37 protein-coding genes and 9 pseudogenes are annotated in these 53,002 nt (G+C 60.4%); 29 read left to right on the top strand and 17 right to left on the bottom strand.

What is annotated here, in order from left to right; genetic code table 11:
• Positions 1–123 (bottom strand): transposase (locus HOY34_RS19110; protein ID WP_172365822.1); only part of this gene is annotated, 123 nt, incomplete at its 3' end.
• A gap of 69 nt (positions 124–192) precedes the next feature.
• Between HOY34_RS19110 and HOY34_RS19105 the strand changes: the two are divergent.
• The 10 genes and pseudogenes from HOY34_RS19105 to HOY34_RS21885 all read left to right on the top strand — a co-directional run.
• Positions 193–627 (top strand): annotated as a pseudogene (locus tag HOY34_RS19105) (transposase); the annotation flags it as partial.
• A 240-nt stretch (positions 628–867) separates the two neighbouring features.
• Positions 868–1,740, top strand: a pseudogene (locus HOY34_RS22500) (IPT/TIG domain-containing protein); the annotation flags it as partial.
• Between the two features lie 57 nt (positions 1,741–1,797).
• On the top strand, positions 1,798–6,753 hold the full coding sequence (locus tag HOY34_RS19100) for an Ig-like domain repeat protein (RefSeq protein ID WP_253944554.1): 4,956 nt from the start codon (positions 1,798–1,800) through the stop codon (positions 6,751–6,753).
• A 228-nt stretch (positions 6,754–6,981) separates the two neighbouring features.
• The gene (locus HOY34_RS19095; RefSeq protein ID WP_172365818.1) at positions 6,982–7,485 is read left to right on the top strand and encodes an RNA polymerase sigma factor; all 504 of its coding nucleotides are present in this window, start codon (positions 6,982–6,984) and stop codon (positions 7,483–7,485) included.
• 1 nt (position 7,486) lies between these two features.
• Positions 7,487–8,440, top strand: a complete 954-nt coding sequence (locus HOY34_RS19090; RefSeq protein ID WP_172365816.1) for a FecR family protein — start codon at positions 7,487–7,489, stop codon at positions 8,438–8,440.
• Positions 8,441–8,702: 262 nt separating this feature from the next.
• Positions 8,703–11,312, top strand: coding sequence for a TonB-dependent receptor (locus HOY34_RS19085; RefSeq protein WP_172365814.1), 2,610 nt, complete (start codon positions 8,703–8,705; stop codon positions 11,310–11,312).
• 64 nt (positions 11,313–11,376) lie between these two features.
• Positions 11,377–11,988 carry a biliverdin-producing heme oxygenase gene (locus HOY34_RS19080; RefSeq protein ID WP_216654841.1) on the top strand — a complete coding sequence of 204 codons (612 nt, stop codon included), beginning with the start codon at positions 11,377–11,379 and terminating at the stop codon, positions 11,986–11,988.
• Positions 11,989–12,262: 274 nt separating this feature from the next.
• Positions 12,263–12,766 (top strand): annotated as a pseudogene (locus tag HOY34_RS19075) (IS21 family transposase); the annotation flags it as partial.
• A pseudogene (locus HOY34_RS22565) lies at positions 12,763–12,978 on the top strand (transposase); the annotation flags it as partial. The pseudogenes HOY34_RS19075 and HOY34_RS22565, both read left to right, overlap by 4 nt.
• A gap of 3 nt (positions 12,979–12,981) precedes the next feature.
• A pseudogene (locus tag HOY34_RS21885) lies at positions 12,982–13,242 on the top strand (integrase core domain-containing protein); the annotation flags it as partial.
• 607 nt (positions 13,243–13,849) lie between these two features.
• On the opposite strand, the gene HOY34_RS19065 reads toward HOY34_RS21885, so the two are convergent.
• A complete protein-coding gene (locus tag HOY34_RS19065; protein ID WP_172365810.1) occupies positions 13,850–15,499 on the bottom strand; it encodes a hypothetical protein in 1,650 nt (549 codons plus the stop codon).
• 167 nt (positions 15,500–15,666) lie between these two features.
• On the opposite strand from HOY34_RS19065, the gene HOY34_RS22205 reads away from it, so the two are divergent.
• A complete protein-coding gene (locus HOY34_RS22205) occupies positions 15,667–16,401 on the top strand; it encodes a hypothetical protein (RefSeq protein WP_253944553.1) in 735 nt (244 codons plus the stop codon).
• 1,572 nt (positions 16,402–17,973) lie between these two features.
• Here the strand turns inward: HOY34_RS22205 and HOY34_RS22495 are convergent.
• A pseudogene (locus tag HOY34_RS22495) lies at positions 17,974–18,108 on the bottom strand (hypothetical protein); the annotation flags it as partial.
• 564 nt (positions 18,109–18,672) lie between these two features.
• Between HOY34_RS22495 and HOY34_RS19055 the strand changes: the two are divergent.
• Together HOY34_RS19055 and HOY34_RS19050 are read left to right on the top strand one after the other, a co-directional pair.
• A complete protein-coding gene (locus HOY34_RS19055; RefSeq protein WP_216654840.1) occupies positions 18,673–20,571 on the top strand; it encodes a hybrid sensor histidine kinase/response regulator in 1,899 nt (632 codons plus the stop codon).
• Positions 20,572–20,766: 195 nt separating this feature from the next.
• The gene (locus HOY34_RS19050; RefSeq protein WP_172365804.1) at positions 20,767–21,411 is read left to right on the top strand and encodes a response regulator transcription factor; all 645 of its coding nucleotides are present in this window, start codon (positions 20,767–20,769) and stop codon (positions 21,409–21,411) included.
• A gap of 51 nt (positions 21,412–21,462) precedes the next feature.
• On the opposite strand, the gene HOY34_RS19045 is transcribed toward HOY34_RS19050, so the two are convergent.
• The 8 genes from HOY34_RS19045 to HOY34_RS19010 all read right to left on the bottom strand — a co-directional run bounded on the left by HOY34_RS19045 (position 21,463) and on the right by HOY34_RS19010 (position 30,865).
• A complete protein-coding gene (locus tag HOY34_RS19045) occupies positions 21,463–22,764 on the bottom strand; it encodes a BamA/TamA family outer membrane protein (RefSeq protein ID WP_172365802.1) in 1,302 nt (433 codons plus the stop codon).
• Between the two features lie 137 nt (positions 22,765–22,901).
• Positions 22,902–23,357, bottom strand: a complete 456-nt coding sequence (locus HOY34_RS19040) for a TadE/TadG family type IV pilus assembly protein (RefSeq protein ID WP_172365800.1) — start codon at positions 23,355–23,357, stop codon at positions 22,902–22,904.
• The gene (locus HOY34_RS22490; protein ID WP_172365798.1) at positions 23,354–23,914 is read right to left on the bottom strand and encodes a hypothetical protein; all 561 of its coding nucleotides are present in this window, start codon (positions 23,912–23,914) and stop codon (positions 23,354–23,356) included. Before HOY34_RS22490 ends, HOY34_RS19040 begins: the two co-directional genes overlap by 4 nt.
• A 9-nt stretch (positions 23,915–23,923) precedes the next feature.
• On the bottom strand, positions 23,924–25,228 hold the full coding sequence (locus tag HOY34_RS19030; RefSeq protein ID WP_172365796.1) for a type II and III secretion system protein family protein: 1,305 nt from the start codon (positions 25,226–25,228) through the stop codon (positions 23,924–23,926).
• A gap of 135 nt (positions 25,229–25,363) precedes the next feature.
• A complete protein-coding gene (locus HOY34_RS19025) occupies positions 25,364–26,536 on the bottom strand; it encodes a beta-barrel domain-containing protein (protein ID WP_172365794.1) in 1,173 nt (390 codons plus the stop codon).
• Positions 26,533–28,662, bottom strand: a complete 2,130-nt coding sequence (locus HOY34_RS19020; protein WP_172365792.1) for a type I secretion system permease/ATPase — start codon at positions 28,660–28,662, stop codon at positions 26,533–26,535. The genes HOY34_RS19025 and HOY34_RS19020 overlap by 4 nt, the downstream gene beginning before the upstream one ends.
• Before the next feature lie 37 nt (positions 28,663–28,699).
• Entirely contained in the window at positions 28,700–29,899 is a 1,200-nt protein-coding gene (locus tag HOY34_RS19015) for a TolC family protein (RefSeq protein WP_172365790.1), read from the bottom strand.
• Positions 29,900–29,971: 72 nt separating this feature from the next.
• The gene (locus tag HOY34_RS19010) at positions 29,972–30,865 is read right to left on the bottom strand and encodes a BapA/Bap/LapF family prefix-like domain-containing protein (RefSeq protein ID WP_172365788.1); all 894 of its coding nucleotides are present in this window, start codon (positions 30,863–30,865) and stop codon (positions 29,972–29,974) included.
• A gap of 416 nt (positions 30,866–31,281) precedes the next feature.
• Between HOY34_RS19010 and HOY34_RS19005 the strand changes: the two genes are divergently transcribed.
• The 12 genes and pseudogenes from HOY34_RS19005 (at position 31,282) to HOY34_RS18950 (ending at position 44,992) form a co-directional block, all read left to right on the top strand.
• Positions 31,282–32,076: a tetratricopeptide repeat protein gene (locus HOY34_RS19005; protein ID WP_172365786.1), complete on the top strand. Its 795-nt coding sequence runs from the start codon at positions 31,282–31,284 to the stop codon at positions 32,074–32,076.
• A gap of 338 nt (positions 32,077–32,414) precedes the next feature.
• Positions 32,415–33,293, top strand: coding sequence for a CpaB family protein (locus HOY34_RS19000; protein ID WP_172365784.1), 879 nt, complete (start codon positions 32,415–32,417; stop codon positions 33,291–33,293).
• Positions 33,294–33,817: 524 nt separating this feature from the next.
• Positions 33,818–34,618 (top strand): CpaE/TadZ family protein, encoded by an 801-nt coding sequence (locus HOY34_RS18995; RefSeq protein WP_172365782.1) that lies wholly within the window; start codon positions 33,818–33,820, stop codon positions 34,616–34,618.
• On the top strand, positions 34,618–36,015 hold the full coding sequence (locus HOY34_RS18990) for a TadA family conjugal transfer-associated ATPase (RefSeq protein WP_172365780.1): 1,398 nt from the start codon (positions 34,618–34,620) through the stop codon (positions 36,013–36,015). The genes HOY34_RS18995 and HOY34_RS18990 overlap by 1 nt, the downstream gene beginning before the upstream one ends.
• A 74-nt stretch (positions 36,016–36,089) precedes the next feature.
• Entirely contained in the window at positions 36,090–36,977 is an 888-nt protein-coding gene (locus HOY34_RS18985) for a type II secretion system F family protein (RefSeq protein WP_172365778.1), read from the top strand.
• A gap of 31 nt (positions 36,978–37,008) precedes the next feature.
• The gene (locus HOY34_RS18980; protein WP_172365776.1) at positions 37,009–37,872 is read left to right on the top strand and encodes a type II secretion system F family protein; all 864 of its coding nucleotides are present in this window, start codon (positions 37,009–37,011) and stop codon (positions 37,870–37,872) included.
• Positions 37,873–37,893: 21 nt separating this feature from the next.
• On the top strand, positions 37,894–40,374 hold the full coding sequence (locus tag HOY34_RS18975) for a response regulator (RefSeq protein ID WP_172365774.1): 2,481 nt from the start codon (positions 37,894–37,896) through the stop codon (positions 40,372–40,374).
• 137 nt (positions 40,375–40,511) lie between these two features.
• Complete coding sequence (locus tag HOY34_RS18970; RefSeq protein WP_172365772.1) at positions 40,512–42,206, top strand: pilus assembly protein TadG-related protein; 1,695 nt, start codon at positions 40,512–40,514, stop codon at positions 42,204–42,206.
• Positions 42,207–42,405: 199 nt separating this feature from the next.
• Positions 42,406–42,948 (top strand): hypothetical protein, encoded by a 543-nt coding sequence (locus HOY34_RS18965; RefSeq protein WP_172365770.1) that lies wholly within the window; start codon positions 42,406–42,408, stop codon positions 42,946–42,948.
• Positions 42,949–43,096: 148 nt separating this feature from the next.
• On the top strand, positions 43,097–43,348 hold the full coding sequence (locus HOY34_RS18960; protein ID WP_172365768.1) for a hypothetical protein: 252 nt from the start codon (positions 43,097–43,099) through the stop codon (positions 43,346–43,348).
• Between the two features lie 98 nt (positions 43,349–43,446).
• Positions 43,447–44,058 (top strand): hypothetical protein, encoded by a 612-nt coding sequence (locus tag HOY34_RS18955; protein ID WP_216654842.1) that lies wholly within the window; start codon positions 43,447–43,449, stop codon positions 44,056–44,058.
• Positions 44,004–44,992, top strand: a pseudogene (locus tag HOY34_RS18950) (IS481 family transposase). Before HOY34_RS18955 ends, HOY34_RS18950 begins: the two are co-directional and overlap by 55 nt.
• 348 nt (positions 44,993–45,340) lie before the next feature.
• Here the strand turns inward: HOY34_RS18950 and HOY34_RS18945 are convergent.
• Both HOY34_RS18945 and HOY34_RS18940 read right to left on the bottom strand, forming a co-directional pair.
• Positions 45,341–45,496 carry a hypothetical protein gene (locus tag HOY34_RS18945; RefSeq protein WP_172365766.1) on the bottom strand — a complete coding sequence of 52 codons (156 nt, stop codon included), beginning with the start codon at positions 45,494–45,496 and terminating at the stop codon, positions 45,341–45,343.
• Positions 45,493–45,795 (bottom strand): DUF1153 domain-containing protein, encoded by a 303-nt coding sequence (locus HOY34_RS18940; RefSeq protein ID WP_253944549.1) that lies wholly within the window; start codon positions 45,793–45,795, stop codon positions 45,493–45,495. The genes HOY34_RS18945 and HOY34_RS18940 overlap by 4 nt, the downstream gene beginning before the upstream one ends.
• A 61-nt stretch (positions 45,796–45,856) precedes the next feature.
• Here HOY34_RS18940 and HOY34_RS18935 point away from each other — a divergent pair.
• Positions 45,857–45,937 (top strand): annotated as a pseudogene (locus HOY34_RS18935) (IS6 family transposase); the annotation flags it as partial.
• 80 nt (positions 45,938–46,017) lie between these two features.
• On the opposite strand, the gene HOY34_RS18930 reads toward HOY34_RS18935, so the two are convergent.
• The 4 genes from HOY34_RS18930 to HOY34_RS18915 form a co-directional block, all read right to left on the bottom strand.
• Positions 46,018–46,965, bottom strand: coding sequence for a sugar-binding transcriptional regulator (locus HOY34_RS18930; protein ID WP_172365762.1), 948 nt, complete (start codon positions 46,963–46,965; stop codon positions 46,018–46,020).
• A 13-nt stretch (positions 46,966–46,978) separates the two neighbouring features.
• On the bottom strand, positions 46,979–48,652 hold the full coding sequence (locus HOY34_RS18925) for an ABC transporter permease (protein WP_172365760.1): 1,674 nt from the start codon (positions 48,650–48,652) through the stop codon (positions 46,979–46,981).
• Positions 48,649–49,737: an ABC transporter ATP-binding protein gene (locus HOY34_RS18920; protein ID WP_172365758.1), complete on the bottom strand. Its 1,089-nt coding sequence runs from the start codon at positions 49,735–49,737 to the stop codon at positions 48,649–48,651. The genes HOY34_RS18925 and HOY34_RS18920 overlap by 4 nt, the downstream gene beginning before the upstream one ends.
• Before the next feature lie 89 nt (positions 49,738–49,826).
• Complete coding sequence (locus HOY34_RS18915; protein ID WP_172365756.1) at positions 49,827–50,831, bottom strand: extracellular solute-binding protein; 1,005 nt, start codon at positions 50,829–50,831, stop codon at positions 49,827–49,829.
• 127 nt (positions 50,832–50,958) lie between these two features.
• On the opposite strand from HOY34_RS18915, the gene HOY34_RS18910 reads away from it, so the two are divergent.
• The 3 genes and pseudogenes from HOY34_RS18910 (at position 50,959) to HOY34_RS18900 (ending at position 52,784) form a co-directional block, all read left to right on the top strand.
• Complete coding sequence (locus tag HOY34_RS18910; RefSeq protein WP_172365754.1) at positions 50,959–51,726, top strand: inositol monophosphatase family protein; 768 nt, start codon at positions 50,959–50,961, stop codon at positions 51,724–51,726.
• A 91-nt stretch (positions 51,727–51,817) separates the two neighbouring features.
• Positions 51,818–51,901 (top strand): annotated as a pseudogene (locus HOY34_RS18905) (IS6 family transposase); the annotation flags it as partial.
• Positions 51,902–52,454: 553 nt separating this feature from the next.
• A complete protein-coding gene (locus HOY34_RS18900; protein ID WP_172365752.1) occupies positions 52,455–52,784 on the top strand; it encodes a hypothetical protein in 330 nt (109 codons plus the stop codon).
• Positions 52,785–53,002 lie beyond the last annotated feature (218 nt).

The raw sequence follows: 53,002 nt of genomic DNA, 5'->3' as shown, positions 1-53,002 counted from the left end.
AAGCTTGTAATAGGTCGCGGGGCTCAAGCCGTGCTTCCGGCAGAGCTCGGAGGTCGGCAAACCTGCCTCCTGCTCTTTGATCATCCCGATGATTTGCGCCTCGGTGAAACGGCTTTTCCTCATGTCGTCTGCTCCTTCTCAGGTTGGGCAGACTCTACATCACGGCGAGGGAACTTCCGGGGGGCAGGTCAGGACCTGACGCCTGCGACCGGCCGGGCCGAGCGGCAGGCCGCGATCGACATGATCCACCGCCATTCGCCGGGCTCGACACGGCGGCTGACGCTCGGCGCCGACAAGGGCTATGATGCGGCAGAGTTCGTTGCCGACCTGCGCCAAGCCTGTGTCACCCCGCATATCGCGCAGAAGTCGCGCTATTCCGCCATCGATGGGCGCACCACCCGTCACAAGGGCTACGCCTTGTCTCTCCGGCATCGCAAACGTATCGACTTGCGTCGGGAAAACGATCCCCCGGATCGTTTTCTGATCCTCCTCACTATCGGCTGGGCCAAAACCGTCGGGGGTGCCGCCCAAACCGCCTTTCGAGGTATCGAACGCGCACGTGCCCGCTTCATCATGACGCTTGCCGCAGGAAATCTGGCCAGACTGCCGAGGCTGCTCGCAGAGTGAACCGAAAATGGCGTTACGAGCAGGCCAAACACGCCAGAAAAACCAGATGAACAAACCGGCGTCTTCGAACAGCAAAGGACAATGTCCTCAGCCCGAGACTAAATCAGCACCCTGTTAACCATGGGGAGGAGTACCGCCCGGTGCGGTCCCCGCAAAAAGTGCGGCACAACTATTACGGGTTCCGGCCACAATTGGAGCATACATCGCGGATATATATTTCTATATGCATCAGCGAGATGAATGCCGGGTGTACGAGTTAAACGGGGCTGTTACCCAATGATTCGGAGATGCCCCATGAACGGGAATGATCGCGCCTGCGCCAACGAGGCTTGCAACCCGGCTTTGCCCGGGGCCCCTCATCTCCTGGCTTCCGGCACGGCACACCGCCCGGCCCGCGCAGGCGGCGCCCTGAGCCGCATCCGCGCGCGTCTTCACGCAAGCCTCACCGCGGCGATGGTCTTGTGCCTTGCCCTGATCGCCTCGCTGGCTGCGGCACCGCTATCGGCGCAACCGATTACAATTCGGGTGAATGCCCCGGCCACAGTGTCACCCGGGCAAACAATCTCCTACACGATCCAGATCGCCAATGAGGGGGCCCAGCATATTGATTTGCCCGCGCAGGCCAATGTCATGATCCCGACCCTGTCGCGGTCAGCGACCTATGTTTTTAATCAGACAACCTGTGGTGGTGCGCTGAACGCCTCAGGTGGGCAGGCCTCTTTAATCCTGCCCACGCGGTTTGAAGCCGGGGCGAGGTGCGACTACGTCATCTCGGACACGGTTCCCGCTGATCTCTCCCCTGGATATTTTCCGTTCTCGCTGGGGGCCGGGGCGCCATCATATTATAGCCTGGCCAACGCAGGGATTGAGGTGTTGGCACCGCCCCCTCACCTTGCCGACATCTCGCCGTCCAGCTTGCTCCCCGCCGGCGCCCAGATCGTGACGATCTCGGGAACGCGCTTTGACAACAGCTCGACCGTCAGTTTCAACGGCATACCGGCCAGTAGCGTCACCTATGTCAGTCAATGGCAGCTGAAGGCTGTCGCCCCGAGCCTTCCCGAAGGGACAGTCGGGGTGACGGTCTCGACAGGGGGGCAAGCTTCGGCCCCATATAACGTGGCCGTGGCCAAGGGCACCCCTACCGTTAGCCTGCCCAACGGCGTTGTGTTGATGGCCAACGATTGGCCCGTCCGCGACTACACTGTCAGGCTTTCCAATGCGCCCCATGCAACGGGCCGGCTGTCTCTGACGGTTGACGGCACGACAATAGACAGGCTGGTTGTTCCGGGGCTAACCGGCTACACCTTCACATTGCCAACTGTGCCTCAGGGCTATGCAGGTGACGTGTCGGTATCGGCCGCCTATACCGATGATGACAATTATATAGCACAGACGGCAACGGGCCAGATCACCGTCGTCACCTCCTCGGCACCGGTCGCCACGATCAATGCTCCGGTGAACGCTGTGGGCAGCGGCCTGGATGTATCGCTCATCGGTTCGACGGTCTCCTCACCAGTCTCTGGCCAGGAGTTCACCTACACATGGACCCAAACCAGCGGCACGTCAGTCACACTGAAGAACGCCAATAGCCAGACTGCCAGCTTCGCCACCCCGGTGATACCGCCAGGCGGAACGGCTGAGGCACTGACCTTCAGCCTGAGGGTTGAGGACAATTATAGCCGTTCATCGTCGGCCACAGCAGACATCCTTATCCTTCCGCAGCCTATGGGCGCACCGACGATCTCGCTGTCGCAGTCGAGCGCCACATCTGTTGCTGGCCAGGGCGCGCAGGTCGTGGTCACGCTCAGCGGTGGCTATCAGCCGACCGGCAGGATCAGCCTTGAAACGGCGACAGGCCCCGTGGCCGAGCTTCCGCTCTCGCTGCCGGATACGACCTTCACCCTTAACCTGCCCGTGGGGCAGTATAGCCTTTCCGCCCGATATCCCGGTGACGAAAACAATACGGCTGCGACATCCAGCATTCCGCTGAACCATCAGGTGACCGCGCCCGTGCTGAGTATTCTCCAACAGCCGCAAAGCACCAGCGTCCAGGCGGGCCAGATGGCTACCTTCTCGGTGGTGGCGGAAAATGCCACCTCATATATATGGTTCGTCAGCACCGACGGGCTTAATTTCACGCCGCTGACCAATGGAGTCAGAGGCCATAGCGGGGTCGATACCGCCACGCTGAGCGTCACGGCCGAAGCCGGCTTCGATGGGTATCAATATGCGGTCTCGGTCAAGGGCGGCGCCTTCTCCATGATCTCCACCCATGCCACCCTCACGGTCACCACACCGACAGCGCCTTCGCCGGTTTTGACACAAAGCTCCCTCCGGGCCGGGCCCACTGGAGGCGGCAGCATCGTCGAACTTACCGGCACGGGTTTCACTGCCGAATCGACAGTGAGCTTCGGCAACATCGCGGCCACCGGGGTGATTTTCGTCGATTCGACCCGGCTTGTGGCCACCGCCCCGCCGCAGGCGGCCGGCCAGGTGCAGATCACCGTGAGCAATGCGGCCGTCACCTCTACCGGACAGGCCTTCGACTATGTCGCCCCACCGACGCTCACGCGCGTTTTTGCGCATGACCGGCTTTTGCCTGGCGAGAGTTCGCAAATCAACTATACCCTCACCGCCTCGCCGCATATCGAGGTCGAGATCACCGAGCCACTCCACGGCTTCTTCCCGGTCAGCGTGATGTCTGCAGGGCCGGGCGTCAATCAAACCGGCGCCAACAGCTTTACCATGCAGGGGGACACGACGGCCGAGCTCAGTTTCACCATCCCTGCCACGAGGGCCCCGGGAACCATCACGAGCACGACCACCCTGATCGCCTATTCGATCGATGGCGTTATGCAACCCGGCCTGGCCCCGCTTTCCAGCACGATAGAGATCCTGCCGTCACTGACAGCCCCGACGATCTCAGCCCTCACCCCCGCTGCCGGCTATATCACCGGCGGCTACTACATTACCATCACCGGAACCGACTTCACCCCGGACAGCAGCGTCAGCATCGGCGGCAAGCCCGCCAGCGCGGTCACCTTCATCGATGCGACCTATCTCGTTGTGACGATACCGCCCGGTGCCGGAGGCCCTGCCGCGATCACTGTGACAACCCCGGGCGGCACCTCGAATGCGCAGAGCTTCACCTATGAGACCGAGCCGCGCGTCCTGACCTTTGCGCAGCCAGTGATCTACGCGCCCATCGATGAACCTCTGATCGTCGAGGCCAACCTTTCGGGGGCGCCCGATGTTGGTACCCTCATCATCATCACGCTTAACGGCAGGATTTATGTCGGTTCGGTCCTCAACAAGAACGGTGACATAAGAATCACCGTGCCTGCCGCTGATCTTATATTGATAGGAACAGGCAGACCCACGACAGTAACCGCTACCTATAGCGGGGGCGCTGGCCACGCCGGCAGCTCCGCCTCGGCCCAGGTAATCGTATTCGTCAGCCCCTTCCCGGTGGCAGATGCCGGGCCCGATCAAACGGTCGCAGCCGGGGCCAGCGTCACTCTCGACGGCTCTGCCTCGCATGCCGGGGGCAGCACGCTCACCTATAACTGGGAGCAGACAAGCGGAACCAGCGTCAGCCTTAGCGCAATCAGCGCCGCCCAGCCCAGCTTCACAGCCCCCGCGCTCAATCCCGGGGATCCGGCCGAGGCCCTCACCTTCTCGCTGATTGCCACCGATTCATATCTTGTCGCCTCGCATGCAGACAGTGTGACCATCACTGTCGAGCCACCGGAACGGCGCAGGCCGCAGATCAATATCCTCCTGTCGGCCAGCGAAGCGGACTGGGGGGAAACGGTCACCGTTACCGCTGTTCTGGACAACACCAATACGCCCGGGGGCAATGTCGAGTTCTTCGCAGATGGCGTGATGCTGGCCACTGTGCCCGTCACGGGGCCGTCGACCAGTTTTACCCTCGATCCTCTTGACGTGGGGCTCCACCAGATCACCGCGGCCTATTCCGGTGACGCAGGCCATTTCCCCGCCACCTCTCAGGCCTCAGGCCTCACGATCAGGGCCCTCACCCCAAGCCTGACCCTCGATCTTTCGTCGGACACCTCGCAGCCTGGCGAGAGCATTACCCTCACCGCCACCCTGAAGGGCGAGAATTCGGCTGGCGGCACGATCAGCTTCTTCAATGGGACAGACCCGCTTGCCACCCTGCCCATCGCACAGGGCACCGCCGCGCTGACACTCGACAGCCTCGGCACCGGCAAGCATATTCTGACGGCTGTCTATTCCGGGGACAAAGGCCATGCCGCGGCCAATTCAAACCCGGCAGAGCATACTGTCACCGCGCGCGGCACGGGGCTGGTGCTGTCGCTTTCCGCCCCGACCTCGCTTTTGGGTGAGAGCGTTACTCTGACCGCAACCGTAAGCGGGAGTGTCAGTGCCACAGGCACCATCACTTTCGTCAGTGGCACGAACACGCTGGGATCCGCGCCCCTGTCAGGCAATCAGGCGGTGCTGACCCTCGACACCCTGCCGATCGGCCTTTCCCGCATCGTGGCGCGCTATGATGGCGATGCGCAGCACCCGGCTGCCGTATCGGCGCCGGTTGAGCATGTCGTCAACCAGATCGCCACCACGCTCACCCTTACCGCAACCCCTGACACCAGCCTGTCTGGCCAGAACGTCACGCTGCGGGCCAGTGTCGCGGGCATCCCCGGCCATGTTCCGGCCGGAACGGTGCTTTTCAGCGGCCCTGACGGCTTCAGCGCCGAGGTGGCGCTTGATGCCTCTGGCTTTGCCGAAACCAGCTCAGCCAGCCTCACCTCGGGCGAGATCACGGCAAGCTATGGCGGCAATGCCACCTTCCTCGGCTCGACAGGATCGGTGACCATCACCGTCGAAACCCTGGAGATCACCGTCGCGCCGGTGCTCAGCGCCCTTCCGGCCGGTGAGGCGCAGATCGGCTACACGCAGCGCCTAAGTGCCAGCGGCGGCCAGGCGCCCTATGCCTTCACTGTCAGCGCAGGGGCCTTGCCGCCTGGCCTGACCCTTGATCGGCTCACCGGCGATCTCTCTGGCACCCCGCAGGTGCCGGGAACCCATCAGTTCACCGTCACGGTCACCGATCATCTGGGCAATAGCGCCTCGGCCCGCTACACGCTGATGATCGATCACTACCGCCCCGATCCGCGTGATCTGGCCGATGTGATCAGCCTGATGGACGCCCAGATCTCCGCCGCCAACGGCCTTGCCGACGACCAGATCACGCGCTTTGGCGCCCGTCTGGAACGGCTGCACAGCGAGGACGACCGGGCGCGCGCGAGCCTCACCTTCGGCAAGTTCGCCCTTTGGGCCGACAGCTCGGTCAGCCGCGGTGATCGCGCCCAGGAGGCGAGTTTCAAGCGGGGCAGCATCAGCATCGGCGCCGATTACCGCCTCTCGCCGCGGTTTATTCTCGGCGCAGGTCTCGGCTACGGGCTCGATGAAACCAGCGTCGGCGATAATGGCAGCGAGAGCCGTTCCGAAGCAGAGGCGGTGGTGATCTACGGCAGCTGGGCCCCTGTCGAGCGCGTCTTTATCGACGGCTTGCTGGGGCACGCGCGGCTTGACTTCACCTCGCGGCGGCATGTGGATTTCATCGGGGATCTCGCCATCGGCCAACGGCAGGGCAGCCAGACCTTCGGCCAGCTCACAGCCAGTTACGAGCTGCGCAGCGCGGCCTGGCTGCTCGCCCCCTATGGCGGCGTGCGCTTCAGCCGGACCTCGCTCGACAGCTATACCGAGGCGAGCGGCGGCCCTTACCGGCTGATATATGGCGCGCGCTCGGCCGAAACCTTTGCCGGGATCATCGGGCTGCGGGCGCATTATTCCACCCCCTATTCGAGCGCATTCGCCACCGGCACGCTGCGCCTCGGCGGGCGGGCAGAGTATCGCCATTCGTTCAACGAGGTCTCATCCTATCAGCTCGGCTATGCCGACCTGCCGGGCCAAAGCTATTCCGTTGACGGGCGGCGCAACGAGAGCGGCAGCGGCACGGTCGGGTTGAATATCGGTTTCACTTCGGATGCGAATTGGGATTTCGATCTCGATTACCGCGCTGGCTTTGGTGGCGGCAGCACCAGCCACAGCATAGGGGCGAATTTGTCTATCCACTTCTGACCCCCTGCGGCTGCCGGTGTCATGGACATGAAGCCCCGTCCTCATCCATGCACCGGCAGTCCGCCTTTAACCTGTTCGTCCAGCCCGAACGCCTGAGGCCGCTTGCAGTTGACAGACATCGGAAACCGCTGCATTTCTGCCTTAGCCGAGGCCAGCAGAAGAACCTCCGCCAGTGGATAGATTCGTGATGTCCGGTTTCGTGAACCGGCAACAATCGGAGCGGCGGGCATGGCCTGGGATATTCATGGCCTTTTTCAGCGGCATTCGCGGGGGATAAGCCGTGCGCTCCGCAGGCGTGGCCTTGATGCCGAAACAGCCGCCGATCTGACACAGGATACCTTCGTCAGAACACTGGCCGCAGGGCCGGATAATGATGCGGCGGACCATCTGAAGCAGGCCTACCTTTACCGGGTGGCGCGCAATCTGTGGGTTAATCATACCAAACGCGAGGCCCTGCTGGTTTCGGTCCCCTGGGATGATCCCCAGGCAGTGACGGCCCAGGCCTGTGCGCCGGATACGGAAACCATCGTCGCCAATCGCGAACATCTGCACCTTGTCACAGCCCTACTGGAGACGCTGCCCGAGCGGCAGCGCCGTGCCTTTCTGCTGCACCGGATCCACAACCTGCCCATGGCCCGGATCGCCGAAGAGCTGGGCATCTCGACAACCCGCACATGGGAGCTGATCCGCGAGACCTACCGCCTGATCGTCCTGCGGACCGGAGGTTTGTGAGATGTGCAGTGCTGCCGTAACCCGGCCCGATCCCGACAGCAAAAGTGCAAGATTGCTGGATGAGGCCATTGATCTGATGATGCGGCGTCAGATCTCTCCGGACAATCCGGTCACCCGGAAAACCATTGCCGTCTGGCGCGCGCGATCACCCGAGCACGACCGCATCTGGCTGCGTGTCGCCGAGGCGCATGACCTTGGCGGTCTTGCTCTTGCACCTGAAGGCGGTCGCGGCCTGTCCAGACGGAAACTGATACTGGGCGGCGCGGCGGTGGCTGGCCTTGGTTTGGCCGGGGCCTGGGCTGTGCCGCGCCTGCGCCTGCAGCTGCTGGCCGATCATATCACCACGACGGCCCAGCTTTTGCCGCTTGAATTGCCGGATGGAACGCGGATCACCCTGGGCCCGGACAGCGCAATCGCCGGGCCTGCGCCCCAAAACCCCCGTGAGATAGAGCTTTTGCAGGGCATGGCCTGGTTCGACGTGGCCGGGGATGCGACATCGCCGTTCGTTTTGCGCATGGGTGACCGCGTCGAGGCCCGGACGGCCAGCGCCTCGTTCGAGGCATCGCGCGATGCGGGGTTTGTGAACCTGGCCGTCAGCCGCGGGACGCTCAGCCTGGCCGGTCGCATAACGCAACAGATCGACAGCGGAACATGGTTCCGTCTCGACCCATCCACCGGCCTGTCAGAACAGGGAACCCGCGACACCTCGCTTGCCGGAATATGGAAAGAGGGTCTGATTGTCGCCGAAGCAGAGCCGCTTGAATCGCTTGTGGCGCGGATTGCGCGCTGGCTGCCCGGGTCGGTGGTGATTGCCGGGGCAAAGATCGCCAGAGCCAGGGTCAGCGGGCTGTTTGACATCTCTGACCCCGAGCGCGCGCTGGCGGCAGCGGTACGCCCGACAGGTGCACAGATCCGGAATGCAGGCGGCCTTGTGACGGTCATCTCTGCCATCTGAATTTTTTTGCAGTTTTTACCGAATGAAACCGCTGCCCGATTGTATTACTTACAGGGTCGGGCAATACCCACGGCGTTCCAGCGGAACGAGGCACGGCACACCCTCCAGTTCAGTTTGACCGAAGGAGCGGCTCGTCGTGGGCGAAAAACAAGCATATTCAAACCATTCCCGAACCAGCGCGGGTGCAGGAAGCCTGTGGCGGCTTCTTCTGCTTACCTCTGTAAGCATCGCGGCACAGGCGGCGGTGGTGCCGCCGCCCGCGATGGCACAGGAAGCTGCAAAAGAGGTCAGCTTCGCTGTCCCGGCGGGTCCGCTGGGGCAGGCTCTTGTCGTCTGGGGGCGGCAGGCCGGAGTGCAGATCTCTTATCTGGATGCCGCCACCTCAGGCAAAAGCACCTCTGGCCTGACCGGGGCCCTGCCGCCCGAGCAAGCCCTGTCGCGGCTTCTGTCGGGTTCCGGCCTGAGCTACAGTTTCAGCGACGCACGCAGCGTCGTCATCTTTGGGCGGTCCGCCGAAGAGACCGGCGCCGATCCCGCCAGCGGTGTCAATCTTGGCACTATCGTTCTTGGGGGTGGCGCTCTTGGCAGCCATGACGCCACCTTCGAAACCGCAGGATCAGTCGCCTATGTTTCGGGCGAGGAAGTGGCGCAGAAACGCGGCACATCGGTTGGGGACTTCATCTCAGGCCTGCCTGGCGTGCTGAATGGTGACAGCCGCAATTCCGGTGCGCTTGATGTCAATATCCGAGGTATGCAGGGCGAAGGCCGTGTCGCGGTGGTGATTGACGGTGCCAGCAACCAGCAGACTGTCTATCGCGGCTATAACGGCGCCCGTTCCAGCAGCTATGTCGACCCTGACTTCATCGGCGAGGTCGCGGTTGAAAAGGGGGCCAGCACGGGCGCCGATGCCTCGGGCGCGATTGGCGGTATCGTGCGGATGCGGACGCTTTCGGTCCATGACATCCTGCTTCCGGGCAAAAAGCTGGGGTTCCGGGTCCGCGCCGGGGTGAATTCCAACAGTACCTCTGCACCGGCGGTGCAGACGCCGGGCGGGGTTGCGGGGGGGCTGTTCCCGATCGGCCAACCGGCGAATGTGCGCGATGGCGGCAATATGAACCGCCCCGGCTTTCTGGAGCCGACCGGCGGCAATGCCAGCATCGCCGCAGCCTTTACCTCGAAAAATGTCGACCTGGTCGCCTCGGTCGCGCGCCGCGTCAACGGCAATTACTTTTCGGGCGAGCATGGCCGGGGGCAGGCCAGTCTGGTTGATCTTGGGGACAACGGCTATGGCTCGAATGTGATCGGCTATGAGGGTCTCTCGCCCTGGAAGGGCGGCGAGGAAATCCTCAATACCTCGAATGAGAATACCTCGGTCCTGCTGAAGGGCAATTTCCGCATTGGCACGGATCATGAGATCGAACTCAGCTATATGGGCTATGACAGCAGCTATGGCGAGATCATGCCCACCCGCCTTGGCACCCATACCAGTGCGGTCGGCGGCTATCAGTCGCCCCTCGATGAGCTTGATCTGAAGACCTATACCCTGCGCTACAAATGGAATCCCGACAGCGATCTGATCAACCTGAAGGTTGATACGTTCCGAACCGATCTCGACCATCGCCCGACCAGCCTGACGACAGTGGGGGGCGTCACGACGCCCTCCTATGTCTGGTCCCGCGTGGTGCGCGACGGGATTACCATCTCGAATGAAAGCCTGATCGCGGCACTCCCGGGTGAGTTCCGCCTGACCTATGGCGGTGCCTGGCAGCGCGAGAAGATGGGCCTGCCTGATGGTCTGGAAAATGATCGCGCCTTCACCGACCGGATGGAGTTCCCGCCCAGGATGGGCAAGCGGACAGAGACCAACGCCTTCCTGAATGCCGACTGGCAGATCAATCCGGAATGGCAGGTCATGGCCGGCCTGCGTTACGCCGACTACAAAACGACCGACCGCAATTACAAGATGGTCTGGGATGGCGTCAGCTACTGGCCGAATATGTCGTTCTTCCTGCGCCCCGGGGATACGACCAATATCTCGGGCCACGGCCTGTCGAAAAGCATCGCGGTCAGCTGGACACCGACAGAGACGCTGCAGCTTTACGCCCGTTACTCTGATGCCTACCGGATGCCGAGCATTTTCGAGACGATCAACGGCTTCTCAACCGGAAGCGTGCCCGCAGATCTGCGGCCGGAAAACGCGAAAAGCCTTGAGCTGGGCGTCAACAAAGCCTTTGCCGGCGTGCTGGCCGAAGATGACGCGCTGCGTCTGCATTTCGCCTATTATGACAATGACATCGACGATTACGTGACCCGGTCAGACCGTCCGGTTGAGATTTTTCCGGGCGTCTATCAGGGCCAGCTGGGGATGCTCAATCTTGAGAATGCCCGCATGAAAGGGATTGAACTGGCAGCAGATTATGCCAGGGGCGATTTCTCGGCACGGTTGAGCTGGAACCATGCGATCACCTCACGCTATTGCGCAAGGCCGGGAACGGTCTGGAACCAGGACCTCTGCAACGGCGGCGGTTTCGTCAACAGCTACGCGCTGCAACATGTGCCGCCACAGGATCAGGTCACGCTGCAGCTCGGCTATACGCTTTTGGATGACAGGCTGAACATCGGCACCCGGATCAGCTATTTCTCGAAGCGGATCGTTGAAACCACGGTGGCCAATACGTCGCAAATCCAGCCGGGCAAGTGGAACCCCTATACGCTGGTCGATGTCTATGCGACCTATCGGATCGATGAGGCGAAGCAGATCGATTTTGCCATCGATAACCTGACCGACCGCTATTACATGGACGCCCTGAATGCGGCACTGATGCCCGCACCCGGCCGGACCTTCCGCGTAAACTTTACCACAAAATTCTGACACTGGCTCCGGGCGTGCAGGCGCCCGGAGCAATCACCACCCCTTTGACAGCAGGGTCCAGGACATGATCGATCAGGAAACACCCGCAGCGCCCGCAATGGGCAAGCCATCCGACCGCGCAGCAGTTTTGCGCGCAGCAACCCATTCAACACACGACACGCTCGACAAATCGATCATGGCCGCGCGTCCCTTTGACAGCGTCGCAAACTACAGCCATTTCCTGAAGGTACAGCATGCCTTCCACCGTGATGTGTCGCCTCTCTACGACATACCGGCTCTCCGGGATTTTTTCCCTGACCTTGCGCATCGCGCCCGGCTCGCAGCCGTTGTGCAGGACGCTGCTGACCTGGGCATTGCTCTGCCGGATTATACCACTGCACCCGCAACAACCAAAGACACCGGGGTCCCGGAGGCTCTGGGCTGGCTCTATGTCGTCGAGGGGTCCAATCTCGGGGCCGCGTTTCTTTTCAAGGCGGCGCTGAAGCTGGGGCTGTCGGCCACATATGGCGCGCGCCATCTCGCCGGGGCTCCGGAAGGCCGGGCAGCGCAATGGCGTGATTTCAGGGCCGCGCTTGATGCGGTGCGGCTTGAAAAACCCGAGGAAGCCCGCGCCATCGCAGGGGCAAATGCCGCCTTCGCGCAGGTGCGCAAACTGGTTTCCCTGCATCTGGGATGAAAGCCATCCTGTCAGGCGCGCCCACGGGGGGCGTTCCGTTATGATGTGACATATGTGCCTTGGACGGCGCTTTCCGGACAGGAAATGTCCGTTGCCCGGCATGCGGCGGGCGCAGCACTCTGACGCCCGTTGCCCATCTTCTGGCAAGCCTTCAGGTGTTGAGCGGCGTGGAATAAGGACCCCGCTTCTGGGGTGATCGGCGTCCAAAAGGGACCCCACTGACCGGGGGTTGGGTCCAATGTGCCTTCGATGATTATCGGAGGCCGAGCGCAGGATGCTGATCGTGGAGACAATCGCAAAAATCAGGCGGCTGCATTTTACCGAGGGCAAGGGGATCAAGACGATCTGCCGCGACCTGAAGCTGTCGAAGAAGGTGGTGCGGAAGGTGATCCGCACCGGGATTACGGAGTTCACCTATACCCGGACCGTGCAGCCACGCCCAAAGCTGGGTGCCTGGCTGGAGGAACTTAACGGGTTGCTTGAGATCAATGCCGCGCGGGCCAGCCGGGAACGCCTGACGCTGATCCAGATCTACGAGGAACTGCGCGGCCTCGGTTATGAAGGCGGATATGATGCGGTCCGCCGCTATGCCTCGGTCCGGGCGCGCACTCAAAGCTCCGGTGCCTCGTCCGCCTTCGTGCCGCTGAGTTTTGCCCCCGGTGAGGCCTACCAGTTCGACTGGAGCCACGAGGTTGTCTTAATTGATGGGGCGACCACCACGATCAAGGTGGCCCATGTTCGCCTGTGCCACAGCCGGATGTTCTTCGTGCGCGCCTACCGGCCTCCTCAGGGAAGACAGTGCGACACCGGTTGAACAGGGGAGGTGACCGCGCCGCCAACAGCGCGATCCACATCATTGCTATCGATCGCCTGAGATTGGACGCACGTTCGCAGGCCTATGTCGTTAAGCGCATCGCCGCGGGCAGTTCGAAGCTAGAGGCCATACGCTGCCTCAAACGCTACATTGCGCGCGACGTCTTCGGCATCATCAAGGTGCTGGCCTCCCGCGAGATCAAGATCAGCATGTATGGCAAGGGGGCGTGGCGCGACAATGTCTTTGTCGAGCGGCTGTGGCCGACCATTAAATACGAGGAGGTCTACCTGCGCGCCTATGTCAGTGTGGCCGAGTCCCGCGCCGGGACTGGCCGCTATCTCGGCTTCTACAACGGCCGCGGGCCGCAGTCATCGCTTGACGGGAGAACCCCCGATCAAGCCTACTTCAAACAGTCGATACCCGATACGGTGGCGGCATGATCGAGGCGGAAAGCCACTTAGAAAACGCCCGGGAACTGTTCAGATTAACCGAACCACCTCTCCGGACAGTGGCTGAGTGACATCAGGCAGGACTTAGCGTCGGAGAGCTGCCCTCTCACTAAGATCTGCAGGAGCTTTTCCGGATGCAATCTAAAGATTGATAACTGAACTATAGTATGTATTCATGCGCCTTTGATCATGCTGATTTCGAATCTGCTGCAGGGGCGTTGTGACGATGACGATTTTTCCTCTGATCTGGCTCGCGGGTGCTGCGGTTGCGGCCCTCTGTATGCTGACAGGACTGGATCAGGTTCTCCTGATTCAGGGCATTCTTACCTGCCTCTATCTCCTGACGCTTATTCGTCTGCGTCGCTATAGCCGCCACAGGCGTGCTGCGGGAAATCCCCCGCCGCGGGCAGTGGCGCCGGAACCGGCAGACCTGGAAACGCTTGTTGAATTCCGCGAGGAATGCCGCCGCTTTGGCGGGGGGGCGCCGGATGATCTGCAGACACGGCTTTTGCGCAAGGTAATTCAGATAGAGGAGCGGAAGCTCCGCCTTCAGGTCTCAACGCTTTGACGGACGTGAATCGGCCCCCGGGCCCTGACGTCACAGGCCGCCTGACCAGTTGAAATCCGGCTCACTGTCGAGTTTGAGCAATGCCATCAGGCAATGCTGAACATTGTCGACCCTGATCTCATTATTATAGGTCTCAGTCCGCAACCCGCCCATGACAGCTTCAGGCTTGCTTATGTAGTAACCGTCGATCTGTCTGTCGCGGAATTGCAGCTGCCGGATCGCACGCAGTCCCCGCCGCAGGGCGGTTGCATAGCGGTCAGCGCGTGCAGTGTCGCCAAGACGATGCGCAAGACGCCAGGCATCAGCCAGCCCTTCCATATAGACGCCGGTCGATGATGCGTGGGGCGGGCCGTAATCCGGGCGCTCGGGATTGTAGAACCGGCCCTGGAAATCCGGGTGCAGCCGACCATCCCACTGCTGCATTTGCAGGATCCAGTCATTGCGATCGAAGACAAACTCCGCGAGCTCCGGCGCGCCGAGGTCCTCCCAAAGCATGACATAGGCCTGGCTGTGCCAGGGCACAAAGGCCGGGTTCGGATCGGCCAGATGCCAGTCGCGGTAGTATTGAAAGCTGGCGATGCAGCGGCGGGCCAGATCCGGATCGCGGGTCTTCCGGTGCAGCGCCGCCAGGAACAAAAGCGCCTCGCCCGGGTAGAAATTCTGGTTGTCGTTACGATCGGCCGGTTTCAGGAAGGTGCGGAAGGCACCATTTTCCTGCCAGAGATGAAGAATACCAGCACAAAGCGCGCTAAACTTTGCCTCATGATCGGCCGCGTCAAGAATACCTGCCTCGCGGAATTCCAGGATCGCCAGAGCCGCAAGGGCCATGGCCCCGAGCTTTGCCTTACCTTCGAAAATGATCATGCCGAGACCATCTTCTTCCGCGTAAAACTTGTCGAGATTATAGGTCAGACTGGCCCGCGCGCCTGTGGCATCAGGTGGTGATCCACTGCGCGCCGCGATCCGCCCAAGCGCCACAGTCGCCATGAACTGACGAATGGTATTGTCGGCTTTCGACTCGCTGCCCCGGCTCGGCCAGTATTTATAGGTCATCCGGCCGTCGGAATGCAGATTGCACCACATCCAGCCGATCAGTCCCGCAATCGTCTCCTGCAATAGCGCGGCATCGACTGTGTCCGGTGCCTGGATCTGGCCGCCGCGCCAGAGCCTGAGGCATTTGTCTTCGGGGATAAGCAGAAGAAACTGATCGGCATTGAAGCGGCGGATCCGGGCCGCACTTGCCCAGGCTTCGGGTGTGACGCGTTTCAATTTCGCAAGTCGCTCGATCTCGCGCAGGGGGGCACGGTTGGTTGCGATTGCCCTGGTCGGGGCCACCCGTGTGAGCTTGCCATCCGCCAGGATCTCCATCCCGACAAGGCCGCGCAGGCTATTGGGAAACGCGCCGGCCAGCGCCTCCGGTGCGACGGTCTGCCAGCCATGGGTCACACAGAGCTCCAGCGCATCGGGATGTGGTGCCTCGGGAAGATCTGCCCGTGCCTGTTCAATGGCGCCGGCGAGATCAGCAGATTCATACCAGCCGGCTGCAATTTGTCGGCCCTGACTACGCCAGGCAAGCCAGACCGGAGCATCGGGGGCGAGCTGCGCCGTGGCTCTGCCATGAAAACTGTCGAGGATCCGGGTTTCGGAAAGGGCTGCGCTGGCCTTCATTGTTTCTGTCACCTGCACGGTCCTGAATTCTGTGTCGCCTGTGCCGGCAGTCTTCCGTCAAAATGCCGTTGGCTACAAATAAAATGAGCTGCCGCATGGGGGTGCGGCAGCTCAGTATCAGGAGCGGGGGGTTGTTCCGCTCCTGAGGGCGCTCTCCGTCAGGAGAGCAGGCCGCCAACGTGGCTGTCGTCGTCGAGGAGAGTGCTGCTACCCCCGAAGAGACCGCCAAGAAGGCCACCATTTCCGCCCAGCAGGCCACCGACAAGGCCGCCAACCAGACCATTATCTCCGAGGAGACCACCAACCAGCCCGTCACCGCCGAGGAGACCGCCAACCAGGCCGTCATCGCCAAGGATCGGGTCAAGCAGGCCGCCGTCACCGCCGAGCAGACCACCCAGCAGGCCGTCGTCGCCAAGGATCGGGTCAAGGAGACCACCGTCGCCGCCGAGGAGGCCGCCCAGCAGGCCGTCATCGCCAAGGATCGGATCGAGCAGGCCACCGTCGCCGCCGAGGAGGCCGCCCAGCAGGCCGTCATCGCCAAGGATCGGATCGAGCAGACCACCGTCGCCGCCGAGGAGGCCGCCGACCAGGCCGTCATCGCCGAGAACCGCGTCAAGCAGACCGCCGTCGCCGCCAAGGAGACCGCCGTCACCACCGAGGAGACCACCCAGCAAGCCGTCATCGCCGAGGACCGCGTCGAGCAGGCCACCGTCACCGCCAAGGAGACCACCCAGCAGGCCGTCATCGCCAAGGATCGGATCGAGCAGACCACCGTCGCCGCCGAGGAGGCCGCCGACCAGGCCTTCGTCACCGAGGATGCCGTCAAGCAGGCCACCGGTTGCGCCGCCCAGCAGGCCTCCGAGGAGACCACCGTTGCCCAACAGGCCACCCAGCAGACCGCCGTCGCCACCTAGGAGCCCCCCCAACAGGCCGTCATCGCCGAGGACCGCGTCAAGCAGGCCACCGGTTGCGCCGCCCAGCAGGCCTCCGAGGAGACCGCCGTCGCCCAACAGACCGCCCAGCAGGCCACCGTCGCCGCCGAGGAGGCCACCAAGCAGGCCATTCTCGCCGATCAGGCCACCCAGCAGACCGCCGTCTCCACCGACGATGCCGCCGAGCAGGCCACCGAGCAGACCGTCATCGCCCAGCAGACCGCCAAGGAGCCCATCGAGCAGACCCGTCAGCAAGCCCGCGCCGCCACCTTCGCCGCCGCCAAGGACACCGGCGAGCAGACCGTCGACCAGGGTCGAGACCGCCCCCAGAACATCGCCGGTGGTCAGACCGTTCACTGCGCCATCGAGGCCGCCGAGGACGTTCTCAAGCAGATCCTGCACACCTTCCAGGGCCTCGCCAATCAAGGCGCCTTCCTGCAGGAGGGCCGCATCAACTGCGCTGAGAACTGCGCCGAGGGCAGCTGCAACGTCCAGGCTGTCCAGAGCGCCGAGGGCTTCAGCGAGGCCAGCTGCCAGAGCTGTGGCCGCTACTGCGGTACCGCCTTCCAGATGCGGGACGAGGCCGCCGATGTCGCCGCTTGCCGGGTCGCCGCCGAGGATACCTTCGACCAAATTGGCCAGAAGGTTGCCGGCGCCAGCCAGAGGTGTGCCGTTCTCAAGCCCTTCGAGCAGAGCCGCGAGCCCGTCTTCGACGCTCGACACCAACTGGTCAAGCGAGTCTCCGGCGGTGTCGAGCAGGCCATTCTCGCCGCCCAGAACGGTTGCAACCGTTTCGAGCAGAGCATTGACCGTCTGGTTGACGTCGGCATTGCCGAGGCCATTCAGAGCGTCGCTGATGCCGGCCAGCAGGGCTGGAGCGATCGTGCTGACACCTTCGAGAACTTCGCCAAGAACCGAGTTCCCATCGCCATCGCCGTCGCCATCGCCGTCGCCATCGCCGTCGCCATCGCCATCGCCGTCGCCATCGCCGTCGCCATCGCCATCGCCATCGCCGTCGCCATCGCCGTCGCCATCGCCATCGCCGTCGCCATCGCCGTCGCCATCGCCGTCGCCATCGCCGTCGCCATCGCCGTCGCCATCGCCATCGCCATCGCCGTCGCCATCGCCGTCGCCATCGCCGTCGCCATCGCCGTCGCCATCGCCGTCGCCATCGCCGTCGCCATCGCCGTCGCCATCGCCGTCGCCATCGCCATCGCCGTCGCCATCGCCATCGCCGTCGCCATCGCCATCGCCATCGCCATCGCCGTCGCCATCGCCGTCGCCATCGCCGTCGCCATCGCCGTCGCCATCGCCGTCGCCGTCGCCATCGCCGTCGCCAGGCGCGGCATCGCTGCTGCTCGACGAGGCAAGGACCCCGACGCTAGCCAATGCGGCTGCGCCAAGCGCGATCATTTCTTCATTGGCCATGCCCGCGCCAATACCGTCGACAGCTTCTTCGACGGTTTGCGAATTGCCATCAACGCCGCTGAACGTGCCATCTTCATAGAGAAGACGGCTTACTTCGCCATTCGGCCCTTTGACGAAAAAGTCAGTGATAATGATGCTCTTGCCGTCGACCAGCCGAACAACCAGGTTGTCGCCCTCCCGGACGAATTTTTCTACCTGGTCCTGCCGGGCTGTGATCCGGAAGTCAGTGGGCTTGTCAGCGTTGATGCGAATGGGTCCCATCGTTCTTCGTCCTAGATTGTTTTGTTAAGTTTGTTGGATCAGGCAGCGCGTTCTGCGCCCGCTGTCTCATGGATGTGCTGCGGCCCACTTCCGACAATTGCGGCCCCCAGAACCGCAGCACATCCCGCCCCTTGGGCAAGGATAAGGGCGAGCCACCAGCTGCCGCCCAAAGCAAAGACAACCCCGGCCACCAGGGCTTCCGTAAGGATCGCGAGAGTGAGTATCAAAATTATCATCTCATCATACCCGTGGTTGATTATGGCATCTTAGGGGTTATCAATACACTACGAAAGTATGTATGATTGATATTGGGGCGGTATGTCAATCAGGATGACGCCCAGGGCCGAAACCCGGGTTCTCCTGTTGCAATTGGCTTGTTTGCAGTTTCCCCGCTCTGGTGTGCTGCTTCGGGAAATCGCCTGTATCCAGGGCTTCCAGGTTGTGCGTTTAGTAGCAAAACAACCCTGGGAAGAACGGTGTTTCCCACTTACGGAAACAATTGCCCCCTTGTTCTTCACTATATCGCTGCAAAATGCCGCCGGGTGCCAGGCTATGATTTGCAGAATGAGCCGTGATGCACCACCTTCATCAGATCTTAAGGAGCATGATGTGATTCTTCCCAAAGCGGTGCACCAGTCGGGACAGACGAAGTCGGATGCTGACGGTGATCTTCTTGATCTGCTTGCTGCAGTTATTGCGACCGATGGCCGCGCGACGGCCGTATTCGCGGAAAATGGGGCTCTGCTGCTTGCAAATGCGACTGCCGGGGCGGCTAAAGTCTCGCAATGGCACAGGTTCGGGCGGTCCGCCGACTGGGCGAGTTTGCGCGATGCGGCCAGAACGGGAGGAAGCTGTAGGGTCATCCCGGGCGATGGCGATACGGCCGATCTGCATTTCGTTCCGGCGGAAACCGGGCAGGCCCGTTATTATCTTATGCGCGTCACGGGGGAGGAGGCCTCTGCCGAAGAGCGTTCACTCGCAGAGCGTATCACTGATATGGCCCATGATCTTCGCGCGCCTCTGCAGTCGCTTATCATTGCGGTGGACAGTCTCGCAGACAGCAAAACGCAGGATGGGCGCGAGGCTGAGCTGGGCGCACTTGCACAGCTTGCGATTGATCAGGTCGCCAATCTGCTGGAAACGGTGCGGATGGAGGGGGTATCGGCAGACACGGAGCCGCAGGTGGACTTCGATCTGGTGGCCCTTGTGCGCGATACGGCGCGATTACTGGAGCCGATTTGTCAGCGAAGCAAAAATTTCATCGTTACAGAGCTCCCCGATGGCGAGGCCTGGTATCGGGGACCACCACATTTGTTGCGCGCGATTTTGCAAAATCTGATCACCAACGCTAACCGGTTCAATGTGCACGGGCCGATCACTGTCAGGCTGAAGATCGCGGCCACGGAAGGCCGTTTTGAAAGCCTCGTCACGCTTGAAGTTGAGGATGTCGGGCCGGGCCTTTCGGAGGCCGAGCAGAAAATTGTGCTCAATCCCGGTGCCGGCGGTCGCGCCATGTCACATGCCAGCAAAGACGGTTACGGGCTTGGGTTTGGTATTGTTTCCCGTGCCGTCAGTCGTCTGCGCGGTCGGATTGAACTGGGGCAGGGCAAAGAACGCGGCGCGCTTTTCCGTATCACCTTTCCTCTCTCGGTTGGACATGTGCGCGCGGGTCAAGCGGGAGACAAGACCACGGGCAATCCCGAAATCGTCAGCCTTGCCGGCCTGAGGATCCTCGTGGTCGAGGACAACCCCGTCAATCTGGCCATTCTCTTGCAGACTTTGACCGATGCCGGCGCCGAAGTCGAAGGCGTGGTCAACGGCATGGATGCGCTGCTGCGGGTCAAGGCAAGACGAGATCAGATTGATGTTGTGCTCCTGGATGTCACCTTGCCCGATATTGACGGGATTGAGGTGGCACGCCAGATCCGCAGCGAGGAAGCAGCCGGTGCACATCTGCTGATTGTCGGTCTCACGGCGCATGTCGGCTCGGTTATTCACGGATCTTGCCTCGCGGCCGGTATGGATCATATTCTTATCAAACCCGTGCGCCCGTCAGAGCTGCGCCTCGCGCTCAGGGATGCGAAAGCAGGGACACGGCCCCGCCAACAGGCCATGGACAGAATGCAAACCCCGGATGCCATGCTTAACAACAGTCTGGTCCTTGAGCTGAGCGATGAGATGGGGCGGCCTGCGACGCTGGCCTTCATGCAGCGCGCATTAGATGAAGCGCGGGAGGTCTTTGCTCTGGCCCGCAGCGCGGAGAACCCTGAAAATCTGCGGGCGCGGATCCATTCGGCAATAGGCTCGGCGGGTCTTACCGGGCTGTCGGGGATCGAATATGCGCTTCGCCGCCTGCAGATCAGCGCCCGGGAGGGGGCCTGCGATATGGCAGCGCTGGATCTTGCGGAAGAGATGTCGCATAGTACAGAAGTGCGGCTTGAGCAATTCCAGGCAGAAAGCTGACAGAGCCACCAACCATAAGTCATGGTTCCCAGGCAGGAGTCTGCAACTCTGACGGTAACATGTGTTTTCTGACCGCAGGTGCAGACTTCTGGCTTAAAGTCTTGACAATACCCACTTATGAGCATGAGAAGTTTAGGCAATCTATCAGATCGTAGCAGTTTGGCGCCGATAAACTGACAGGGCAACGAGGGAGATATGATGAGTCAAGAGAAGCCGGAATCAGCGCCCCTCAGCGTGCTCATCGCAGATGATCATACTCTGATCCTCGAAATCATAGGTCTCATTCTTGAGGGGACTCCGGATATCAGACTTACCACTGCGATTTCGATCGATGGCACGCGAGAGCAGCTGAAGAAAAACGGCGAATTCGATCTTATCCTGCTGGACCTTGACATGCCGGGCATGAACGGCGTTGAAACGCTGAAGGAGATCACCGCCCTGAATGCCGGGCGGCCCGTCGGCATCATCACCGGCGGCCCGACGCCCCGTGTTGTCGAGGAGATGACCAGGAATGGCGCGGCGGGCCTGGTCCCGAAGACCACCTCGATGAAAAGCCTGACAAATGCCATTCGCTTCATGGCCGCGGGAGAGCGCTACTTCCCCCTTGAAGTGATCCAGGAAAACAAGGCTGCACAGAGGGCATTCGAGTCGCCGCTTTCCGGCCGCGAGGTTTCGGTGCTAAATCTGCTGGCCGATGGTATGCCCAATCGCGAAATCGGCGACAGCCTCGGGCTTGCAGAGGCTACGGTCAAAATGCATGTGAAATCCATTTGCCGCAAACTGGGTGTCACGAACCGGACCCAGGCGGTGATTCAGGCCCGCAATCTGAAACTGACATGAACGCACTGCTCCAGTGCTGCGGCCAGGACGGTGCGCAGCACTGGAATGCCATCAGAAGGATGTGCTGAAGCTCATCCCAAAGCTCTGGCGGTCGTCACCATCCTGATAATCGACCGGCTTCGCGACAAAGAGCGAAACAGGGATATTGCCCAGATCCAGTGTCAGCGAGAGGCCGACCGAGCTGCGGACATGTCTGCTGTCATCGATCCGGCCGCCCAACGTATCATCCAGACCCCACGCAGAACCGATATCTGCGAAAATGCCGACCCGACCGGTGGTGCCGAACAACTCGTCAACTTCGCGCTGCAATTCAACGCTGGTCACATAGTAATTATTGGCGCCCACGAACCAGTCGCCATCTTTCGGGCCAAGGCCGCGCGGGGCAAAACCCCGGAAATCGGCACCCCCGATGAAGAAACGATCCACCGCGCGGGTATTATGCCCGCTCTGGCCAGAAACGATGCCGCCGCGAAGCCCAACCAGCAGCGAGGTCTGTTCTGCCAGAGCAAAGCGCGCATCGGCCTCGATCCGGGTCTCATAGGTTTTCTGGTCGGTGCCAAGGCCCCAGACATACTGGTCCAGCGAGAGCGAAAGGCCGGTCACAAAACCAGTTCCGCCATTTTCAGCCGGATTGGATGTATAGCTGACACCGAGGCGGGCATAGGGTGCGTCAATCACGCCGGTTTCGCGGCCGAAAAGCACGCTCGACCCCGCCACAACATCCGTCATTTCGTCGCGCCGATAGCCGATGCCGAGTTCCGCACGACCACCTTTGGCAAAAGGCAACGCCAGATAGGGCTCGATCAGCACCCGTTTCGAGGTGAAGCCCTGATCGCTGTAGCTGGTTTTACGCATCTCGGTATCAAGGCCGAAATCGAAGTTGCCAAAAGCTTCTGCGCGATAGAGCGATGTGCGGAAAGACTGGACCTCTTCCGCAAAGCGCAAATCAATGGAGCCGAAGGAGCCCGGGAACAGGTTATAGCGTTCAAAGTACGTGTTGATGGTCGCGCCATCACGGCTGTCGTAAGCCAGCCCTGCTTCAATACGGCCGGGGCGATCATTCAGCTCGCTGACCTCGACCACAAGGGTGGTGCCTTCGCCCCGAACCTCGACGCTGCGGAACTGACCACTGCTCATCAGGCATTCCTGAACCGCGCTCATATCGGAACTGTCGTATTCCCCGGCAACGATCTCACAGGCGGCCGCAATGTCACCCGCTGGAATGAACTCGCTGCCCCGGACTTCAACCGCCGAGTAGGGACGTGCCTGAAGGGTGCCAACAAAAACCGCCCCCGCAGCGGCCGCGAACAAAACAGCAGATGCGGCACGGTGCCGGGTCAGGAAGACAGCCATTGGATAATCCCTCAGTGGCAGCTGAAGATAAGGTCAAGAATCCGGCAGAGGATTCTCTCGATCCGAGATCAGATAGCGCAACCGTGCGTTGACTGCACCCGATTCCTGCCCCTTATCGTGTGCAAATCAGCATGCCATCAGAGTTTGATCGTAGAAACGCGGGTAATGATCCCCAGATCGACTCCGAACGTCTGCCCAAGTGACTGAACGAAGCTTCCCGCGAAATTATAGGTCACCTGCACGGTGATAAAACCATTCGCATCAGGAGCATCAGGGCAGGGCAGGACCGTCAGATCTGCCGGATCAAGCAGAACGGATTGCCGGACAAGAGCATCCATCAGAACTGCGTCATTTGCGAGCGCCTGGCAGACATCGGCAGGGGGCGTTGCGCGGCTCAGCTGACCAACGGTTTGCCGTGCCAGCTCATGGGTAAGCTGCTGCACATCGCTTGCGGTCGCAATCAGGAAGCTCACGAATACAATGAGAAACAGAAACGCCAGGATCAGAGGGAAGATGATCACGAATTCAATGGTGATCGCGCCATCTTCGCGCTTCGCCCATGCGATTGCGGTTCTGAAGATCCCTTGTTTCACGGTGTCAGCCCGGTTTGTGGATTGGTCACGGATGGCAGATATCGCGCTCCCTTGTCTGGCATGAATGTGTCTGCGGGATGCGCGATCATCGCTGCCAGATTTCTGGCGGTCGCACATCCGGTCTCGCCGGGGCCGCCTTTGCAATTCACGTTAATGCCGGTCACCCGAACCACCCGAATAATCCCCTGGGGTTCTGAGCGGGGCAATTCGCGCAGATCGTCGTCCTGGATAAAGCGGACACGGGCAGGGTAGGCCGCAAAAATCTGGCTAAGCGTTTTTCGCCTGCCGGCATCGCGTTCTGGCAGCCGGTTCTTCGGCACCGAGACCACCAGGGTATCCTGGCTGGTCAGGCCCAGCTTATCGAGAAAAGCGCGTATTCGCTTTTGTTCCGCCCCGCCGATTTCGGTCGAGCAGGACAGGAAGGAATAGGGCAGAATCGCTTCATGTGTTTGCGGCGAGAGGCGCTCGGTCGGTGACTGTGGCAATGTGGATCCACAGGCGGCCAGAAGTCCTGCCGTCAGTAAGGGGGCGAAGATGCGGGCGAATCTGATCTGCACTGTCCGTTCCTATTGCAGCATGAACCCGCCCCGACGGACCTTTGACTGGCCCTTTTCGCCGGGACGGATGGTCTTGCTCATTTGCCCGGTAACAAGTTGCTCAATGGCGCCGCTTGCGGGTTTCACTTCGTCTACAGGGGTGCGCAGATTGTCCGGGCTTGTAGGTTTGACCAGATAGGGGGTCACGATAATGACCAGTTCGGTCTCGCCTTTTTTGAAGCTTGAGGATCTGAACAGCGCCCCAAGGATCGGAAGATTGACGAGGCCGGGAATACCGCTCAGCGATTGTGCGGTATCAGCCTGGAACATGCCGGCAATGGCAAAGCTCTGACCGCTGCCTAGTTCAACCGTGGTTGTTGCGCTGCGTTCGGAGAGGGCGCGGCCATCCTCAGAGGAATTGGCCTCGTCGACTGCGCGCACCCTTGTGTTGATCTGCAACTGGATCTGGTTCTGATCAAATACAGTGGGGGTGAATTCCAGCTCGACACCGATGGATTCGAAGGTGGTCGTGATCTTTCCGTCTGCATCGGTATTTCTGTACGGAATACGACCCCCCGCGAGGAACGTCGCTGCCTCGCCCGAGCGGGCGGTCAGATTGGGTTCGGAGAGGATCGTGACCAGCCCGTTGCGGGCGAGGGCATCCAGCACCAGATTGATATTCCGGGATCCGGCCCCGACGCTCAGATCGACGCCGCCGGGGCGCGTCGAGACGCGCGGCTGGCCCGGTTCACGGGATGTGAGGCTGAGGCCGAGATCCTCGCTGATGGTGCGGGAGACTTCGGCGATCCGAACCTGGAGATTGACCTGCGACGCGGCCTCCACTTCAAGTCGGTTGACGATGATCGCACCATCGCCGAGCAAAGCTGCCACCACATCGGCCGCGGTTTCGGCATCGTCGATGTTGCGGACACGCCCACTGAGGAAAATTGCCCCCTCGATGGTTTTCACTGAAACCGAGCCACCGCTGATCGAGCTCTGCGCAGCCGAGGCAAGCCGGGCGGCATCGATCCCGACGGAAATGGTGGTGCTGAGAATCTGCTCATCATTCTCTCCCAGCACGAAGAGATTGGATTCACCGATATTCCGGCCCACGATATAGAGATAGCGCGCTGATTGCAGATCGATCTCGGCAACGTCCGGATTGGAAAGAAAAATAGCAGTTGCCGGTTGTTCCAGCTTGATGAATTTTGCTTCCGATACGTTCAGGGACAGCCCGCCGCGTCCGGCGCTCCAGACTTCCTGTGCAATGGCGGGTGCCATATTGGTTGCGGCGAGAAAGAACGACATCACGGCCGCGAGTCCTTTGCCTGCCATAGATCATTCTCCCCATCGTCGCGCTAATACGCTGCATTCTGTCTGAGTAAGTTCGCCACAGCGCGATACGATAATACCATAACGAGTTAGTCTGCAGGATAACAAATACCACAGGTTGTATCTACTGCAATCCAGTCAGCGCAACCGAGCGCGCAAAATTGGTCTGGTCAGATAGCTGAGCACCGAACGCTCGCCAGATTCAATATCGACCTGGGCCACCATACCCGGACGGATTGGCAGTTCCTCACCGTTGCGCTCCAGATAGCTTTTCTCGGTGGTGACCATCACACGATAGAAAGCCTGGACGCCGTTCGCAGTTTCCTCTTCGACCGTATCACCGCTGATCTGCGATACGGTGCCGCGCAGATCGCCATAGATCGAGAAATCATAGGCGGTGATTTTAACGCTGGCCGGCATGCCTGGCGCGATAAAGGCCACATCCCGCGGGGAGATCTTGGTCTCGATCATCAGTTGGTCATCGACGGGGGTGACTTCCATGATGGATTCCCCGGGTTGAACAACGCCGCCCAGCGTGGTGATATTGACGTTATTGACGCGGCCGGAAACTGGCGAGCGGATTTCGGTGCGATCCAGCTGATCCTGTTTCTGGATCATCTGCTGTTCCAGCACCACAAGCCGGCCCTTTTTCGTGACCAGATCGCGGTAGGCTTCCTGCACATAGTTATTGCGCAACTCGCTGATCCGGCCCTGCAATTCGGCCTCCTGCTGTTGCAGTCGCAAGAGGTCGACCTTGCTGACCGACCCCTGTTTCGCCAGCGGCTCGGTGATATCGATCTGCCCGACGATTGCTGCGCGCTCTGCTTCGGCGGCGCTGATGGATTCATTCAGCTTGGTCCGCCGGGCCTGGAACAGTCTCAGCTCATTGGCGCGCGCCTCACTATCGGCTGCGCCGCTGAATTCAATCCTGTCGCTTTCCATCACCTCGGCTTCGAGCCGCGCAATCTCGGCCTGGAGCGTATCGATCTCAGCCGTGGTTTCCAGATAGGCCGAGCGGAACCGTGTGGCATCTATCCGGGCAATGATCTGTCCTTCCTGGACGATATCCCCCTCATGCACCAAAAGCTCTGACAGGATCCCACCCTCAAGGCTCTGGATTGTCTGCATCCGGCGCAGCGGAACCACGGTTCCATCGCCTCGGGTGATCTCATTAATCTGCGCGAAAGCGGCCCAGAGCACGGCAATCAGCAAAGAGGCCGACACCACCCAGACCGTATGGCGCGCGGTCACCATGGATTTGCGGCGGAAGCTGCCGTCGAGATAATCGGGGCTGAAATCCGTCTGGGTCATTTGACAGCCTTCACCTGTTGGGTCGAAGAGGCGCGCGCCAGATCCATGATCTTGCCGAGCGCATCATCATGCGCAATCGCGCCATCCTTCAGCACAACCGCACGTTCGGTCAGCGCCAGCAATTCCCGCTTATGCGTTGCGATGATCGCAGTCCGGCCTTCGAGCCAGGTTTTCAGGAACTGAACCACATGCTGTTCTGTCACATGGTCAAAGGCGGCGGTGGGTTCATCCAGGACTACCACGCGCGGATCCTGCAGAATGATCCGGGCAAGGCCGATGGCCTGGCGTTGACCGCCCGAGACATTGGCATTGCTGTAAAGCGCCATATCGAGGCCGCGCACATGGCGGCGCACATGGCGGCCAAGCCCCACAGCGTCCAGCGCCTCAAAGAGTTCTTCATCGCTGTGAAGGCCATGATCGAGCTGAAGATTTTCGCGCAGTGTGCCTTGGAAGAGCGCCGCACTTTGCGGCAGATAGCCGATCTGGCGGCGGCGGTCGATCGGATCGATCTGAGCCAGCGAGAGGTTGTCCAGCAGGATCGATCCCATTGCGGGATCGGTCAGCCCCGCAATCAGGCGCAGGAAGGTCGATTTGCCCGCCCCATTGCCGCCTAGCAGCGCGATATGTTCACCCGCCCGGATGGTGAGGCTCTTGATGTTCAAAACCTCGCCGCTTTCTTTGTCATGGGCATAGGTGGCGTCCGTGACCTGATAGCTGCCTGCAATCTCCTGGGCGCGCAGGTAGTGGCGGTTCGCCGGGCGTTCGACCGGCATTTCCATGATCTGATCGAGGTTGTCCATCGCGGCACGAACTTGCTGCCAGCGGGTCAGCAGCCCCGCAACCTGGCCCAGCGGGGCAAGCGTGCGGCTCGTCAGGAGGGTGCAGGCGATCAGGCTGCCGGTGGTCATGCTGCCGGCAGCGATCTGGTAGACGCCCACAACCACCACAAGCCCATAGCAGATCTGCTGCGTCGATGCGGCAATCTGCATGAGGAACGTGGTCTGCTCGCGGGCCCTGACGCCGGTTTCCGCCATGGTTGCCGTCAGCTGCACATAGGCGCGGTGAAGCCTGCCCTCGGCCCGCGCCGCCTTCACCGTCTCAAGATTGGAGACCGCCTCCAGCAGGAGGCCATTCAGCGCGGCGCTTTCACGGGTGTTCTGCCGTGACAGTTTCGCCAGCCTGCGCTGCATCAGAAGGCCCGGCCCCACCATCAGCGCCCCGCCGAACAACACCACAAAGGCAACTGGCCCGCCAATATAGGCGATGATGCCGACAAAAATCAGCACGAAGGGAATATCGCAGATCGCTGAAGCGGTGCCGGAGGTGAAGAACTCGCGCACCGTGGAGAAATCGCGGACCTGGTTGGCGAAAACCCCGGTCGAGCGTGGCTGATGCGAGAGCCGCAGATTGGCCACATGGTCAAACAGCCGCGCCGAAAGCGTGAGATCAAGATCACGCCCCGAAAGGTCAATCAGCCTTGCCCGCATCATCCGCAGCACGAACTCCAGCAAAATCGCGAGGCCGACTCCGCTTGCCAGGATCCACAGGGTATCAAAGACTTGGTTCGGCACGACACGGTCATAGACCTGCATCGAGAACATCGCGGTGGAGACCGCCAGCAGCGAGGCCACAAAGCTCGCCAGGAAAACGTCCCGGTAGATGGACATATTTCCAAGCACGGCGCCGATGATCCAGTGCCGTCGGTCCGGATCGGTCTCTCCCAGCCGCTGCGAGACCACGTCGACCGGTTTTGATGCAAGGAAACGGCCGCCATAGACCTCTTCCAACTCGGCCCGGCTTTTATGGGTCCGACCGCCGCCCGTCTCGGGCAGCACAAGAACAGCGCTGGTCTCATCCAGCTGCTCCAGCAGCGCGACCTCATCATCCTTGCCGAAAACAAGGACAGGAAGGGCTTCGGGTGGGATTGATGAGAGCGGGCCAAAGGCAATCCGGCAGCTCATGTTCACGCGGCGCAGGGCGCGGGCGCTTGCAGTTATGCTGAGCCCGCCGTGGGCCTCACGCGGCAGGCCGTCGCTGAGGCGCTCGACCGAAGCCGCAATGCCATGTGCACGACACAGCTCTATAAGGCCGAGAACAAGCGCATCCTTGTTGTCGCTGGCAGCCATGATTTCCCGCCTTAGTGCTGGAGGTCCTTGCCGTCGGTCAACGCGTACCAAACAAAAGAGATCCTAACATACCAACGGAGTGTGCGGCAGCATATTCCGTATGTTTGCGTTCTTTGTATGTCTCAATTTTGTCCATTTCGGCTTCGTAGTGATCGCGGCCTGTCGTCAGAAGGTCGATCAGCTCTCGTTTGCCGGCGATGAACTGCTGCTCATAGGCCTCAAGAACCTCTGCCGCCCGGTCAAGCTGGCGCTGTTGCGAAGCCTCATTGCCTTTCAGAACGCGGATCTGTTCGACATAGACGCGAACGGTGTTCTGCAGGTCGCGCTCTGCCGCCTTCAGCCGGGATTCCGCAGCGGCCTTGTCCTGTTCGGCTGCAACAACGGCCCGCCCGCTGAAACTGCTGGAATTCAGGTCAACGCCAGCGGTGATTCCCACCGCGCCACTGCGTCCACGCCCGCCGGTCAGGTCCTGGCGCCCCTGTGCCTGCAGGGTGATTTTCGGCTTGTTCGAGGCCTTGGCCGCCTTGATCCCCTGGAGGGCAATATCAAGGTCGGCCTTTGCTTCGACATAAGCCGGGGCGATGACGACAGCGGAAATGATTTTGGCGCTGGAGGAGAACTGTTCTGTGAAGGCAAGGTCAGGGGGGGTACCGGGATTGACCACCGGCTTGCCGAGCAGGAACTCCAGCTGAGACAGGGTGATCATCCGATCCGCCTGCAGCTGCGTCATCCGCTCTTCCGCGCGGGCGATTTCCAGCAAGGCGCGGGCGATCTCCGCACTGTCAGACAGACCCGCGGAAACGCGGCTCCGCGAGAAGCCCTCAATCCGGTTCGCAAAATCGATATAATCCTGCGTTTTCGAGATCTTGAGATCGAGGGTCTCCAGCTCCAGATAGAGCTCGGAAATCTCGAGGCTAAGATCTTCGACTGCCATTTTCAGCTGCGCGACCACTTTGATACGGCTCAATGAGGCGGCTGCGATCTTGCTTTTGACGAGCCCCCAGTCGATCAGAACCTGCGAGACGGTGACCGTCAGCGCCGGGTCGTCATCGGTTGTGCTGGTCGCTCCGGAAACGCTGAGCTGCGGCCGCTTGCCGTCTTTCGCGATCTCTATATTGGTCGTCTCGCGCGCAACGGCGTGTTGCAGCGCTTCGACCGTCGGGTCGCGTTCCGTCCCGATCCTGACCGCTTCTTTCAGCGACTGGGCCAGAGCTGGTGCCAGCGGAAACGCCCCCACAAAAAAGGCAAGGACTCCGAGGCGGGCATGTCGAAAGGAGGGCAGAGCAAGGGCCATGAGCAAAGGTGCCGATCAGCCTTCCGGCGGGGTGTAGGTCAGATCACCCAGCAGTGCCGAAAAGAGATCTGAACCGGCGCTGCTGTCATGAAGACTGCCGCCATCCGCCGTGTCGGTGAGAAGGGCCACCGGCGCGTCAGAGCTTTCGCTTGCGAAGAGATCGCTCTCTGTGGCCTGCTCATCGAGGATAGCGGTGAGGAGGTCCGCAATATCTGGATCAACAGTCGTCATGTCTTCACCCGTTGTCCGCTGATCCACGGCAACCGTTTCGTCAGCTTCAGAGGAAGGCTCTGGTGACGGGTCGGACGTAACTTGAGGCGTGTCCAAAGCATTGTTGTCGTTATTGGCGCGCAGCATCACCGCGACTGCCGGGATCATCGCAGCTCCGAAAACGGCGCGATCCAACGCTATCCCGGCGAAGAATCCGGGTCCACCCGCGCCCTCGGGTGAGGCCCCACCCGACGAACCGGCATCTGCAGCAGAGCCCGCTGCTTCGCCGGAATCAACGTTCACATCGATGACCGTTTCACCGTCTCGAAGGGCGACCGAAGGTGTCGTAGTCTGAGCCTTCTGCTCAACCTCCGCAACGGCGGTCTGTGGTGTGGCTTCCGGCGGGACAAAGGGTTCCGGCGCAATCAGCCCGGTGACTTCGATCGCGCCGGCAGATCCCCCATCACGCAGACGGCTGTATTCCCCGGCGGCACCGATGACGAAGAAATCCCTGATCACGACCTCCTGGCCGTCAAGGAGAGTGACTTTCAGATCCGCGCCCGACTTCTCGTAAAAGGCGACTCCCGCCGCACCGCTTCCGAAATAGACGTCAGAAGGCGTGGTGAGCCGAATATCGTTAGAAACACTGCGTGTGGCAGCACCGGACTGGCCGCTTGCCATCGAAAAGATCTCAACCATAGGTATGGCCCTCCGGGTATTTTGTCATTGGCATAGGTCAGTCGGTCGATTCCCGCAATGCCATATAGATAGCCGGACAGGCAGGCTTTCCACCCCGGTTCAAAATGTAAAAGGGCTGCCGCACAGGGCGGCAGCCTGAAGTCGAAAGCAGTAAGGCGGTTCTGCTTTCGGTAGATGCACTGATTACCAACACCGACGGTTCGGTCATCTGTGTCTGATACATTTCAGAGGCCGACGCCGCGACACACAGCTGATTCTGCCCGATTCAGCTTCACTTTCACCCGTTTAACACATACGTAAGGGTATATAAAGTATCTAGAGTATGTATTTCGTATCGAGGAATGCAAAATTCATCGATACGAAGAGATGGACGTGTTGCGATCCGGCTACTAAACCTATGGTGGAATGACAAAGTTATGAGGGCGGAGATGGTTTCTCGCTTGGCTGCGATTTCGGCCCTTCTGGGCGCCTTGCTTATGGTCTCGGGGTGCAGTCTGCCAGCAGCTGTCAACACGCAACCAAAAGGAGAAACCGAACAGGTGGCTGAAGCGGCCTGGTCCGTTAGCGATTACGAGGAATCAGCCCGCCTGTTCGAGCTCGCCGCAGCAAGGGACCCGCAATCTGTGACCGCTCTGGTCGGGCTTGGGAAATCCTACACCGCTTTGGCCCAGTACAACCGGGCGCAGAATGCGCTCTTCCGGGCGCGAGAGCTTAACCGGCGCAATCCTGAGGTTCACAATCAGCTCGGCAATCTTGCGCTCCAGGAGATGCATCCCAAAACCGCTATCGAACATTTCGACGAGGCGCTGCGGCTGGACCGCACCAATCTCGCGGCCCTCACCGGCAAGGCGGTTTCGCTCGACTATCTCTCACGCCATGCAGAAGCGCAGGACGTCTATACGCGCGCTCTTCAGACCTGGCCGACCAACTTCCCCCTGCTCAGCAATTACGCGCTTTCGCAGGTTCTGGGTGGCAGCATCGGCTCCGGGACAAGGCTGATGGAGGAGTTGCTGCGCGACCCGGGGCGTGGGGATTCCGTCCGTGCAAATCTGGCGATTGCCTACGCGCTTGACGGTCGGTCCAGGGATGCGAGGGCAATGTTGTCGGGCCTGATGTCTGACGCGGATATCGAGGCGAGCCTGCGCCACTACGCGGCAGCGAGGCAGGACTATCTCGCAGGAAAACCGATCGGATACATGATCTTTCAATAGGATACGGTTTGCCGGTCCACTGTTTAGTATGTATATGGGATCCGTTTGAGAGAAAATTAGTTCGAATGGATGTTCTTACTCTCGCGGGGAATTCGGGGTGGCCAAGTGAGCAGGGCAGTAAGATTTGTGGTCGGCCAGGGCGGCGCCGTCGGCGTGGACTGGTTGGTGATGAGTGCTGCGGCATTTGCCGTGGCTGCTACTGCAGGAGGGGTTCTGAACAGCGGGGTTGTGGGCCTTGCGTCGGAAAAGCTGACCCAGATCTTTGCTGAGGCAGTTGACGAAGTCGGGAACGAAACCGCAGATAGAGAAATCAGCTATACTCAGGGTTGTATTGGACCATGCATGTCAAACTCGCCGCACTGATCGCTGGAGGAATTGTCCTGGCACTCGGCGGGGCGTTCGGTACCTTTCACTATACGAGGGCGCTAGAGCTCGAGCTTGCCTCTGCCCGCAGCAGTTTGCGCGCCTTTGGTGAAACCGTCGAGGTTCCGCTGGTGGCGCGCGACATCGCTCCTGGCGCTGTGGTGAGCGGGGAGAGCTTTGTCACGGCGAAAATTCCGGCGAGCTATCTGCCTGCAAATGTGCTGCGCGCATTGCCGGGCGTCGAAGCAGAGGAAACCCTCGTGGCGTTGACCACTCTGAAGGCCGGAAACGCGCTTTTCGACACAGACATCGCGCTGTCCGGCACATCCCCGCGAGGTGTGCTGATGCCGGTCGGGAACAGCCGGATTTTTGCGATTTCACCCCGTAATCTTGCGGATTTCAGTGGTCAGCTTGCAGAGGGTACCCGGGTCGATATTGTCTGGACCCAGAATATCGGGGCCGGGAAGTCCGAGACCAGGCTTCTGGCAACCGGCTTGCGTGTCAGAACACCGATGGTTGACCAGCAGTCTTCCGGGGCAGTTTCGGCGCTTGCTGACAAGCTCTTGCTGGAAGGTGATTTCACGGATGCCATTCGCGGTGCTGTAGCAAATCACCAGGCCGGTTTTATGAATATCATCCTCTCGGATGGCAGCCGCAGCCTTAACAGTGATATTGTGGTGATTGGCCCGACTGATCTTGAAAAGCTGCCGCTGACGATGCGGGGTTCCGACATCCAGGATGTCTCTGGCACCTCCATCATCGGCAAAATTACCGGCCAGAGCACAAGTCGCGAACGCTGCCCGACAGCAGTCATCCGCGGCGGATCCAGATCAGTATCTGAGGTTCCATGCTGAGTAAGTCTCCGGTCCCACAGGAAATGCGTATCTGCTCCATCTGCGATGGCATCGATGCCGTGATGCTCTTTGCGGCATGGTTTGCCCGCCTTCCGGCAGGAGTGGTGCGCACGGACCTGTCGATGTCCGAGGCGCTGGACCATCTGCAGCAGCTTCGGGATGAACGCTTCGATTCTGTTGTTCTGGTTCCGAATGCTGGCAAAACAGCCCTGCCACGGCTCTTGCAGGCGCTTGTCGAAGAGGCGGGCCGCCATAGCGGCGAAGTGCTGGTCCTGCTGCCGCACAGATCCCGGCTGAAGGTTCCCGTGGGGGCCCATCAGGGACTGAAGATCCTTTACGGGCCGCCATTTACCGACACAGCCCCCGAGGACCTGCAGGAGGCCCAGTCTGACCCGGGCACGGAACCGACAGGGGATGGCCCCCGGCGATCTGGTTCTGCATCGGGGCTCTGGCAGCGCATACTGGCGCGCAAAGGGACGCGCGACTTGCGCCCTGCGGCTTCCTCAGACACTGTTGGTCCGACCGTGACGCGTGAGCTGCCGGGGGACCTGAAAGCCATCATGGTGCTTCCGGTCTGTGGCGGGGCCGGCACGACGACAATCGCGGTCAATCTGGCAGTGGAGCTGGCACAGGCCCGTCAGGACCACTCGGTCTGCCTGATTGATCTGAATTTGCAATATGGCAATGTCGCAACCTATCTGGGTCTTGCGACCAATGCGCGCATAGTCGACGCCTATCGTGGCATCGATACCCTCGATTCAGACGCCTTCGATATGTGTCTGCGCAGCCCGATGCCCAACCTGCATGTCTTCTCGGACCCGGGTGAAATTCTTCCGGTAGACGGGATTGGCCCCAGGCATCTGCAGCGCATTATCAGGCTTGCCCGCAGCAAGGCGGACCTGGTGGTTGTTGATCTGCCGCATCAGGTGCTGGACTGGAGCGGGGCCGCGTTTGACCTGGCCTCGGTTATTCTGACCCCTGCCTTGCTTGATGTGCGTTCGGCGCAAAATCTGGCCAAGCTGCAGGAGCTTATCCGCTCCGAAGGCTTACCGGCCAGCAAGTTCCACTGCCTGCTAAACCGTGCGCCCCTGCGGCGGTCTAAACTATGGGAAGACGCCCGCACACGTTTTGAAAAGGACAATGAGTTCGGCGTGTTCAAAACCCTGCCGGAGGGCGGGGAGCCTGTTTCCATGGCCTGCAACGCAGGCGTTCCTCTTGGCACCCATGCGCCCGGCAATCCGTTTCGACTGGCGCTGAGCGAACTGGCGGCGGAGATCCTGACCAGGGCCGGTCCACGCGAGCTGCCCGCAACGGAGGCTGGCTGATGTTTCAGAAATTTCGCGACAGCATACTTGCGGATCAAAGCGACGCGCCTCAGCAAAGACCGGCAGGCCATGTGCCGACGGGTGCTGCGCTGCCTGCCGAATTCCCCACGGAAGAGCATCAGGCCGCACGCCAGCGGCGCCGCAAACTGGCCGAGATCCGGCAGCAGGCGCATCAGCAATTGCTTGAGGTTCTGAACCTTTCCGCGCTGGTCCAGGCCTCCGAGGCCGATATCAAGGCTGAAATTGCCTCGGTGCTGAAATCGGTCATCCCCTCGCAAAGCGTTGCCGTCAGCCGCTCGGATCGCGACAGCCTGGTCGAGGAGCTCTATTACGAGGTCATGGGGCTTGGGCCGCTGGAAATCCTGCTCAATGATGAGACGGTCTCGGATATTCTCATCAATGGGCCGGAACAGGTTTTCATCGAACAGGGCGGGCTGCTGGAGCTGACCGATGTCCAGTTCCAGGATGAGGCCCATCTGCGGCGGATCCTGCAAAAGATCGTTGGTATGGTCGGGCGGCGGCTGGACGAGTCGACCCCATATGTCGATGCCCGGCTGCAGGATGGGTCGCGGCTGAATGCGGTGATTTCTCCGATTGCGCTGGATGGCACGCTGGTCTCGATCCGCAAATTCCGCAAGGACAAGCTCAGCCTCGACCAGCTGACCTTCCTTGGCGCGATGAGCGAGAAGATGTCGACTTATCTGCGCGCTGCCGTGGCCTGTCGGCTGAACATCGTGATCTCGGGCGGCACCGGTTCGGGCAAGACCACGCTGATGAATGCGCTTTCGGCCTATATCGGTAAGCGCGAGCGGATCATCACCGTCGAAGACACCGCCGAGTTGCAGCTGCAGCAAAAACATGTCGGCCGGATGGAAAGCCGCCCCCCCAATATCGAGGGCAAGGGCGCCGTCACGCAGCGGGATTGTCTGCGCAATGCGCTCAGGATGCGGCCTGATCGGATCATCGTCGGCGAGACGCGTGGCGATGAGGTGATCGACATGCTGCAGGCGATGAATACCGGGCATGATGGCTCAATGACGACGATCCATGCCAATTCGGCCCGCGATGCCACCAGCCGGCTTGAAAATATGGTCGCCATGGCCGGGATCGAGATCCCGCTGACCGCCCTGCGCCGCCAGGTCGCCAGCGCAGTCAATCTGATCGTGCAGGTCAATCGCTTGCAGGATGGCAGCCGCAAGGTCACGTCAATTACCGAGGTGACCGGCTGCGAGGGCGATGTCCTCACCATGCAGGAGCTGTTCTATTTCGAGCATACCGGTGTCACGCCTGACGGCCGTGTCGAGGGACATTTCACCGCAACGGGGATCCGCTCCGCCTCTTCCGACCGTTTCCGCCGCTGGGGGATCACTCTGCCACCCGATCTCTACGGGGTGTGATCATGGGCCTTGCTCATATTTTCTCGCTCTTGATCGGGGCAGGGCTTGGGCTGCTGGCCGCAGCGCTTTACTATATGCATGTGCTGCGTCATCGTGCCTTTCTGCTGGCCGTTCTAGAGCGCTTTTCCGTCAGGCCTCCAAAGCCCGCGGATGATCCTGTTGCGGATCATATTGCCCTGCGCCGCAATGAGACCCCAGCCCGATGGCGCCATCTGCTGCCCGGCAACTGGCACGACGTCAGCATGGCCGCCTTCACTGCCGAAATGCGGCGGATCGGGCTTGTCTTAACGCTGACCATAACGACGCTGGTGATGATTTTGTTCAACACGCTGTTGAACATCAATATTTTGCTCGGCGCGGCCGCAGGGCTGCTGCTCTCGGGCATCGTCTGGTATTTCTGGGTAAAGATGCGCAGCAATAAACGGTTGCTTCGCATTGAGGAATCCGTGCCCGAGGCGCTGGATATGATCGTGCGCTCGCTCCGGATTGGTCTGCCCGTCAGCACCGCGTTGCAGGTGGCCGGGCAGGAGCTGACAGGCCCGCTCGCCGATGAGTTTTCCGAAACCTCGCGCCGTATCAGCTATGGCCAGGAGCCGGTGCGCGCGCTGCGCGAAATGGCAGAGCGTTGCCGGAACCAGAGCCTGCGGTTTCTGGCGGCGGCAGTGGCCCTGCAGGCCGCGACCGGTGGCAATCTGGCCGAGGTGCTTGAACGCCTCTGTGCTATTGCTCGCGGGCGGCAACAGTTGCAGCGCAAAGTCCGCTCGATCACTGCCGAGGCGAAATGGTCGGGTCGGTTCCTGTCCTTTTTCCCGATCGGCGCAACCATCATGCTGCTTTCTATCAACCCGGATTATTTCTCCGAGATCTCTAACAAACCCTTCTTCATTCCGATGCTCTGCGTCGTGGCAGGCCTGTTGTTCATGAACATCCTGTTCATGCGCTGGCTTGTGAAGATCGAGTGAGGCTGGTGACCGGGATGGCAAGGGGTATTGCATGAATCTAATCAGCTCCTGGATCCTGCTGGGAAGCTTCATCGGCTGCGCCGTGCTTTTTGTGCTGGCTCTACTGAGGCTGCAACGCGCGCCTGCGGTGCCGGTGGCTGCGTCTGAAAAGCCTGTTGCGGACGTTCCGCTTGTCGTGGCGGATCCTGAGCCCGGCAATTCTGACCTGCGAAGGCAGCTGTTTCAGGCCGGCATACGGCATCCAAAAGCGGTGCGCTGGTATCTCTACGCCAAGGTCGGCCTGGCGGTTTTCGCTCTGCTGTGCGCCATTATCCTGCTTGGAACGGTGCCCAGGCTGCAGGGTCTGGAGCCTTTGGAGCGACTTGGGTTTCAGATGATCTTGGCCGTCCTGGGCTACTTTGTTCCGATCATGGTCGTTGAAAAGCGACGTAAGGCCTGGCTGAAGCGGATTGAAATCGCGCTGCCTGATGCGCTTGATTTTATGTTGATCTGTGTTGAGGCCGGACAGTCTACTGATGTTTCCGTGATGCGAGTCGCCGAAGAACTTGCGCCCGTTCATCCCGAACTGTCCGCCGGTCTCGTGACATTGACGGAATCTCTGGCTGCCGGAGCGGACCGCCAGGAAGCCTGGCTCAGGCTGGCTTATGAGACCAGCAATGACGATCTTCGCCAGCTCGCAAATATCATTCTGCAATCTTCGAGCATGGGCACGCCTGTCGCGCAGACCCTGCGCGTGTTCAGCGCGGATCTGCGCGACAGGCGGGTCCGGAAAATCGAAGAGCGCGCCAATGTGCTGCCAACCAAGATGACGCTTGGCACGATGATGTTCACTGTCCCGCCCCTTCTGATCCTGCTGCTGGCCCCGGCCATCTATCGGATTGTTTCTTCCTTCTGATCTGGAATGCAGAGCCGCCACATGCCCATGCAGATGAAGCAAATCAGCCGCCCCAGGTTCCGCTGGGTGTCCGCAATTTGCCTGTTCCTGACACCCAGTCTTGGCGCCCAGCTGGTATTGGGCGGCCAGTCGGTGCCTGGCACCCAGGAACTGTTGCTGTCGAGCGTGATGATCTGGTCGGTCATCGTCCATTTTGTTCTGGCCGGGCTCTTTGTCGGGCATGGCCGTGTGCTCGGCATTCCTGCGATAGTGGCCTCGCTCTTCGCCCTCCTGCTCTTGCCGGGGATGCCCTTGATGAGTCGCTTCACCTTTCAGGAAGCGACGCCCACGTCTGTCACAGCTCTCATGGCCGCAGTGTTTTTCTGGGTTGCCGGTATAGGAGCGGTTCTGGTCAGTCGGGCGGCCTGGGCCCTTATTCCGGCGCGGCTGGGTGGTTTTAGCCTCGTGCTGCGCAATCCGGTTCATCTGACGGTGACGGCGCTGGTTCTGGCTTGCTGTTTCCTGCTCGTCAACTCCCTGCACCCGTTGATCTATGGTGAGGCACCAAGGCTGGCTTCAGTTTCGACAGCTTTTGCTGGTGCAATCTATGCTCTGACCGCTTCCGCGCTGGCGCTGCAGGGGATCGAGGTGCTGCGCGAAGAAGACTCTGACAGTCGGCCCGCACCCCTCATGGTGGTTCTTGCCTTTCTGGGCGCTCTTGGTACCCTTGCCTTTGTCGTGGCCCTGCCAGATCTTGCGCCTGTTGGTCAGATCGGCGGGGTCGGAACGGTGTTGCTGACCGCCGCTCTGGCCAGCGTCGTCCTATTCCGCAGGCCTGCTTTATTGCTCTGGGCAGGTATATTGCTGACCGCTGCGACCATGGCCTTCAGTGCGTCACAGGCTGCTGGCGGCCCGGTTCTTGAAACCATCTTTCTGGCCCTGTTGATTGCCGTCCTTTTCAGCATCGGGCAGCCAGCCGCAAGCGGCAGCGATCCTGCAGGAGAGGTAGGGCGCCCGCCGCTGGCTGTGATACAGGGCTTCAACAAGGCCGCCCAGGCCTGGATCGTCCGCGTCAATCTCGAGGAGCGGGCCCTGCGCTTTGCCGGCGGTTCGGGCGAGAGCCTGGGCTATGGGGAGCTCGCCCGGTTCGACGAAGTTTTTTCCGGCTCGGACTTCTCAGGTCTCATCGACCTGGTTCAGATGCTGCGCAGTGATAAAACGCGACCATCGGCCCCTGTCACAATTCAGCTGACCCGTGGCGGCAAGGGCCAGGAGAAAAGTAATACGCCGCGCCTTATGACCTTTGAGGCACATTTGCTGAGCATATCGTCCCCCAATGCCTGGATTGCCCTTGTCAGCCAGGAGCGGGAAAAGGAACTGTCCAGCCGGCTTGCCCGTTACGAGCAGCTGCTCGGTGAAGCGATCCTGCGCGAAGAGCGCCTGCTTTCTATTGCCTCACATGAGCTGCGCACGCCGATCGCGATCCTCTCGATGCTCGGAGAGGAGCTGAAATCCGGCACCGACTGGGAAGATGTCGGCGCGGGGTTCGAGCGGACCCTTGACCGGATTATTGCAATTCTCGATGACCTCCGGGCCGGGAGTGGCACAGGAGGAGGCCATCTGGCAAATACCGGCTTTACCCTGCGTGAAATGGCGCAGCAGGTTCTGGACATCTTTTCGACAGCTGCCGTCAGCAATGGCATCACTCTGCGTTTCACCTCCGGCAAAGACAGTGACACGCTTTTGCAAAGCGATCACAACCGGGTCTTCATCGCATTGTCAAAATTGGCGCATAATGCGATCATCCATTCCCGGGGTCATGAAGTTGTCATTAGTGCTTTCGTGACCAAAGGAGCCGAGGACGAGCGTATCGTTACATGGCAGGTAACCGATGATGGCATCGGAGTTGATCCAGGCCGGCATGAACAGATTTTTGAACCATTCGAATCCAGTACTGACAATCCTGAAGAACGGCCCGGACTCGGGCTTTATACCGCCCGCAAAGCAATTCGGCTTATGGGCGGCGAGCTTACTCTGACTGCTAACGGTAATGGCAGCCGGTTTGTCCTGACCCATCCGGCCCGGATAGCGCGCCCCCTGGTGCAGCCGGCGCAGAAGGTAATAACGATGAATGACATCACTCCGGTCTATGAAGGTCGCAGTGTCCTGCTGGTAGAAGACAACAAGCTGGTCGGTGAAATCACCGCGACCAGACTGCGCAAGCTGTTCAGCCGGGTTGACTGGGCAGAGAGCGGTGATGCCGGGCTTATGCTGTTCCGTGAAAACAGGTACGACATGGTCGTAGTTGACCAGCTGATGCCGGGCCTGATTGGCAGCGAGCTGGTGCGTGAGATTCGACAAACCGAAAAAACCATGCCGGTTATCGGAATTACGGCCTCGACGATGGGATCGGAATGTCGCGATCTGGAAGAGGCGGGCGCAAATTATGCGCTCGAAAAGCCCCTCAGCTTTGGGCAGCTCAAGAGTCTCGCGGAAGAATTTTTTGGTGATGCGGCAGGGTAACGGCGGCCGGCTGCCCGGAGAGGGCGGATACCAGTGCCTGAGACGGGATACCTGGCTCGTTAATTAAGCTTAAAGTTGTATTTTTAAGTTTTACAGATAACATTCGTCGTGGGGGCGTAAATGTCATGGTTCGCTTGATGACAGCGCTGAAAAGTTTTATTATGGACGCTTCGGGCGCTCTTTCTGTTCTGTTCGTCATTCTGATGCCTCTCCTGATGCTGGTGGGGGGGGCGGCGACCGATGTTTCTCTGCTGAACGCACAGAAACGGTTTACCCAGTCTCAGGCTGACCTCGCGGCCCTCAGCGCGGCGCGCTATTTGCCGGATCCCGCAGCGACCCGCCAGGCTGCCCGTGACGTTGTTCTGCGCAACGGCAAATATGGCCAGATCACTCTTACCGATGCCAATGTCCGTATCGGGCGGTATGACAGGGATACCGGTATGTTCATTCCGGCGGCAAATCAGGCGCAGCCGGAATTTGCCAGTGCTGTCCAGGTGGTGGTTCCATCGCGCTTCCGGCCGTTCCTGCTGAAACCGGTTCTGAGCGATAAAAATATCGTCATAACGCGTGCGGCGGTTGGAGTTCAGCGTGGTATTGTTGCCTTTTCATTGCGCAACCGATTGCTATCCTTGCACACGGATCGCTCGATTCTCGGACGTGTGCTGGGACCACTGGGCCTGGGGCTCGATGCCGAAGTCCTAGGCTATATGGGCTTGGCCACCACGAAAATCAGTCTGAACAACCTGCTCGGCCTGATTGCCGGAACCGATGTCGGGCTTGATGTTCTCAGCTTTAACGACGTGCTCAACCTCCAGGTGGGGCGTCTCGACCTGCTTAACCATCTGGTGACGCTTGGTGGGCTTGCCGATATCGATATCCTTCCGACCGAGGTCGGGACGGGCCCCCTGACACTTGGTCAAATTGTCGGGGCGTCACCGGGGCTGCTGGGCCTGACCGCAGGGGATATCCTTCCTGATATCGAGCTGAATGTCTTTGATATCCTGATGGCAATGGCCGGGCTGGCCGCTGATCCGACAGAGCGGCTCAGTGTGGCGCTGCCGATCAATCTTTCACCGCTGGCTGACATCTCGATCTCTCTGGGTCTGATCCGCCCGCCGGTGATTGCGGTGGGCTATGTGGGGGATGATCCGCCCCCGATTGCCAAAGTCTCGCAGGTCACGGCGCTGGTGGATGCGAAGGTTCTTTCCCTGACATCCGTCACCGATTTGCTGACACTCAATCTTCAGGCCCAGATCGGGGCGGCAGAGGCCTGGCCGATCTCCCTCAACTGCGCCGCGCAGGACGGGAGCGACGTTCTTGCCACATTCGAGGCCCGGACTTCGCCCGTCGACATCGCGTTGCGTATTGGCGTTTTGTCACAGGCCCCGCAGGTGAATGCCATGGATATGGAAACGGTCAGTATTCTTGGCGGGACAAAGCAAGTCGTCGTGCGTTACGAGGATTTTCTTGCGAACAGACCGGTTGAGGTACCCAATCCGGTGACATTGTCCGGAGCGGTCAGGAGCCTTGCTACGCTTCTGACGAATCTGCGTAATGACATGCTTGCGCAGGCCGGGACCTGCGAAACTGGCCCGTGGTGGGAATGGCTGATCAATGTGATTGGCTGTGTTGTGAACACTGTTGTATCGACAGTTGTTGCAACGGTACTTTCTCTGCTCATCCCGGTGCTTGAGGGGCTTGGAGATCTCCTGGGCAGCCTGAGCTTACTGGATGGGCTGCTTCAGTCGGTACTGGACCTGTTGGGCATCGGGGTTGCGCAGGCCGATATCATTCTCGACAGCTACTCCTGCGGCTCCGCTCTCGCCCGCTAAGGGACCTGCTTCACTTTCAGGATTATTTGTCTGACCCCGCCTTGGCTGGGGCGGGGATATTTTGCTGTCGGCGCCCGGTGCCACATTGTTGACGCAATCCCGGATGGCACCGCCACATAAAAGACAAAAGGATATATAATACATACTTTAGATTTTAGATGATTCTAAAGAATCCAATCGAGGCCATAAGGAGAGGCATATGCTGAGACTGCATAGAAGCCATGAGGCAAGCCAGCGCGTCAACGAGCGCGCGATGATTGTGCGTGTCCCGCCTGCCCCGGAAGTTGAGCCTGTCGGCTCCTACAGCCTGAAAGCCACTTCTCTGGTCGATGCGCCGCTTTGCCCCAAGGGGCTCATCCTGATGTGCGGCCAGATGGGCTCATTGTCACGCGATCTTGGTGACTGGGCCGACCGGATGCGCGCGGTCGTGATGGTAGTTTCAGAAAACAGCATGACGCTCGATTGGCTGCGGGCATATGCGCCGAAGCTGGATTTTCTGCTGGTTGATTCCGACTATCTTGGTGACACCGAGTCGACCATTGATTTCTGTATGAAGGTGCGGCGAGCGACGCCAAGGTTGCCTATTGTGCTGGTTTCAAGCGAGATCCGGTCGCATGACTTTACTTGCGAGCGGATGATGGCCTGTGATGTCACGCTGAAACCCCCTCTACTGCATACCGCGCTGACCCTGGGTGTTCAGGCAGCTTACCAGAATAACGATTATTACCAAACCTCTCGCTGAGAAGTACAGGTCGCTGCGGTTCGGGAATGCCGATTATTCTTGTATCGACCGGGTGCATAAAGGATGCAATGTCTGGTATCGTGATTGTTATTGACCATTATGTATGTTGAATATATGCGATAGTATGTATTCTGGAAGGTGATGCACAATGAAATATAAGCTTGCGATGATCGGCTGCTTGGTTGTGTCAGGTTGCGTGTCCACTGCGCCCGCTGTAAAAGACGCCGAGCTGATCCGGATCTCCGTCGAAGCCCCGTCTAAGACGTCATTTGAACGGCTTGTGGCTGCAGCCCAGCCACATGCGGCGCAGGTCTGCGCGTCAAAACAACAGCAAGCCCAATGGGTTGTTGCGAAGGCAGTTTCTGCTACCAGAACGTCTTTGGCATTTACCTGCTGGTAACCGCGGAAAGGCAATCAAGCGTGTTGCTTTCCACCCAGAAGTGACCCATGTGATCCTCCCCCCGCGCGTCGATCGATGGGGGCAACTGAGTGATCAACATGGGGCTTTTGAACATTATCCGGAAGCTTCGGCTGCGGCATGGGCTTCCGATCCCTGAGATTGTCCGACGGGCTGGCATGTCTTGCAATACGGTCAAGAAGCACCTGAAGGCGGGAACGATCGAGCCGGCCTTCACCACGCCGGAACGGCCGAGCAAACTGGACCCCTTGGCCGACAAGCTGTCAGCCTTGCTGAAGACCGAGACGGGCAAATCACTTAAGCAGCGGCGGGCGCTGAAGCAGATGCATGCTGATCTCGTGACGCTCGGCTTCACCGGTTCCTATGGCTGGGTGGCCGCCTTTGCCCGTCAATGGCAGGCGGATCACCAGCGTGAGCAGCAGACGACAGGCCGCGGCACCTTCGTTTCGCTGTCTTTCCGCCTAGGTGAGGCATTCCAGAGGAGCACTATAACACGAAACGACCACATAGCGCATTGGGCTATCGCCACCGGCCCCGGAAGCCATCGTCCCGATGGACCAAAGGCTGATCATGCACCAACTTTCAACCGGGACCACTCAGGTGTGGCGGATCAGTTCGTCACGGCAGCGCCACGACCATGCACGCTGTCCGAGCAGCAATACAGCGATCGCAAGCTTCGCTCGCGCAGCTGAGCCGGGAGCTGGGGGTCAATCCGAAGACGGTGACGAAGTGGCGCAAGCGCGCGACGGTCGAGGACATGAAGACGGGGCCTTCTGAGCCTCGATCCACCGTGCTGACCGAGGCTGGGAGGCGATGGTCGCGGCATTTCGGCGCCATACGCTGCTGCCATTGGACGATTGCCTTTACGCTCTGCAGCCTTCGATCCCCCACCTGACGCGATCTGCGCTGCATCGCTGTCTGCAGCGACATGGCATCTCTCGCCTGCCTGATATGGAAGGCGACAAGCCGAAGCGGTCGAAGTTCAAACGCTACCCCACAGGGTTCTTCCACATCGACATCGCCGAGGTTCAAACCGCTGAAACCAAACTATATTTGTTCGTCGGCATTGACCGCACGAGCAAATTAGCCGTGACCCAACTCGTCGATAAAGCTGATAGGAAGGCAGCCTGGGAATTCCTTCAGCACATGCTCGAAGCCGTGCCCTATCAGGTCCATACTATTCTCGCGGATCGAGCCATTGGAACGCCATTGGTCCGAGAGACAATGGCGAGGGGCATTCAATTCGCAGAGCAGCCGCGGAACAGGAACACGATCTACTCCCGGCCGATGCGATTCGACATGATCTGCGAGGCCAATGGTATTGAGCACCGCCTGACTAAACCCAACCACCCTTGGACCAACGGCTAGGTCGAACGGATGAACCGCACGATCAAGGAAGCCACCGTCAAGCGCTTCCATTACGACAGTCATAACCAGCTCCGCATCCACTTGCGGGACTTCATGGCAGCCAACAATTTCGCACGCAGGCTCAAGATCCTCGGCGGCCTTACGCCTTACGAATACATCTGCAAGATCTGGACATCAGAGCCCGACAGATTCATCCTGAACCCGATCTACCAGATGCCGGGACTGAACACCTTATGTGTCTCAGGTCTGCTACATTAGCCCCATCGCGGCTCCCGGCCAGGAGCTGCGATGGGGTGGGATACAGCGCTGAACACCTTGTGGCCTGACCTCGATCGCTAGCAGGCTGATCCCGCCTCTCTTCACCGTATCGAACAGTTGACGGCGGCCCGTTTTGCGGGACCGCGAAGCATAAGGAAGAGAGAGTGATATGATACCAGCAGCAGCCGTGATCGGCATAGATGTTTCCCGCGATTGGCTCGACGGCTTTTGTGCGACGAGCGGGCGACGGCTCCGCCTGCCCAACACCACAGCAGGCCATGTGCAACTTCTCACGCAGCTTCAGGATTTGTTTCAGCCAGTGCGGGTTGGACTTGAGGCAACGGGCGGTCAGGAATGGGTGCTCTGGTCCACGCTCGTCGCGGCCGGGGTGGAGGCTGGCCGGTAATATACCGTCCGGCGTGGCACCCCAAACCAGGCGCAGAGCTTGGTCAGCGGCACCTTGATGTCCTCAGAGAGAAGGCCCTGCTGGATGCTCTGGATCATTTGTCGTCCGCATCGAGCAGGGCCTGATGTTTTTTTCCGGCACGCAGCTCCAGCATGGCCTCGCCATAGGCCTCTTGCAGGTCCGTCAGCTGCGTCTCGTATTGCTCACGAATGTCGAGCGGGTTCGCCCGTAGCGAATTCTCCATCCCCCGCTTCTCGTCATCGATCCAACCCTCGATCTCCGAGGGCGACAGGTCGAAGGACCGGCTGGCCTCCGCCACCGTGCTCTTGCCCTGAATGATCTCAATAACCAGGGCTGTTTTACGCTTCGCCGTCCAGCGTTTGATGCTGTCGTCCATGGTCACACTCATTGCTACGTTCTCCCTTGTAGAATGAGCAGAAATTCACTGGGTCAATACAACTGCGCACATGATCCGGAAAGGCCAGATCCCGGCCAACGGACAAACCGCTTTCCGGGTCTTTGCTCAGCTGGTAGCATAAATTCGCCCTGACGCCCGGAGAGGCGGATCATGTCCAGAATTTGCGACAGAACCGGCGGGTCTGGCAGGATGGCCAGGAGGTCAGGCGGCGCGGGCAGGGCCGGCCAGTACCGCTTCCGCCGTTGGCAGATCGGTGACCAACCGGTTAGCATAGCCGCCGCGCAGCGCCGCATCAATCGACAGAACCTTATCCGCCCCGCAGGAGACAAGCATGCTCATCTCGCGGCCGCGGATGGCCTGTGGCAGAAGGCCGATCAGCCGCGGATCCAGCGGCCCTTCGATATGTTCGCCATTGCGGTCGACGAAGCGACCCAGCACGATGCCGACCGCGCCGAGTTTGCGGTATTCCTCCAGCGCGGCGGGCGTTGCGATGCCACAAAGCACGATATGGCTTTGATCGTTGACCGAGCCGACAGCGAAGACAACCTTATTGATCTCGGTCAGCGCATCCAGCTGCCGGGTGATGAGCTCTTCCTGACGCAGCGCCGTGGCAAGTTCCGGCGTGGAGAGGATCGCCGGGGCATGAAGGTTGACCACCCGCCCTGAGAAGGCCGCCGCAATCCGCGCGGCGCAATTCGTGGTGTCAAAGCCATAGGGTGTCCGCATCGCGCCGACCAGCTGCAGGACCTTCAGGTCGGGGATTTCTTTGGGCACAAGATATTCCGCCAGCGTGCCCACCGTCTGCCCCCAGGCCACGCCCAGCCGGTCACCCGGGGCCAGCAGGTCCGGCAGCTGGCGGGCGGCAAGCTGGGCCACCCGCTCGATCGAGCCGGTGCGGCCCGGGGCAACCCAGACCTCTTTCAGCCCGTAATGGCTGCGCAGGGCCTCGGCGAGGGTGCGGGTGTCGAACCGCGCCGGATCCAGGCGCACCTCGACCAGCCCGGCCTCACGGGCCTGCTGCAGATACATCGCCACCGAACTGCGCGAGACCCCGAGCATGCCCGCGATCTCGTTTTGTGTGCGGTCCTCATAGTAGTAGGCCCATGCGGCCTCGACGATGATCTCTTCGGCATTGCGCTGCATGCTCATTCCCTACTCCTTCTCAGACCAGCGCCTCCTCGCTTTTGCCCATGAAGGTAAAGAGCAGCACCAATGGCAGGAAGGTAAGCACGATCAGCGTCATACCAAGGGCCGAAGCGGTTCCGAAATTGCCATTTGCCACTTCGTTGAAAATTTCGACGCTCATGGTGGTTGTGCGCCCTGATTGTAACACCAGTGTCGCAGAAAGTTCGCGGATGGTGTTCGACCAGGTCAGCAGCGCGCCGGACAGGATTGCCATCGACAAAAGCGGCACGGTGATCTTGAGGAAGGTCATGCCCGGCCCGGCGCCAAGATTGATCGAGGCCTCTTCGGTATCCTTCGAGAGCTGTTGCAGCGCCGAGACCGAAGAGCGCACCGAGAAGGGCAGGCGGCGGATGAAATAGGCCAGGATCAGGATCAGCGGTGTGCCGGTCAGGGCCAGCGGCGGGTTGTGGTAGGTGACAACCAGCCCCACCCCCAGCACGATCCCCGGCACGGCATAGGAAAACATCACCGCTGTGTCGAGCAGCGCCGAGATTTTCCCCGGACGGCGGGCGATGATATAGGCGATCATCGTGCCCATCACCGCGCACATCAGCGTGGCGATGGTAGTGAAGACCAGCGTGTTCTTCAGCGGGCCACCGGCCAGACGCCAGACCTTGTCAAAATTGTCGAAGGTGAACTCGGCGACCAGAACCGGCCCGTTCGATTTCAGGAAGGCCGAGATGATGATATTCACCATCGGCAGCAGCGCTAGCAGGATCAGCCCGTAGATGAAAAGCGAGGCCGCGATGCGTTTCACCGGGCGCGGGCTTTGCATCACAAGGGGGCGGATCGCCGCCGTCGCATAGGCATAGCGCCGCGCAAGCCAGCGCTGCAGCAAAAGCGCGCCGGTGGTCACGATCAGCAAAAGCACCGCCAGCGTCGAGGCCAGCACCGGGGCCCCTCCGAAATCATTGACGAATTCGCCATAGATCAGCACCGGCAGCACCCGGAACTTCTCGCCCAGGATGATCGGCGTGCCGAGATCGGTGAAGGCGGCGATGAAAACCAGCAGCGCCCCGGTGGTGATTGACGGCAGGAGAAGAGGCGCGATCACCGTGAAGAAGGTCCGCGCCTCGCCGGAGCCAAGGTTGCGCGCGGCATCCTCGACGCTTTGGTCGATGGATTTCAGCCCCGAAGAGACCAGCAGGAACACGAAGGGGAAATATTGTAGTGTAAAGACGAAGATGATCCCCGGCGCGCCATAGATCGAGGGCAGGCTGATGCCCCATTCGGCAAAGAACTGCGTCAGCACCCCCTTGCGCCCCAGAAGGATCACCCAGCTGTAGGACCCGATGAAGGGCGGCGAGACGAAGGTCAGCACCACCGCGGTTTTGATCAGGCTGCGCGCCCAGATGTTATAGCGCGAGACGATATAGGCGGCGGGAATCCCGATCACCAAAGCCAGCACCGTAGCCGAGATCGAGACGATGAAGGAATTGATGAGCGAGCGGTAGTAATAGGGCTCCGAGAAGAACATGACGTAATTCTCGAAGACACCGGCGCCGCCCTCTTTGCCCGCAAAGCTGAGGCTGACGATATTCCAGACCGGGACCAGCAGCAGAAAGACCGAACAGACCAACGCCAGCAGGGTGACGATGGGCCAGAAAGAGAGAAGCCCGCGCAGCCGGTTGTTTGTGACGGATGTGGTCATGCCTTCACCTCGCCCGCGTAAAGGGTGGTGGCGCCCGGCAGCGGGATCAGGCTGCGCGTCTCGCCGATTACCGGGATCTGGGTGCCATGTCGGCCCTGCAGGCTGACCGTGACCGGCTTGCCGGTCCCAAGATCAAAGAAGGCCTTGATAGTGCCACCAAGGAACTGCAGCTCGGTCAGCTTGCCCTGCAGCCCGCCGGTGCCGGCCGGTGCAAGGTCGATATCCTGCGGGCGGAGCGAAAGCGTCGCCTTTGTCCCCTGTGTCAGCTGCTGGCCCGTGGCTGCCCGCGCCTCGGTGCGCTCACCGGAGGGCAGCCGCGCGCTGGCCGTGCCATCCGCCGCCAGCGCCTCGATCTCCACCGGGATCAGATTGTTGTCGCCGATGAAACTGGCCACGAACAGGGTCTGAGGGTTGAGGTAGATATCGCCGGGGCGGGCGATCTGCTCGACATTGCCCATGCTCATGACCGCCACCCGGTCAGAGATCAGCAAGGCCTCTTCCTGATCGTGGGTGACATAGATGGTGGTAACACCGAATTGCTGCTGGATCGCCCGGATTTCGGACCGCAGATGCAGCCGCATTTCGGTATCGAGGTTCGAGAGCGGCTCGTCCATCAGCAGGACATCGGGCCGGATGGCCAGTGCCCGCGCCAGCACCACGCGCTGCTGCTGCCCGCCCGAAAGCTCGCGCGGCAGGCGGTGGGCCAGATGGTCCAGCCGCACCAGCTCCAGCATCTTGCGCACTTCGCGGTCGATATCGCCCTTCGCCTGTTTGCGCACCTTCAGCCCATAGGCGACATTCTCGGCCACCGTCAGATGCGGAAAGATCGCGTAGTTCTGGAACACCATGCCGGTATTGCGCTCATGCGCGGGGACAGTGTCGATGATCTTGCGGTCAAAGCGGATATGGCCACTGCTTTGCTGCAAAAAGCCCGCCACCATCCGCAGCAGGGTGGTCTTGCCGCAGCCGGATGAGCCAAGCAGGGTGAAGAACTCGCCCTGGCCGATCTCAATCGAGACATTGTTCACGGCGACCGAGCTGTCGAATTTCTTGGTGATCTGTTCGATGGATACGGATTTGGTCATCGGCGGCTCCGGCCTTGGGCTTTACGGAAGACATATCTCTCTGGCCCGCCCCCGAAAGGGGCGGGTCATATTTGTGTGAAAATAAGGGCTTACTGGGTGGCGAGGATGATCTTCTGCATGCGGGCCAGGGTATCGGCACGGTTTGCCGCGGCCCAATCCGCATCGTAATCAATGATCTTGATATCCTGCAGCGGCACCATCTTCTCATGCGCGGCCACGCCGATCCGGGTCGGGCGGCGGCCCGGGAAATTCACCACAAGATCCTTCTGCGCCTCTTCCGAGAGCAGGTAATCCGCAAAGAGTTTCGCCGCATTCGGATTTTGCGAACCCTTGACGATGAACATGCCCTCGGGCTGGGCCAGCGTGCCGTCCTCGGGGTAGATGATGTCCGCCTCATCGGCCAGAACATAGTTGAAGGCGGCCTCTTCATAGGTCACGCCAAGGGGGTATTCCCCGCGCCCGACCTGCTGGAAGACCAGCGAGGATTTCAGCACGATATTCTGGTTCTTGGTCATCTCTTCGACGACCTGCCAGCCCGTATCATCCCGGCCATAGATCATCAGCCAGGTGTTCAGCGCAGCCAGGGAAGAGCTGGATTTCGACGGATCGGCATGAACCACCAGCCCGTGCCATTTGGGATCGGCCAGATCCTTCCAGGTCTTGGGACGGTCTTCCGGCTTCACCATGTCGCGGTTGGCCATGATGACCATCAGCGAGGCAGCGAAGGGGGTGTTGTAGCCCTTCGCATCATGCATCGAGGGTTCGATACTGGCCAGTTCGGGCGACTGATAGGCCTCGAACAGATCCGGCATCGAACCGCCGGTATCCGAGAAACCCCCCCAGAGGATATCGGCCTCGGGGCGGCTTGCCTCGGCCTTGATACGGTTCAGCAACTCACCGGTGCCCGCTTTCACGGTCAGCACTTCGATGCTGTATTTCTTGCCGAAAGCCTCGGTGAAATGGTCAACCATCTCTGAGGGGTGCGACGCATAGACGACAAGTTTCCCTTCGTGATCCTGTGCCATGGACGCACCGGCCCCAAGGGCAAGAACGATTGCAGCACTGCTTGCCGCACGTTTGACGAATTTCAACATGAGCCCCTCCTCGGCCGTTGATGGAGTGCCGCGCCTCCCCGCGCCGCACATCCCCACTTGACCGATGCTATGCAGTCGCTGTCATATGTCAATAGGATTTGACATTTGACATACCTCCGGAGGCCCCATGTTTGACGCATTAGAGCAGATCACCCGCGCCGCAGGAGAACGTGCTTTGACCTATACCACCGGTCGGGGCTTTACGGTTGAGGCGAAGGGCCCGCTGGATCTGGTCACCGTTGCGGACCGTGATGTGGAGGCGTTTCTTCTGCAGGCCTTGTCCGAGGCCTTCCCCGAGGACGGCATCATCGGCGAAGAGGGAACTTCGCTGCGCCCCGGCGCCCGGCGGCAATGGATCATCGATCCGATTGACGGGACCTTCAATTTCGTTCGCGGCCTGCCGGATTGGGCGGTCTCGATAGGCCTGATCGAAGACGGGCAGCCCCGTGCAGGCGCGGTCTTCTGCCCGATCCGGAACCGCCTGCTGATCGGCGGCAGGGATGAAGGCGCGCGGGTAAACGAGTTAAAGCTGCCTCCGGCCGCTCCGCTCGATCGCGCGACAGGGCTGATCTCATTCGGCTTTGCCTCCACTACGCCCATCGCCCGCGAAACGGCTGTGATTGCCGGGGTTCTGGGGGATCTGCGGATGGGCTACCGCAATGGTGGCTCGACCGCGGTTGCGCTGATGCAGCTGGCCGAGGGTCAGATCGATGCGATGCTGGGCTTGGGCAATAAGGCCTGGGATGTCGCGGGCGGGATCGGTGCGGTTTCGGGGCTGGGATATCACGGAACCGTGGATTTCACGGCAGCCCCCCCTGGCGCGCCGATCGATTTCGTCTTCGGAAAGGCCGAGGTGGTGAAGGCCGCAGCCGGACTTCTTACCGCCGGGACCTAAGGGCTATGTGTTGGTACTGTTGCAAAATTTCGACTTTTTGCGCGCGCGTGATATGTCAGCGTTGTCAGTGAGTTGGAAAGAGGCGGTTGGCATGATCGAGTTCACGGGTGTGCATTATCCGAAGTCCGTGATCCTGCACGCGGTTTTCTTCAACCTCCGCTACAGCGTCTCCTACCCTGGTTGACCGCAGGCTGTTCGCCGGGCGTCAGTTCCTCAACAGCTTCGCGCTTGAGGGGTTGCAGGGGCAACCGGCGCTGATGGGTGCATATGAGGCCGCGCGAAACGCTCTGATCGCAAACGCGGCAGTCTGAGAGGATGCGTGAAGGCCCCGGCCTTGCGACCGAGGCCCTGGTTGGTGGAATTACTCCTCACGTCTGCCGTTGGAGCGCGACGAGATAGTCCCGGCTCTGAGAACGGCGGTGCGAAATTCGACCACGGAAGCGGCGGCATGAAGCGGCTGCGGGTGGCTAAAAGTCATCGAGTTGTCCCTTTCCGCGATAGCAGGGAGGGCGTGTAAAGCAAAACACTACGGGAAAGCCGTATAAGGCCGACAGCGGACGGGGCCTGGCTCACCCTATCAACCCGAAACGGCGGAGCGGAGTAGCGGCCAGTCAGTCAGCTATCAATTCCGAATGCCGGGGAATCCAAAATCATAAAATTTTCAGTCATGCCTTGAAGCCTGGCACCCAAAAATTATCGTGAAGGGAACAAGCCTCGGGGAGATTTGAATGAACAGATTTTTCGTAACATGTGAGAGCTGCCAACGTGGATATTCGGCAGTCTTCGTGAATGAACCAGATCAGGGCTACCGCTGTGCGACAATCCGCATCGGCATAACACTTCAGGGGCATTATGGATCCGAGATCGCAGACGGAACGCGATACCAGCTGAACGCGGGCTTCAAACTCCCTGAGGCCAGGCTCTGGTGCGATCTCTGCGTTGAGGATCTGCTCTCGACCGGTGCCATTTCCGAGGTTGTTGAGGAGGCAGTTGTTACAGATGACGACGATGCCGCGCAAGGTACGATCATTGCCTGCTTGCAGACAGATGCGCAGTAATTATCTATAAATCATAAAGTTATCTTACACGTGACCTGGTCATGAAGGTGCCCGCATGTCACATCAGCCATACCGATCCATGGTTTACATAGGCTTTGTTGCACTATCCGGCCGGCTCATGGATTCATGTTTGTGAGTCAGCGGGTTAGGTTGGCTCTATGAGCAAGCCGATCCCTCTTTTTCGCACAACGAACTGGTCGAGCTACAGCCGGGCCCTG

This window comes from Pseudogemmobacter hezensis, assembly GCF_013155295.1.
GTDB lineage: Bacteria > Pseudomonadota > Alphaproteobacteria > Rhodobacterales > Rhodobacteraceae > Pseudogemmobacter > Pseudogemmobacter hezensis.
This window is presented reverse-complemented; position numbering and strand designations above follow the sequence as displayed.

Coding starts and splice junctions, on each gene's coding strand:
- HOY34_RS18945 (WP_172365766.1), bottom strand. CDS start 45,496: ATGATCCAGAGCATCCAGCAGGGCCTTCTCTCTGAGGACATCAAGGTG.
- HOY34_RS18985 (WP_172365778.1), top strand. CDS start 36,090: ATGCATGTGCTGCGTCATCGTGCCTTTCTGCTGGCCGTTCTAGAGCGC.
- HOY34_RS19090 (WP_172365816.1), top strand. CDS start 7,487: ATGTGCAGTGCTGCCGTAACCCGGCCCGATCCCGACAGCAAAAGTGCA.
- HOY34_RS19085 (WP_172365814.1), top strand. CDS start 8,703: ATGGCACAGGAAGCTGCAAAAGAGGTCAGCTTCGCTGTCCCGGCGGGT.
- HOY34_RS19005 (WP_172365786.1), top strand. CDS start 31,282: ATGAGGGCGGAGATGGTTTCTCGCTTGGCTGCGATTTCGGCCCTTCTG.
- HOY34_RS19000 (WP_172365784.1), top strand. CDS start 32,415: ATGCATGTCAAACTCGCCGCACTGATCGCTGGAGGAATTGTCCTGGCA.
- HOY34_RS18975 (WP_172365774.1), top strand. CDS start 37,894: ATGCCCATGCAGATGAAGCAAATCAGCCGCCCCAGGTTCCGCTGGGTG.
- HOY34_RS18900 (WP_172365752.1), top strand. CDS start 52,455: ATGAACAGATTTTTCGTAACATGTGAGAGCTGCCAACGTGGATATTCG.
- HOY34_RS19010 (WP_172365788.1), bottom strand. CDS start 30,865: ATGGTTGAGATCTTTTCGATGGCAAGCGGCCAGTCCGGTGCTGCCACA.
- HOY34_RS18940 (WP_253944549.1), bottom strand. CDS start 45,795: ATGGACGACAGCATCAAACGCTGGACGGCGAAGCGTAAAACAGCCCTG.
- HOY34_RS18955 (WP_216654842.1), top strand. CDS start 43,447: ATGGGGCTTTTGAACATTATCCGGAAGCTTCGGCTGCGGCATGGGCTT.
- HOY34_RS19050 (WP_172365804.1), top strand. CDS start 20,767: ATGATGAGTCAAGAGAAGCCGGAATCAGCGCCCCTCAGCGTGCTCATC.
- HOY34_RS19020 (WP_172365792.1), bottom strand. CDS start 28,662: ATGGCTGCCAGCGACAACAAGGATGCGCTTGTTCTCGGCCTTATAGAG.
- HOY34_RS19100 (WP_253944554.1), top strand. CDS start 1,798: ATGGCCAACGATTGGCCCGTCCGCGACTACACTGTCAGGCTTTCCAAT.
- HOY34_RS18915 (WP_172365756.1), bottom strand. CDS start 50,831: ATGTTGAAATTCGTCAAACGTGCGGCAAGCAGTGCTGCAATCGTTCTT.
- HOY34_RS18920 (WP_172365758.1), bottom strand. CDS start 49,737: ATGACCAAATCCGTATCCATCGAACAGATCACCAAGAAATTCGACAGC.
- HOY34_RS18960 (WP_172365768.1), top strand. CDS start 43,097: ATGAAATATAAGCTTGCGATGATCGGCTGCTTGGTTGTGTCAGGTTGC.
- HOY34_RS19080 (WP_216654841.1), top strand. CDS start 11,377: ATGATCGATCAGGAAACACCCGCAGCGCCCGCAATGGGCAAGCCATCC.
- HOY34_RS18965 (WP_172365770.1), top strand. CDS start 42,406: ATGCTGAGACTGCATAGAAGCCATGAGGCAAGCCAGCGCGTCAACGAG.
- HOY34_RS19045 (WP_172365802.1), bottom strand. CDS start 22,764: ATGGCTGTCTTCCTGACCCGGCACCGTGCCGCATCTGCTGTTTTGTTC.
- HOY34_RS18910 (WP_172365754.1), top strand. CDS start 50,959: ATGTTTGACGCATTAGAGCAGATCACCCGCGCCGCAGGAGAACGTGCT.
- HOY34_RS19030 (WP_172365796.1), bottom strand. CDS start 25,228: ATGGCAGGCAAAGGACTCGCGGCCGTGATGTCGTTCTTTCTCGCCGCA.
- HOY34_RS19055 (WP_216654840.1), top strand. CDS start 18,673: ATGAGCCGTGATGCACCACCTTCATCAGATCTTAAGGAGCATGATGTG.
- HOY34_RS19095 (WP_172365818.1), top strand. CDS start 6,982: ATGGCCTGGGATATTCATGGCCTTTTTCAGCGGCATTCGCGGGGGATA.
- HOY34_RS19025 (WP_172365794.1), bottom strand. CDS start 26,536: ATGACCCAGACGGATTTCAGCCCCGATTATCTCGACGGCAGCTTCCGC.
- HOY34_RS18990 (WP_172365780.1), top strand. CDS start 34,618: ATGTTTCAGAAATTTCGCGACAGCATACTTGCGGATCAAAGCGACGCG.
- HOY34_RS18970 (WP_172365772.1), top strand. CDS start 40,512: ATGACAGCGCTGAAAAGTTTTATTATGGACGCTTCGGGCGCTCTTTCT.
- HOY34_RS18925 (WP_172365760.1), bottom strand. CDS start 48,652: ATGACCACATCCGTCACAAACAACCGGCTGCGCGGGCTTCTCTCTTTC.
- HOY34_RS18930 (WP_172365762.1), bottom strand. CDS start 46,965: ATGAGCATGCAGCGCAATGCCGAAGAGATCATCGTCGAGGCCGCATGG.
- HOY34_RS18980 (WP_172365776.1), top strand. CDS start 37,009: ATGAATCTAATCAGCTCCTGGATCCTGCTGGGAAGCTTCATCGGCTGC.